Annotated in this window: 41 protein-coding genes and 6 pseudogenes; 23 read left to right on the forward strand and 24 right to left on the reverse strand. The window is 56.5% G+C overall.

Annotation, left to right across the window (positions count from 1 at the left end; all coding sequences use genetic code 11):
- Both ACOZ32_RS00920 and ACOZ32_RS00925 read left to right on the forward strand, forming a co-directional pair.
- Positions 1–242: DUF7718 family protein (locus tag ACOZ32_RS00920; RefSeq protein ID WP_424334837.1), on the forward strand; the 242-nt coding region annotated here is incomplete at its 5' end.
- Complete coding sequence (locus ACOZ32_RS00925; RefSeq protein WP_424334838.1) at positions 239–409, forward strand: hypothetical protein; 171 nt, start codon at positions 239–241, stop codon at positions 407–409. The genes ACOZ32_RS00920 and ACOZ32_RS00925, both read left to right, overlap by 4 nt.
- A gap of 192 nt (positions 410–601) precedes the next feature.
- Here ACOZ32_RS00925 and ACOZ32_RS00930 read toward each other — a convergent pair whose 3' ends face one another.
- Together ACOZ32_RS00930 and ACOZ32_RS00935 are read right to left on the reverse strand one after the other, a co-directional pair.
- Positions 602–1015: a hypothetical protein gene (locus tag ACOZ32_RS00930; protein ID WP_424334839.1), complete on the reverse strand. Its 414-nt coding sequence runs from the start codon at positions 1013–1015 to the stop codon at positions 602–604.
- A complete protein-coding gene (locus tag ACOZ32_RS00935) occupies positions 1012–1809 on the reverse strand; it encodes a ParA family protein (RefSeq protein WP_049892788.1) in 798 nt (265 codons plus the stop codon). Before ACOZ32_RS00935 ends, ACOZ32_RS00930 begins: the two co-directional genes overlap by 4 nt.
- A gap of 264 nt (positions 1810–2073) precedes the next feature.
- Between ACOZ32_RS00935 and ACOZ32_RS00940 the strand changes: the two genes are divergently transcribed.
- Entirely contained in the window at positions 2074–2433 is a 360-nt protein-coding gene (locus tag ACOZ32_RS00940; protein ID WP_424334840.1) for a hypothetical protein, read from the forward strand.
- A gap of 101 nt (positions 2434–2534) precedes the next feature.
- Here ACOZ32_RS00940 and ACOZ32_RS00945 read toward each other — a convergent pair whose 3' ends face one another.
- From ACOZ32_RS00945 to ACOZ32_RS00955, 3 genes are all read right to left on the reverse strand, one after another.
- Entirely contained in the window at positions 2535–2957 is a 423-nt protein-coding gene (locus ACOZ32_RS00945) for a hypothetical protein (protein ID WP_424334841.1), read from the reverse strand.
- Positions 2954–3559, reverse strand: a complete 606-nt coding sequence (locus tag ACOZ32_RS00950) for a site-specific integrase (RefSeq protein ID WP_012289605.1) — start codon at positions 3557–3559, stop codon at positions 2954–2956. The genes ACOZ32_RS00945 and ACOZ32_RS00950 overlap by 4 nt, the downstream gene beginning before the upstream one ends.
- A gap of 231 nt (positions 3560–3790) precedes the next feature.
- Positions 3791–4402 (reverse strand): HD domain-containing protein, encoded by a 612-nt coding sequence (locus ACOZ32_RS00955; protein ID WP_010890466.1) that lies wholly within the window; start codon positions 4400–4402, stop codon positions 3791–3793.
- A 276-nt stretch (positions 4403–4678) separates the two neighbouring features.
- Here ACOZ32_RS00955 and ACOZ32_RS00960 point away from each other — a divergent pair, with 276 nt between their 5' ends.
- Together ACOZ32_RS00960 and ACOZ32_RS00965 are read left to right on the forward strand one after the other, a co-directional pair.
- Entirely contained in the window at positions 4679–5239 is a 561-nt protein-coding gene (locus ACOZ32_RS00960; protein WP_285270911.1) for a TATA-box-binding protein, read from the forward strand.
- A gap of 919 nt (positions 5240–6158) precedes the next feature.
- Positions 6159–6305, forward strand: coding sequence for a DUF7563 family protein (locus ACOZ32_RS00965; RefSeq protein ID WP_285255363.1), 147 nt, complete (start codon positions 6159–6161; stop codon positions 6303–6305).
- A gap of 765 nt (positions 6306–7070) precedes the next feature.
- Here the strand turns inward: ACOZ32_RS00965 and ACOZ32_RS00970 are convergent.
- From ACOZ32_RS00970 to ACOZ32_RS00980, 3 genes and pseudogenes are all read right to left on the reverse strand, one after another.
- A complete protein-coding gene (locus ACOZ32_RS00970; RefSeq protein ID WP_012289547.1) occupies positions 7071–8420 on the reverse strand; it encodes an IS4-like element ISH5 family transposase in 1350 nt (449 codons plus the stop codon).
- Positions 8421–8498: 78 nt separating this feature from the next.
- Positions 8499–8747, reverse strand: a pseudogene (locus tag ACOZ32_RS00975) (hypothetical protein); the annotation flags it as partial.
- Positions 8744–9061, reverse strand: a pseudogene (locus tag ACOZ32_RS00980) (tyrosine-type recombinase/integrase); the annotation flags it as partial. The pseudogenes ACOZ32_RS00975 and ACOZ32_RS00980, both read right to left, overlap by 4 nt.
- 250 nt (positions 9062–9311) lie before the next feature.
- Between ACOZ32_RS00980 and ACOZ32_RS00985 the strand changes: the two are divergent.
- Complete coding sequence (locus ACOZ32_RS00985; protein WP_424334842.1) at positions 9312–9749, forward strand: hypothetical protein; 438 nt, start codon at positions 9312–9314, stop codon at positions 9747–9749.
- Positions 9750–10442: a hypothetical protein gene (locus tag ACOZ32_RS00990; RefSeq protein WP_424334843.1), complete on the forward strand. Its 693-nt coding sequence runs from the start codon at positions 9750–9752 to the stop codon at positions 10440–10442. It begins immediately after the preceding gene.
- A 397-nt stretch (positions 10443–10839) separates the two neighbouring features.
- Here ACOZ32_RS00990 and ACOZ32_RS00995 read toward each other — a convergent pair whose 3' ends face one another.
- The 4 genes from ACOZ32_RS00995 to ACOZ32_RS01010 are packed head-to-tail and all read right to left on the reverse strand — an operon-like array spanning position 10840 to position 17282.
- A complete protein-coding gene (locus tag ACOZ32_RS00995) occupies positions 10840–13386 on the reverse strand; it encodes a DUF1156 domain-containing protein (protein ID WP_424334844.1) in 2547 nt (848 codons plus the stop codon).
- Between the two features lie 2 nt (positions 13387–13388).
- Positions 13389–14321, reverse strand: a complete 933-nt coding sequence (locus ACOZ32_RS01000) for a hypothetical protein (RefSeq protein ID WP_424334845.1) — start codon at positions 14319–14321, stop codon at positions 13389–13391.
- Positions 14314–17118, reverse strand: coding sequence for a DUF499 domain-containing protein (locus ACOZ32_RS01005; RefSeq protein WP_424334846.1), 2805 nt, complete (start codon positions 17116–17118; stop codon positions 14314–14316). The genes ACOZ32_RS01000 and ACOZ32_RS01005 overlap by 8 nt, the downstream gene beginning before the upstream one ends.
- Positions 17115–17282, reverse strand: coding sequence for a hypothetical protein (locus tag ACOZ32_RS01010; protein ID WP_274323787.1), 168 nt, complete (start codon positions 17280–17282; stop codon positions 17115–17117). Before ACOZ32_RS01010 ends, ACOZ32_RS01005 begins: the two co-directional genes overlap by 4 nt.
- Before the next feature lie 79 nt (positions 17283–17361).
- Here ACOZ32_RS01010 and ACOZ32_RS01015 point away from each other — a divergent pair, with 79 nt between their 5' ends.
- From ACOZ32_RS01015 to ACOZ32_RS01025, 3 genes are all read left to right on the forward strand, one after another.
- Positions 17362–18039: a Cdc6/Cdc18 family protein gene (locus ACOZ32_RS01015; protein ID WP_424334847.1), complete on the forward strand. Its 678-nt coding sequence runs from the start codon at positions 17362–17364 to the stop codon at positions 18037–18039.
- A 23-nt stretch (positions 18040–18062) separates the two neighbouring features.
- Positions 18063–19232, forward strand: a complete 1170-nt coding sequence (locus ACOZ32_RS01020) for an ISH3 family transposase (RefSeq protein WP_285255186.1) — start codon at positions 18063–18065, stop codon at positions 19230–19232.
- A 166-nt stretch (positions 19233–19398) separates the two neighbouring features.
- Complete coding sequence (locus ACOZ32_RS01025) at positions 19399–20088, forward strand: hypothetical protein (RefSeq protein WP_424334848.1); 690 nt, start codon at positions 19399–19401, stop codon at positions 20086–20088.
- Between the two features lie 192 nt (positions 20089–20280).
- Here the strand turns inward: ACOZ32_RS01025 and ACOZ32_RS01030 are convergent, their stop codons facing one another.
- Positions 20281–23667 (reverse strand): DUF5817 domain-containing protein, encoded by a 3387-nt coding sequence (locus ACOZ32_RS01030; RefSeq protein WP_424334849.1) that lies wholly within the window; start codon positions 23665–23667, stop codon positions 20281–20283.
- Positions 23668–24132: 465 nt separating this feature from the next.
- Here ACOZ32_RS01030 and tbsP point away from each other — a divergent pair, with 465 nt between their 5' ends.
- The 4 genes from tbsP (at position 24133) to ACOZ32_RS01050 (ending at position 27993) form a co-directional block, all read left to right on the forward strand.
- A complete protein-coding gene (tbsP, locus tag ACOZ32_RS01035; RefSeq protein ID WP_349253427.1) occupies positions 24133–24891 on the forward strand; it encodes a transcriptional regulator TbsP in 759 nt (252 codons plus the stop codon).
- Between the two features lie 342 nt (positions 24892–25233).
- The gene (locus ACOZ32_RS01040) at positions 25234–25770 is read left to right on the forward strand and encodes a hypothetical protein (RefSeq protein WP_285258106.1); all 537 of its coding nucleotides are present in this window, start codon (positions 25234–25236) and stop codon (positions 25768–25770) included.
- Between the two features lie 475 nt (positions 25771–26245).
- Positions 26246–26839: a hypothetical protein gene (locus tag ACOZ32_RS01045; protein ID WP_285258107.1), complete on the forward strand. Its 594-nt coding sequence runs from the start codon at positions 26246–26248 to the stop codon at positions 26837–26839.
- Complete coding sequence (locus ACOZ32_RS01050) at positions 26836–27993, forward strand: hypothetical protein (protein ID WP_424334850.1); 1158 nt, start codon at positions 26836–26838, stop codon at positions 27991–27993. The genes ACOZ32_RS01045 and ACOZ32_RS01050 overlap by 4 nt, the downstream gene beginning before the upstream one ends.
- Here ACOZ32_RS01050 and ACOZ32_RS01055 read toward each other — a convergent pair.
- Positions 27990–29264, reverse strand: coding sequence for an IS4-like element ISH8A family transposase (locus tag ACOZ32_RS01055; RefSeq protein ID WP_424334857.1), 1275 nt, complete (start codon positions 29262–29264; stop codon positions 27990–27992). The two genes, ACOZ32_RS01050 and ACOZ32_RS01055, sit on opposite strands and share 4 nt — an antisense overlap.
- 129 nt (positions 29265–29393) lie before the next feature.
- Entirely contained in the window at positions 29394–29843 is a 450-nt protein-coding gene (locus ACOZ32_RS01060) for a universal stress protein (protein ID WP_049986208.1), read from the reverse strand.
- Between the two features lie 184 nt (positions 29844–30027).
- Here ACOZ32_RS01060 and ACOZ32_RS01065 point away from each other — a divergent pair, with 184 nt between their 5' ends.
- On the forward strand, positions 30028–30528 hold the full coding sequence (locus ACOZ32_RS01065; RefSeq protein ID WP_004594590.1) for a CBS domain-containing protein: 501 nt from the start codon (positions 30028–30030) through the stop codon (positions 30526–30528).
- Positions 30529–30598: 70 nt separating this feature from the next.
- On the opposite strand, the gene acnA is transcribed toward ACOZ32_RS01065, so the two are convergent.
- Together acnA and ACOZ32_RS01075 are read right to left on the reverse strand one after the other, a co-directional pair.
- A complete protein-coding gene (gene acnA, locus ACOZ32_RS01070) occupies positions 30599–33382 on the reverse strand; it encodes an aconitate hydratase AcnA (protein ID WP_424334851.1) in 2784 nt (927 codons plus the stop codon).
- A 71-nt stretch (positions 33383–33453) separates the two neighbouring features.
- Positions 33454–33651, reverse strand: a complete 198-nt coding sequence (locus ACOZ32_RS01075; RefSeq protein WP_424334852.1) for a heavy-metal-associated domain-containing protein — start codon at positions 33649–33651, stop codon at positions 33454–33456.
- A 134-nt stretch (positions 33652–33785) separates the two neighbouring features.
- Here ACOZ32_RS01075 and ACOZ32_RS01080 point away from each other — a divergent pair.
- The 7 genes and pseudogenes from ACOZ32_RS01080 to ACOZ32_RS01110 all read left to right on the forward strand — a co-directional run.
- Positions 33786–33905: pseudogene (locus ACOZ32_RS01080) on the forward strand (Lrp/AsnC family transcriptional regulator); the annotation flags it as partial.
- A 101-nt stretch (positions 33906–34006) separates the two neighbouring features.
- Positions 34007–35599, forward strand: a complete 1593-nt coding sequence (locus ACOZ32_RS01085) for a transposase (RefSeq protein ID WP_285253937.1) — start codon at positions 34007–34009, stop codon at positions 35597–35599.
- A 172-nt stretch (positions 35600–35771) separates the two neighbouring features.
- Complete coding sequence (locus ACOZ32_RS01090) at positions 35772–36284, forward strand: ArsR family transcriptional regulator (protein ID WP_424334853.1); 513 nt, start codon at positions 35772–35774, stop codon at positions 36282–36284.
- A gap of 94 nt (positions 36285–36378) precedes the next feature.
- Positions 36379–38985, forward strand: a complete 2607-nt coding sequence (locus tag ACOZ32_RS01095) for a heavy metal translocating P-type ATPase (protein ID WP_424334854.1) — start codon at positions 36379–36381, stop codon at positions 38983–38985.
- Positions 38986–39002: 17 nt separating this feature from the next.
- On the forward strand, positions 39003–39227 hold the full coding sequence (locus ACOZ32_RS01100) for a DUF7123 family protein (RefSeq protein ID WP_004594599.1): 225 nt from the start codon (positions 39003–39005) through the stop codon (positions 39225–39227).
- Positions 39224–40225 (forward strand): DUF63 family protein, encoded by a 1002-nt coding sequence (locus tag ACOZ32_RS01105; RefSeq protein WP_424334855.1) that lies wholly within the window; start codon positions 39224–39226, stop codon positions 40223–40225. Before ACOZ32_RS01100 ends, ACOZ32_RS01105 begins: the two co-directional genes overlap by 4 nt.
- Before the next feature lie 67 nt (positions 40226–40292).
- Positions 40293–41429 carry an NAD(P)/FAD-dependent oxidoreductase gene (locus ACOZ32_RS01110; protein ID WP_424334856.1) on the forward strand — a complete coding sequence of 379 codons (1137 nt, stop codon included), beginning with the start codon at positions 40293–40295 and terminating at the stop codon, positions 41427–41429.
- 222 nt (positions 41430–41651) lie between these two features.
- Here the strand turns inward: ACOZ32_RS01110 and ACOZ32_RS01115 are convergent, their stop codons facing one another.
- From ACOZ32_RS01115 to ACOZ32_RS01140, 6 genes and pseudogenes are all read right to left on the reverse strand, one after another.
- Entirely contained in the window at positions 41652–42806 is a 1155-nt protein-coding gene (locus ACOZ32_RS01115; RefSeq protein ID WP_010890480.1) for a hypothetical protein, read from the reverse strand.
- Positions 42807–43246: 440 nt separating this feature from the next.
- Positions 43247–43792 carry a TATA-box-binding protein gene (locus ACOZ32_RS01120; protein ID WP_010890481.1) on the reverse strand — a complete coding sequence of 182 codons (546 nt, stop codon included), beginning with the start codon at positions 43790–43792 and terminating at the stop codon, positions 43247–43249.
- Positions 43789–44298: pseudogene (locus tag ACOZ32_RS01125) on the reverse strand (helicase); the annotation flags it as partial. The pseudogene ACOZ32_RS01125 and the gene ACOZ32_RS01120, both read right to left, overlap by 4 nt.
- Before the next feature lie 15 nt (positions 44299–44313).
- The gene (locus tag ACOZ32_RS01130) at positions 44314–45588 is read right to left on the reverse strand and encodes an IS4-like element ISH8A family transposase (RefSeq protein WP_006183907.1); all 1275 of its coding nucleotides are present in this window, start codon (positions 45586–45588) and stop codon (positions 44314–44316) included.
- A gap of 113 nt (positions 45589–45701) precedes the next feature.
- Positions 45702–48140 (reverse strand): annotated as a pseudogene (locus tag ACOZ32_RS01135) (helicase-related protein); the annotation flags it as partial.
- Positions 48137–52321 carry a class I SAM-dependent DNA methyltransferase gene (locus ACOZ32_RS01140; protein ID WP_012289586.1) on the reverse strand — a complete coding sequence of 1395 codons (4185 nt, stop codon included), beginning with the start codon at positions 52319–52321 and terminating at the stop codon, positions 48137–48139. The pseudogene ACOZ32_RS01135 and the gene ACOZ32_RS01140, both read right to left, overlap by 4 nt.
- Positions 52322–52378: 57 nt before the next feature.
- On the opposite strand from ACOZ32_RS01140, the gene ACOZ32_RS01145 reads away from it, so the two are divergent.
- Complete coding sequence (locus ACOZ32_RS01145) at positions 52379–52525, forward strand: hypothetical protein (RefSeq protein ID WP_157849928.1); 147 nt, start codon at positions 52379–52381, stop codon at positions 52523–52525.
- 507 nt (positions 52526–53032) lie between these two features.
- Here ACOZ32_RS01145 and ACOZ32_RS01150 read toward each other — a convergent pair.
- Positions 53033–53577: pseudogene (locus ACOZ32_RS01150) on the reverse strand (replication protein); the annotation flags it as partial.

Genomic DNA, 53577 nt, shown 5'->3' on the forward strand with positions numbered 1-53577 from the left:
GCGACGAGTGGGCAATAGTCGTTCGATCGGACCATGACCCGGAGCGTGAGCATGGCTACGACGTCGCCAAAAAGGGCGTCTACCTAGACGTCTACCGAGACGAAGAGAAGTATCGGTCAGAAGAACTCTTCCCGCCAATGCAGCCGAGTGAGGCGCTCACGTACGCCAAAGACCAGATACCAATGCAGCCCGAAGGCTACAGTACGAGGTTTGAGGAATGGCACGAAATCAGGGCCCAGTGACCGACGAGGAGTTCGATGAACTCCGCAAGGAGATGGACGAGCAGCGCGACCAACTGCACGAAGATCTCGCGGAGGACCTCGGCGGCGACTCCGACGACTACGACGTCCGTCGCGACGTCGACGGCTCATCCTCAAGCGGCGAAGCGGTCACCGACGGCAGCGAGTAGTTCTACAGCCCCGTTTCCGGCCTGCTCCACCCAGGGAGACGTCCCGAGAACCACCATCCAGAGCGGCAACGCTACCGGATTTCTCGTTTCAGCAGCTGTGACCCTAGGAGACTAACCAACATTCTGGACGTTCGCTGCTCCAGCGTCCCGAGTGCTGGTTAGCGCGAGCGACCGTCCATAAACTGCTTCTCGCTATATGGAATCCAAACAGTCTTTGACCTCTGAAGCGTCCAATCCGTCTAAACCCTCCAAACCGTATTGGACGACTAGCGGGAAGAAATGTCGGTTCTTCTCGAACTCAACGTCGTACTCGTACTCGAAATCTGCCTTCAGAACGTTATACAGACGGTCGACGTCTTTCTTCTGAGACTCTGCCAGGTACATGTAGGTCCCGATGCGCTCCTCTTTCACGGACGACGCAGATGGTTTTGATGTCTCGGATATCTTGGACGCCTCTGGCGTCTTGGATGTCTTGGATCCTTCGGACGTCTCTGATGTCTGTGATGGTTTTTCTGTCTCTGCCGTTTGAGAGGCGTCGTCGCGGCTTTGTCGACGCTGCCGCAGACGCTCCGACCGGCTCTGTCCGTTGTCCTCGTCACCGCTCATCGTGCCACCTCGGCGTCCGTGAATCCGAACTGTTCGTCGAGGGAGGCCGCAACGTCGAGGAAAACCTCGGCCATGTCGAGGTCGGGGTCGTGCGCCAGGATAGACTCGCCGGCGGAGAAAGCGCGCTGGAACGCGACGCGCTTGCGGACCTCCCAGACTGGGATGTCAGGGAACGCCTCGTCGAACCACTCCATCATCTCCTTGGCCTCGTTGGTCTCCTCGACGCGGTTCGCGACGAGCCCCCGCTCGACGATAGTCGTCTCGTACTCCGCCTCCAGCATCTCCACGTGGTCGAACAGCAGTTCCAGAGCGCGCTTCGACGTCGACTCCGCGAGCGCAGGAATGAGGATGTTCTGGGTCGCGTACAGGCCGTTGTCCGTAAGATACCCGAGGTACGGCGGACAGTCCACGACCACGTAGTCGTAGTCGTCCTCGAGTTCCTGGAGCGCGAGCGCCAGCTGCTCGCCGCCACGCCGGGAAAGCGTGAGTTCCCGTTCGGCGGCCGCCATGTCGATGTTGCTGGGGAGGACGTCCATCTCTGCGTGCTCCACGACAAGGTCGGTGATCGCTTCGCGATGCTCCGGTTCGGTGAGCACTTCTAGGAGCGACGGCGGCGCCGCGTCATAGGCCTCGAGGAACCCGAGGCCCTCAGTCGCCGCGCCCTGCGGGTCGAGGTCGACGAGGAGAACGTCTCGGCCGCGCTCGTTCAGCGCACCGGCAACGTTGATGGCGGTCATGGTCTTGCCGACCCCACCCTTTTGGTTCGTCACAGCGAGTTTTGCGGTCTCGTCCATACAAACTGTCCAAACCATCCAAGACACTTAGTGCTACGTCAGACACGGAGCAATCACGTCTTTGGGTTGGCATTTAGAATACTCACCTCACGCCTCCAAGGAATGGGTTCCCCGGCGTCGTCTTCCTGCCATCTCGTCAGTCACCAGTAGTTAGCAATACGGTTTCTTTATTTACTGACAAGGGTGAAACATCCGGTCAGTACAAAGAGCAGACATAGCAAACTCTTCGGTCACGTTTTATTCTCCCCTCTCAGTTGCCCTACTATGAATGAGTCCCCAGACACAGATTCTCCCGACGCTGGTGGCTTGAAACTCCGCTCATTTGCCTCACGCGATCTGCTCGGAATCGTTCTGAGTATCGCGGGGGCATACGGTTCACTGGTGTTTCCTGGTCGCCTATCGATGGTATTGGCGGGCGTGAACGGGATTGGTGCGGTTCTGGTTTTCACCTCAGACGCGACGAGCTCGACAAATGCAGCAGGCTATTTCTTCGCACTTGGATCATGGTCGCTGATGGCATTGAGTGGGCTGACAACCCGCGTCGCAATTCCAACATTGCTCACCGCATTCTTGTTTGGATTCAGAGCGGAGCGAAAAATCTGGGCGGAACGAATCAACTCTTGAGAACCCGAGTTTGCCTCTGGCAAATAAGCAGATCTACTTACCAATTCGATCGCGTGAGTTCAAGCTCTATTCTGAATAAACAAACTGCGCTAGAACTGCTGTTACACGTAGTCGCTGAACCAGTCGGGCGCGCCCGTGTACGCGGCCCAGCAGCGTTTATGACAGGGCTTCCCACGTTGGTTGGGAATCGCCTCGTCAAGATCGACTTGCTCGCCGCAGAGATCACACTCCGCGCTGTGACCGTGCATCCGCTGGTCTGTGGAAAGGCCCCTGGTCTCGATGTAGAGTTCGTGCAGCGCCCGTGGGGTGAGCCGTACCAATATCTTCTCGCGGTCGTCCTGGTTCTCTCGCTCGGGCGTGTACGTCAGCACCCAGTCCTGACCTTCTTCACCGTCGCCAGCGGGCCCAAGGGAGATCGTCTGCGCCAGCTCATCGGGAATGTAGTGCCACTCGTTGTCCACGAACCGCGGATAGTGGCCGTTTGGACGTGGGTTCTCAGGATCGACATCCTCGTCGTCGCTCATACGAGCCCAGCCTCCTCGAAGGCCTCATTCACGACCTCAGGCGTCGGAGCGTTCAGGTATGGCTCGATGGCCTGAAACGAGTCCCATCCCCCAACCTGCATCACGACCCGGGGGTTGACCTGTTCGTCGACGAGGAGGCGCTGGGCGTAGCGTCGACGCAGATCGTGGCTGCTGACGTACCGGAAGTCATCGTCACCAGTCTCCTCAGCAGCCCGCTCGGCGGTGCGCTTGACGACGTCCCGGACGCCGCGCTCAGTGAGGTCGACGACCGGCTCGTAGCTGTTGATGTCCTCAGCGTTCGTGTAGCGGTGGATGTCGCCCTCGACGTCAGGTGGCAGGTAGGCATCACGGGGCTTCCCGCCGTTGCCGGTGGTGTCCTTTCCCTCGGGGACGCGCAGTCGGTAGTGATCGCCGTCCTCGGTGCGCTTGACGTGCTTCGGACAGATCTGGGGCACCTCGAAGGCACGGAGGCCGACGTAGCCGCCCAGTTGGATGACGAGGTCGTCGCGATGGCTTGCTGCGGCCCGCCGCAGCTCGTCAAGTTCGGCGTCGGTCATCCAGACCTTGTACTCGTCTTCCTTTGCGGTCGCCTCCAGTCTCATGCAGACTTTTGTAATAACCTTGCACTTAGTGGTGTGGGGAGCGCCCTGATCGAGGTGCTATAGGCCCAAATATCGAGTGTTTGTTTCCGAGTTGTATGACAAGTCGTCACTGAATCCTAGTTGCGTACTCAACGCACATTCCTTGGCCAGTTTCCAATTAGAGTGAACGGGTTGAGATGCTAAGTATAGGGTGTACACTGACCGAGGAACCTGTAAGTGACAAAGACTAATTCATAGTTGGCAAGGTCGTCCGATTTCGCTTTCGTATTCCGATTTGATTTGCTTAAACAGGTCCTGGCCGAATTCTGTCTGGAAGCGTGGCGCGGCGGTAGCAAAGAACTCGTCTAGATTCTCGAACTCGGTGAAGTGGTCAGTTGTTTCGGCTTCATCGTACCTATTTTGGCGCTCATACTTGAGCGCCTGGAGACAATTATCAACAAGATCCATGTCTTTGACGAACTGTGCCGTCGGGGTGTCACGGGCTTCGTACTCTTCCCAGAGCGACAGCAGTTCGGAATCGTTGAAGGGCCCGACGAGATCGGTTACCGCGCTCCGTTCAGCCGTCTCTTTCTCGGACGTGGGAATGGTCTGGCGTCCGTCCTCCGCACGGGTTGCAATATCGCCCGTGCGAGCTTCGCCGAGGTCGTGAATGAGGGCCATCGTCACTGCTTTCTGGCGGTCAACATCTTCTTGGTCGGCATAGAGCAGACAAAGCGCCGCTGTCCCCCACGTGTGGGCTGCGACCGATTCAGGCGAGTCGACATTCCGGAGTTCCCATCCCGTCCGAAGTTCGTCCTTCAGGTCGAACCATTCGAGCAAGGATCCGAGTTCGTCTGTCATCATATCGGGGAAACAGCAAGCGGCCAATTCAAAATATCGAGATGATTCCGCCGAGCACCCACACTCAGTCAATAAGTTCGCACTCCTAATTACCGGTTGTTTCTGGAGCTAGAGTTATCGAATAATCCGTTCTTCACCGGGACGCACTATCGATACGTACTCACGCTCCTCCCAGAATCACCTGCAACAGCCGTCCGCTTATGCCCTCCAGTTGTCCAGCCACCCACGACGTCCGTCGTCACACCAGTTTTTACGCCGGCCCCGCGACAAGGTGACCGAATGAGTACACTCACCGACACCATCCAGATCGAGAATGTCGTCGCCTCGACCGATCTCAGCCAGGAGTTAGCCCTCGAGCAACTCGCAACTGACCTCCCCGGCGCTGAGTACAATCCCGGGGATTTTCCTGGTGTCATCTACCGGCTCGACGATCCGAAATCGGCGACGCTCATCTTCGATTCGGGCAAAGCGGTCTGTACTGGCGCCACAACCGTCGACGACGTCCACGACGCCATCAGTATCGTCGTCGAAGACCTCCGCGACCTCGGTATCGACATCCCGCCCAGTCCGCCGGTTCACGTCCAGAATATCGTCTGCAGCGGCGATCTTGACCAACCCCTGAACCTGAACGCTATCGCTATCGGACTCGGCCTCGAAGATGTCGAATACGAACCCGAACAGTTCCCCGGACTCGTCTATCGTCTCGAAGACCCCGATGTTGTGGTGTTGTTGTTCGGCAGCGGCAAACTCGTCATCACGGGTGGGAGCGACCCAGACGACGCTGAGTACGCACTCGAGATCATCCATGAGCGGCTCACCGACCTCGGCCTCCTCGAGTAACCCACCACAACAGCGCCAGCCACCTGTGAACAACTGAGCAGACACGTCGAGAAGATGGGACGGACCCGGGGAGGTTAGAAGAAATACGTCGCAATGTCGCGGCTGCCGCACTCGGGACACCGCTCGACGGCCTTGGATTCCAGCGTCGTCCCGCAGCGCTTGCATTCGACCAGAGACGCCTCAGACTCGGGCTCTGAAGACCAGAGAACACGAGTGAGTCGCCGAAGCATAGGTGTTAGGCATCCGGGTCGACAACATCGCCACAGTCGGGGCAGTCCGCCCAGTAGCGGTGGCGCCCATTCGTTTCGTACTCAACGAGCACATGCCAGTCGTGGATCGTGGCACCACACCGGGGACAGTCGCCAAGCCGGGAATTCTGCGAAGACATATCAGGGGGTGTGCAACCGGGAGTCGAGAGCCGTCGACGGTGGCGGCTCGCTCAGGGGTGGACGTGCGTGTGACAGTAGGGCTAAGCACCCTACACTCCGATTTACGAACACGCAGCCACATATAGGTCGCGCAAGTCCACGGGACGGCGTACTTCCCGCTATTGAAAGCCGGAGCCCACACCCGAAGCCAGACGGTCCATGACGAAGCAACGGTATCCCGGCCAACTGGGCTCGTTGCAGCGCTGTATACCCGCTCTGGACCCGAGACTACTCGTGGCTGTTGTCACTACTACTCTCGGTGAAGTATCCGTGTTCGCTCTCGAAATGATCACAGACAACTTCGGTATCAGGCGGAAGGTCAGCACCGCACTCGGTACACGTAGCCATAGATAACAGTTGATTTGAGTACACCAAAAGCGTTCGATATCCGGGAAACGGCCTCTGGCTCCCGCCACTCGAGTGAGAACAGTCAAACGAGACCGGTGGGCTGCCACAGAAAGGCTATACCAGCGGCAGCAAGTGGACGATGTATGCCGGAATGCCAGAACTGCGGCAGCCACGTCACCGACGTCTACGTTCGCGTGTTCACCCCCAGCGACGTAACGAGCCCACGCGCCTGCCCCAGCTGTGAAACGGTCACCCGGGATCGCAACGGTATCCGTGAGAAACGAACCTAACCTACCTAAGACCCAAGAACAACAACAACCCACAGAGAGCGTGTCAACGGCCTATTGATCGGGTGTTTAGAGTTCGGCCGGTGGTCGGGATGTATTTCGCGCTCTGAGCAGGTGCAGAATCGTAACCAACAAAATGGCTCTGGTGAATCACTAGAGGACGGCGACTTCGACAGTGAAGACACCTAACTCAGGCCGCCACTGAGAGTGACATTGTGGAGTTATTACCGAAAATCGACGGCATAACCTCGCAGTTACCCCTCTCAGAGCGGCTCGGATTGGGCTCACCACGACGTTGTATGGCGATTCACCAGAGCCATCTGACGGAATATTACAGTAAGAGCGTCTGAGACCGTCGTCACTAGGCGGCAAAACAAGGCATCTAAAGTACAAAATAGCCAAAATATATACGCAATGTCAGATAACGGGGGTTAGTATGGGAATTTTTGGCGACGGTTCTGACAACAACCGTGCTAGTTCTTTGGCAGTACAGGCCCGAGGAGAGTCAGTAACGGCCGACCGTCTCACAAAAACTGGGGGAGGACTCATGCAAAAAGACCTCCTCGCTACGAATCCCGTTATCTCGTATCTGAGGGCGGAGGAACAACCGGAACACTTCTTCTATAATGACACGAAGGGAGTGACTCGAAACGGAGTGACCGCAGGCGACGGAAATGATGCCTCATACCGGAGTCTTTGCATCGTGACTGATGAGCGTCTTCTCTTCTTCACTGCAGGCTCAAAGGGTGAGGCACCATTCGTTCTAGTTTAGTGGCGGCCAAAGCCGAACTCACCTCGTTCAACCTGCTCACGTAACCGATCTCTGTGTGGATTTGGATTTCGTGATGCCCACAGCAACAGTTCGTCCAAATCCGGCAGTTCGTAGCCCAACTCGACCATGAGATACAGCTGGATCAGATGAGCGTGCCGTTCAACGGCTAGCGAACAGCGACGGCGAGGGAGCCGCGACGCCGACTCGTCGGCGTCTGCGGCGGCTTCGACCTCACGCTGTCTTGCCTCAAGCGACCGTAACTCATCCACGATCACACGACTCATCATCAACGAAATTGCCGCCATGATGATCAGCGCCTCAATGATGTAGGCGTCGGTCGTGTTGATCTCGTCCAGGCCGAACCGCGACTTCAACTCCTTGAACAGCAGTTCGACCTCCCAGCGCGCCCGATAGAGCTGCGCGATATCGGGCGCGCTGTAGTCGTCGTTGCCGAGATTCGTCAGATACAGATGGTACTCTTCGGTCTCCTCGTTGCGCAGGCCGACCAGTCGAAACGTCCGGGTCGCGCTGGCGCCCGACCCTCGTTTGCGCTCGAATGAAAGCGTGATGCGGACGTCGATCTCCTGTCGCTGCAGGTCGTCGAGGACGGCCTGCAGCGACTCTCCTTCCAGCGGAATGCTGTTGCCTCGCCAAGTCCGCAGTTCTTCGACAATCTCGAAGTTCGCGTTGTCCTTGACGCGGGAGACGAACCAGCCGCCGTTCTGGTCGATACGATCGAACAACCAGAAATCGTAGAAGCCCAAATCAAGCAGGATGAGGGCGTCAGCTACCCACTCTCCGGTGGGTAGCTGACTCCGTTCGTGAGTCGTGCCGTCGGTTGTGCGGAACCGTGTTGGAAGACCTGTCGAGAGTGACTCGATGAGGTGGAGTTTCAGTTCAGCCTGGTCTTCGCCGGTTGCGGCGTAGACATCAGCGGCGTCTTGATACAGCGAAACAATAGTCGCGTCAGCAATGAGGACGTCTCGAAAGCGTTCGAGACGTCCGCTCAAGTCGGCTCGTCCAGTATCGAGATTCTCGATAGCATCATCGAGAATCTCTCGAAGGAGTGCAACGAACCCCGGTTCGAACCAGTCGTGGAACGCCGCGTAAGAGAGGTCGTCGCAGTCAGCCATCTCGACATAGCGTTCGAGAAATGCTTGCAGAGAGCGGTCTGAGCCAGCAGCGAAGCCAAACGAGAGTGTGTAAAACAGCGCAACGATGTCGAACTTCCGCTCACGCTCAACGAGATTCGTTGCGCGAGCGCGCTCGCGCAACTCATCAGAGGGAAACGCTCTTTGAATTCGGTCAACAACTACCGAGTCCGGTGGAGAGTACACACTTCCCACCGGGTTCCTCAACCGGGTAGTTGCGACGATATCTAATCAGCAGATAGCGACAGGATTCTCCACTAAACTAGAACGGATGGTCTCGACATAGAGTTCTTGGAGCGCGCGTGGCGTCAACCGGACGAGGACTTTCTCGCGGTCGTCCTCATCTCGCTGCTCCGGCGTGTACGTGAGCACCCAATCCTGCCCTTCCTCGCCGTCGCCGCCCGGCCCCAGCGAGATCGTCTGTGCGAGGTCGTCCGGTACGTAGTGCCACTCGTTATCCCTGAACCGTGGGTAGTGGCCCGCCGGTCGCGGGTCCTCGGGATCGACGCCCTCTTCGGTCATGCAAGCCCGGCCTCCTCGAAGGCATCGTTGACGACGTCGGCCGTCGGCGCGTTCAGGTAGGGTTCGATGGCCTGGAAGCTATCCCAGCCGCCGACAGCCATCACGACGCGGGGGTTCATCTGGCGGTCGACGAGGAGACGCTGCGCGAAGCGTCGCCGGAGGTCGTGGGAACTCACGTACTGGTAGTCATCGTCGCCGGTTTCGGCGGCCGCACGCTCGGCAGTGCGCTTCACGACGTCGCGGATGCCTCGCTCGGTGAGATCGATCAATAAATCGTCTGGCGCTATATCTTCGGCATTCTGGTAGCGATGCACAAGTTCGGAAGGTACGCTCATACAAAACGATAACTTGCTAACACTAATTCACGCTTGAGAGGTTCGCTTACGGGGTTCAGTGCCAACCCCTCTTACTGCCTACATTACGCCCCCGAAGCGAACAACCGGGAATTGGCGCGTAGCAGTAGGGTGTATAATTGATCGGCAGTGTTCGCTGAGTCCAAGATGAGCATTCCTAAGCAGGTGAGGGTTTATCCGAAACTGAAGGTTAGGATAGTGTAGACACAACATGGCCTCAATTTTCTACGAAGCACAGCACGGAGAGGTATACCAAATCGACGAAGTTTCACAACATCTCCTAGTCTACGTGTATCTACACGGCGAAGCGAAACTGGAGGATGTTGTTGAATCGATTGGTGCTCAGAACGAACACGCGGTGCACTCCCGAATCGAAAGTCAGCTGGGCGGAAGTGCCGCGCAGCTAATCGACACGGAACGCGGGATGCAGCAAACTTTCGGAGAGCGCCCAGATTACATCATTCACTCCTCCGCACTAACAGAGACTGGGACGAAATTCGTGGAGAAACACCGGAATGAGTTGTCGATGCCTGTAGAAATCGCCGAGTTAGCGAAGCGTGTTGCTGCACTCCAGATTGAAGATCGCTTGGTGGACGATCTTATCGACAGGATCGATACACTTGAGGGACGAATTGAGGAATTAGAGTAGATGTCCGACCAGTCAACAACCTTCGATGACCATGACCCCCTCGCTCACAGCATCCTGAAAGTCCTCGAAGACTTCACCGATGAAATCGGAGCGCGTGAATGCACCGCGCACTTCGACAAAGTTGTCGATGGGAAATACTACCTGAAAGGGAAACACCTGATCCAGAACCCCGAGCGATTCACTGAAGACCAGTTAGTGTTCCCAATGCTTCGCCAGGCATTTGGGTACTCACTCCGCCCACAACCGAAACAGTACGCACCGCGGTGGCCGAGGAGCGGCGGTGTTCCTGACTTCGCAATTACGTCCCTCCCGATCGATGTCGCAATGCAGAACGACGTTCGGTTCTTTGGGGAAGTGAAACCCCCGAAGAAGCTCAAGAACGCACGGAACGACATGGTAGAGTACTTGGACAGCGATCTCGATGTCCATGCGGTCGCCTTGCTAACCGACGGGTTTGACTGGGAGTTGTGGGTCCGACCAAAAGGCGAGTCAGTTGCGGAGCTGGGTGATCCGCACGCTGAGGCCAGTCTCAGAGACTCGCTTCGAACCGTGCAGTCCCGGAACAAGGTCACAGAACCGTACCAGCCCCATCAGGTCCGAACTAACATCAATACAGATGCGTTCTCAGCGTTCACTGCTGACTCTGTTCTAACTGTTATCGAGGAAGAGTTCGGCGTGAAAGCTACTCGGTAGGGTTGTTACTTCCGGGCGACGGAGTGAGTGGCTGAGACTGGTTTCGGCTCTTCTACGAAGAGCTGTCCAACATTCAGGTATACCCCGCCCTGACTACGTTCGATTCGGATCCGGAACGCATTATCGTCAACGATCGTCCCATCTACGTAGAGCTGAACTGCGTCCATCGACTGGATGGACCGTGTTCGTCGAAGCACCTGCTGTAATTCTCGAATGATCCTGCTACGAGAGTCTTCAGTCGCGTTGTAAAGCAAATCATCAAGGCCTGTAACTGTCACAGGACACTCAACGGACTGGTCAGCAGCCAGCTTACGGAAGAACTCTAATGCGGTGAGATCGTTACTGGTGTCCGCGACTGGCTCAGTCACGATGTTGTAGCCTTGATGGAGTGCCATTGTTAGAACTGAGTAATCCCCATGTTCATTACGTTCTCATACCGATCGTCACCTGTGACTTCAGACATGAAGTTAGCGAGTTCCTCTAACTCGTCCGTTTTCCACTCTTTCAGGTATTCAACGGTGTTCTGATCCGTCTTATACAGATGGAATAGGTACTGTACCTTATCGATGTCGAGCAGTTCATCACCGTCTTTACCGTTTTTGTTGAGCTTCCCTTCGATGTAGGTAATTCGCTCATCAGCAGTGACTGGCTCCTTCTTTTCTCGCGGACCCTTCACAAGATTCTCATCCTCAAGATCGCCAACATTCAGATTTTTGGCGAGGAGGTGCTTGTTCAGACTGTCGTATTCTTCAACACCACGCTTACAGAACGCAGCGTAAGCTTCTGTGAAGGGATCAATACTGTCTGGAAGGTTAACCGACCCTTCAACGACTTGTTCAATGACGGAGTCTACGGTGTCAAGGGCTTCGTCGATCGTCACTCTCTCACCGTTTGAGTAAACCTGCGGGTAGTGTTTTGAGTAGTAATACATGCACTTCCCCCGAAGGATGACTCCCAAATCGGCTTGGGACAGGTTTTGATGACGTTCCTGCTCTTCATTTGCAATGTCTTTCAACTCAAAGAACAGATCCTGCCTAAGTTCGTCTAATGTAGTCTCTTCATCTGTTTCTTCTTTATTTGCGAAGATCAGGATGTCGTATTCGGCATTATCTAAGTCAGTGATGTGTGGGTTATTCGAGCGCTCTGACTGGACAGGGTATGCCCCTGTAACAGTAAACCCGCTATCTATGATGGCCTTGAGGATGACAGACCATGCCTCGTTCTTGTTGTGGTGGTAGGTGAACACCATTTCACCATCGTTTTTCAACACCCGATGGCATTCCTCGAATACGTTCGAGAGGCTCTCGATGAAGAACTCTTCGTCTTTCTTGGCCTGTTTGTTGGCTACGATTTCCCGGGCTTTCGGAACTAACTGAGGTTCGAACTCTTCGTATTCGTCTTCCAGTGCATGGTGAAGCCAAGAGTAGAAGTAATCAGAGAGTTCACTGTACTGAACATTATCGTAGTACGGAGGGTCAGTAATGACGTAATCTACTGATTCATCATCTTCCTCCATCAATTCAGATGTCTTTGACTGAAGATTCAGTAGTCGGTCTGGGTCAACATCTTCATTCAGGATCTCGTGCGAAACCGTTTCCCCAGTAGTGGTGTTCTTGACTTTTTCAAAGGGCTCCTGACAGTATTTCTTACCTTTGACGACACTCTCGTAGAAGTTGTTGATGCTTGTTCTACCACCGAGTTCGTTTATCGGGTTGCCCTCTACTGGCTGTGCACGAGGAACATATGCATGTCTCTTGAACACATTAACCCCCAGCTGTCGCCTGTAATCCCAAGTGCAGAGTTTACTATTGAATCTCAGACAATTGGAGATTGCCAGGATGAGGAACTCAGACAGATTATCGTCCTCGATTTCTTTTGCTTCTTTGAACAGCGTTGAGAACGCTAACAATTGCCGAGGGGTGAACAGCTCCTCGAACCGTTCGTAGTTGTAGTTTAGAAGCGCCTTCGTCTTGTCCCCCTCTGGAATTGATTGTGTCGGGGTCAGCCACTCGTCCTTTTCCTTCTCGTAACGCTCATTCAATTCTTCAACGGTTTCTTTGTCGGCCTGATCTAATGCTTTGTACTTTTTATTTTTGTCAGAGCTCACTGCGTATTGGAGCGCAAACGACTCGAATTCCGGCTTTTCGTCTTTTCTCTGTAGGGTCTCTTTGATGTCGTGCTTATGCCCATTCCCGCAGGTGTACTTCCCACGTCCTGCATTGCCATCAGACGGATCAAATGTGTGTCCACAGGCGGGACATGTTTCTGTGTCTTTGATGTCCCTGTTCAGCGTAATTAGCCGATCTCCACTACAATCGGCATTGGGGCAGTAGAGAGCAGCAGGAGCGTTCGATTTGTTTTCTGCAATTTTGTACCTTGGGAAGAGGCGGACCTCTTCATCACAGGTTAGACAAGGCAACTTCTGGCTCAAGAACGTATACAGTATCTCACCTGTTTCTCCTGTATCGGGGTCCTCTGTTTCGTAGTACTCCCCGATTTCACTCCGAACATTAGAGACCAACTCATCGTATGCCTCCTTTAGTGCGTCCAAGTCTACATCATCAATAGACTTCTTTACCACGTACCAGGCAACCGGGTTGAGCTCATATCCGATTGTATCTGCTCCCAGCCGGTTTGCCTCCACAAGAGTGGTCCCTCCACCCGAAAACGGATCAAGGATTACGTTGTCACTGAAGTCTTCTTCTTTAGTATTGAGGTACAACCCATCATAAGTCCCTGAGTCATTCCGGCGGATGATGTCGTCTTTTGTAGTGTCGTCACCAGTCAGAGCAGCTAATGTGAGAATTCGGAAGGTCGAACCCGGACGGCGAGCCCACCACTTGTGCATCGAATAAACTGGCCGGTAGTGGTGCCGGCTGTATGATTCTTTTTCAGCGAAGTCATCCATCAGGTCTAGTGGTAGTTTGTCCCAGGTTTCTGTCATTGTTAGTTACCTCCAGTCGTATCGATCCGCAGTACCGGTGTCATGCATTCGGGAAGACTGAGTCCGCCGTGCATGATTTTCTTCGTCGCCCCACGTTTCGTCCATTTGTGATGTCCTCTTACTACGTAATGGCCACCTGCTCTTTTAATAACATTAGCATTCTCAAGCACCCGGTACGCCTGCCCATTCCCGATTTCACGGAATCTGCTACTGAATTTGCTCGATAGAGAGGATTCCTCTTCATCGGATAAGGAGTATGGGGAGTTCCCAAGGTGATTCACGTAACCGTGATCGCTCGTCACGAGGAATTCAGTGTGGACGCTTTCTTGAATCACGTCTTCAAGGAGCTCTTTCACGCCTTCGTAGATTTGCTCTACTTCTTCCATAGAGTAATTGCCCTTCAGGGCCCCTTCGAGTCGCTGATCTGGGTGACGTGTCCAGACGAACGCTGGATCTGAACTCGGGAGCTGTGGGACATCCCGATCGCCGATGAAACGGAAATCGTCCCGTGAAACTGCTGATGGGCTCTGAGCACCGAACCATTCACCGCAAATAAACTGTGTCTCACTAGGGAGCCCTTCAATAGGAGCCCAAGTGAATGAGACCTCCCAATCATGCTCAGACTGCAGATCCTGCTCTAATCGGAATCCTTCACGGACGCTGAGGGCATCCATAATCACCCCACACCCACTGTCGATGGAGGTTACAGGGTGATCCCCCATCGCATCAATGAGTTCATCGTAGAGTCCAGGGTACAGTTTCAACAGTTCATATTCTAACAATCGAGTCTGGTACTCTGATTCAGCGAGGTGCCGATCGCTGAGTGCGTCTGTATTGCCCCAGATTCGGCGGAGGCACTCGAATACTCCATCCAGAACGTTCTTCTCCTGGAGAAGAGCATTAAACTCTTCTTCGGCGTATAGTTCGTTACTCATTCTTGTCCACCTGCATCTTAACTGAGAGTGATGCCTTCTCTGGGACTTTCAGATCCCACAGGAGCGCTAAGAATGAGTCATGGTCCAACGGTTCATCTGGGGTGATCTCGAACGTTTCGTCAAGGTTCACTCGCTCATCCAGAGCGTCAGCGTTGATTCCGTATTCACCAAGGTCCTCGTTGGTGAGGACACCTTCAATCGTGATCGTTGCTTCGTGGATGTCCCAACCCTGAGTGTCTCGTTCAATCTGGTCGATCAGGTCTGGCTTATTATCTGCATCAACCGTCCCCATAATCGGGTGGGGGCGGATTTTCGGGCCTTCGGGTTCCTCGATTCCGAACTCATCTAAGAGCTCATCAACAGTTGCGCCTTCGACCGAGACATTTCCTTCAACAACGTCTGAAGCGTCGAATTCGAACCCGCATTCACACGATGTGCTTTCGAGTTCGTCGCCGCACTGTGGGCAGCTGAACGCCGTCTCTGCCGTGGTAGTTTCCCCACCGCTGAGGGTGCCAGTCCCGGTCGTAGTTCCACCAGAAGTGGTCGTCTCGGAACCACCAGTAGTGTCGCCGCCAGAGGTATCTACGGTGATCGTGTTGGTCTCTTCTTCCTCTTCTTCGTCGTCATCATCGCTGATGTACTGTTCGTGAACGAGGTTCGTGTCGTTTCCGAGGCTCCGAACCCGTTCTTCGAAATACCCACCAACTTTGAGTACGCCATCTTGGCAGAGCGACTTGATTGCATCCTCCAACTCAGACTCCTCTGTTAGCGTCGCTTGTGCCGTCTCTCGGTAGAAGTCATTACGGAGGTGCTCATACTGTATCCCACTCGCACCCTCGTCTTTCACGGCATTCTTGACCTCTGACCGAAGTTGGCTGGGGTCCGGTTTCACGACGCTAACCGTTGCGTCGTAGAAATTCACGTCTGGACCAGTGGGCAGGGTCTCAGGGAACAGCCCGCGTTCTGTCGATGTATGAACGGTGCCGAATTTGTCCCGAACCCGGTCGCGGAGATTCTGGTAGTTCTGGTCATGGATTTCCTCGAACCCTTCGGGGAGGACCTCTTCTTCCCGCTTGAGTTGCTCTCCTGCCACGACCTTCCGGGCGAGTTGCCGGATACCTGTGTTCGAATCGATGCCGGCCAGTTTTTCAGGAGTAACCAATACGAGCGTGTTGCTGAACTCCCGGTTCTGCCCGGTAGTGAGTTCTTCAAACACGTCGTCGTAATTCTGCTTGGCTGCGAGTGATACGACTATCTTGAACGTCTTGTTATCCGGAATATTCTGTTCAGTGTTCACCGGATCGAGGATGTACACGTTGTTCCGACCGTTGAACAGGTCCTCGCGTATCAGGGACTCTGTCCGGTGAATGGCATCGTGTTTGTGGATGTCTTCGGCTTTCTTTTCGATGCGGGCTGCTGGGTTTTCGTCAACGTCGAATGCGTATTCACCGTTGATCCGGTGGATGTGCCAGGCGTGCCCATAGACATCTTCGGTGAATGTTTGGATGATTCGGTGGGCATTGATTCCTTTCCGCATGACTCCCATCAGCATCTCGCGTTTGTTTGCGCCTTCTTCACCGGCGCGTGCGAGGCTGTGCAGCAGCGTGATGTTGATGAGTTCCTCGATGAATTCGTCGAAGGACCCGTCAGATTTCTGGAGGCGATTGTAGTCGTTGATGTACTTCCCGACCAGTTCGTTGTCGATGTACTGGAACCGGTCAGTGTACTTGTGAACGTCAACGTTCCCCGTGAGTATGAGATCTACTTCGGTGTAGTTGTCGCTGAGGATCTCCGTGAGGAATCGGAGGAGACCGCGAGCGTCCGAGCTGGTTCGTTGCTCGGAGTATTTCTCCATCAGGAGCTCTAAGGTGAGCGGATGGAACGGGTAGTACCGTTCAATCCGGTTTTCCATGTCGTGATAGTCTTCCAGTTCGATTTGGTCGTTCTGCCGGTAGACATCGGTGTATTCTTTCGCAAGTGAGGACACACCTTCTGCGTCCGTCACCTCACCGATGAGACGGTGCAGAATGAACTCGATCTTCTCATCACGCCGGGAGCCGAGGTCGTGTGTGAACGGGTTGGTACGTTGCGTAATGGCTTGAACGTCTTCGTTTTCGTAGAGCAGAGACACGAAGACGCTTAGCCGGGTGTCTTCACGGCCAGCCGCTTCGAGCAGATTCTGTAGGAACGCGAGATTGTCGTCCTGGTATTCGTCTCGCTCCATCATCCCGTACCAGCGCTCGAACTCGTCAAGAAGGACAAGTGCTGGTTCGCCGTCCAGCGTGTCCCGGATTTGGTGGACGGTCGGGAGGTCAGTTCCGCCGACCCATTCGTCGATGCCGAGGTAGTCACCGACGGCTTCGGAGAGGCGGTTGTAGTCCTTTTCCAGATTGAACATCTGGAGTGCAGCGGTCCTCGTTTCAGCGGGGATTTCTGCGTCAATGCCTTGCTGGTCAACCCATGCCTGGCCGAGTTCTGGCGAGTTGAAAAGATGGTAAATGACGAGTTCGATGTGGCTTTTCCCGCTTCCGTATCCACCTCCGACAATCTGCCCGCCTTCGGAGAAGTCAGAGTCTCCGTTTAGGTTCCTTGCGGTGTTCCTGATGATTGTGGAGAGCGTGTTTGTGGGATACGTGATTTCCAGAATACGTTCCGCGTCTTGTTCTGGGGAGTCACGTTCGTCGTAGAGGTTGTAGAGGCTAACTTCGTCCAGCAGCCCGGTGGAGTCAATCGTCCCGTCATCCCGGAGGATTTCGTCGCTGGGGGTAATTCGTTCGGAGATTGGCGTGTCTGTCATTCTTTGATCTTCTCCAGCAGCTCATTTTCGTCTTCGACCCAGTCCGCGTGTTCGAGGAGACGGGCTATCGCCTCATCGTAGGTGAGCCCGTCGTCGGCTTTGTAGCGCCGAAGCTCGTCCCGTATTGGCTTCTTGACGCTGATTGAAGTCTCCTCGTCCGTCATGTTATCAGGTAGTAACCACGACCCCCTTATATAGGTTTGGTGAATGGATGGTTTACATGGTTTCTATAGAACCATAGATATGCATACTCGGGGGCCTTTCGGAAGTTTTGGAAACTACACACTTCCATTTATCATCCCAGAAGACTGTGTCGACGCAACCATGATAACAGATGCCCGGGTTCTTCAACAAGAGTTCATTCCGAGAGAGGTCCGTCATCGGGATTCGGAAGTAAACTACCTCTCCAGTATTCTCGAAGCAGTCACGAACGGCAACTCTACAGAACCAACGTTACTGTACGGTCCATCCGGGGTTGGGAAGACCTGTATTGCTCAGTACATTGTCGAAGAACTCCGTGGGAACGTCGTTGACCTGAATACACAGTACGTGAACTGCTGGGAGGATTATACTCGATTCAAAACCTTGTACCAGTTACTGGATGGCATCGGAGAAGCGTACGACATTCACCGCCAGTCCACTCCACGGGATTTGCTTCTTGACCGTCTCCGAGACTACGACGAAGCACCGTACGTCGTCATCTTAGACGAAGTCGATCAACTCCAGAACAAGGAGTTGTTGTATGATTTATGCCGAATGCGGGAGCTGACGCTGATTCTCATTGCTAACCGGGAGGAAGAGTTGTTTTCGCCGTTAGATGAACGTCTGCACAGCCGTCTCCGGAACGCCAATCGAATCCATTTCAACCAATACGGGCACGATGAATTAGTATCAATTCTCAGTACTTCACAAAGCCGTTAGTTGAGAAGTCCGCTTGCTGAGTTGTGACCAAACAAACAGAGCAAGCGGACAGTGAAATCCACGAAGACCAGCTCCTTAACTTTCTCGTCAACGTTCTCACCAGCGCATTCACGCTAGATCTTGGTGAGAACGCAGAAATCGACCCAGAGGACATCTTCGAGGTCCTCGTCGGCGCGACCGCCGACGGGACCTCGATATCCACCCTCTGCGAGAAGAGCGAAGACGCTCCCTCTGGCAACGGTGTTCTTCATCATCTCCGGACCAAGTTCGACCTCGAAACCGTCGAATCTACCGGGAACACGCTCCTCCAACAGGATGTTCTCGAAACCCTCCCTGAGCAGGTGGAGGTCGCTGCTGACCTCCACCTGCGGCCCTACTACGGTGACGAAGACGAGACAGACGGCCTCTACTACAACGAGGCCAAAGCAGGAACGACTGCGTTCCACGCCTACGCCACGCTCTACGCACGCGTGAACAACAAGCGATACACCTTGGCGGTGCGCCGTCTCACCGACGGCGACACCGCCAGCGATGTCCTCGCCGAGTTTCTTGGACTGATCGATAGCTTCGAGTTCGACGTCAAAGCGGTCTATCTCGATAGCGGCTTCTACGACGGGAAGTGTCTCACGTTACTCCAAGCGCACAATTTCGCGTACATCGTCCCGGTCATTTCGTGGGGCAAGAAGATCAAGACCGAACTCACCCAGGGCTGGAGTCGTGAGATCACTCACGATCTCACGACGTCCTATGGCGAACACGAGTGGACCGTCGAATTTCCGGTGATGATCGACTGTACCTACAAGAATGGTCGATACGATGAGCATGGGGTGGCGCGTCACGGCTACGCCGTCGACGCGCCGTTCATCGACGAGCCACGACAGGCTCGATCCCACTACAGCAAACGCTTCGGGATCGAAGCGAGCTATCGCCTCTCCGAGTCAACGATTATCTCGACGACAACGCAAGATCCCACGAGACGGCTGTTGTTCGTTGTTCTCAGCCTCCTGATTCAGAATGTCTGGCGGTTCTTGCACTGGGAGTACGTGGCGACGCCCCGCCGAGGCGGGCGTCGCCTCTGGTGGTGGCCCTTCGAAGAGTTCATCGATATGGTGACCCGGGCAGCGTGGACGGCCCTCGCAGTGCGTCGGTCCGTCCCCGCGAATCGTCCACCGGACGACCGGTTTCACCGGTAACTAGTAATCGAGTACGCCTTGCCGATCAGTGGCAACGCCGTCGCTGTCGGCGGCGATTGCCGCCGACGCGACGGCTTCCCGTCTCTCGTCGTCGGAATGGATCTTCAGAACACAAATCCAGCTTTGGTTCGTCGGTAACTCACGATCCAGCATCAGTTAGCTCCGGATGCTTTGTGAGGTACTGATTCTACGCGATCGTGCTCACTGGGGACTGGCAGAAGATGCAATAACAGCATCCGGGTTACAGCAAATCGCGGAGCGTGCAGCAGGTGATGCTCGTGTCGCAATCGGGATTCTCAGGAAAGCAGCACGGACAGCGAATCAGAACGGGCAGAGTCGAATCCAGTCATCGGTGATCGCAGATGTTGTTTTGGAAGCGAAATTGGAAATCGAGCGGGAGACCATTAATCGCCTCACTCCTCACCAGAAAACGCTGTACAACATCATCAACGAGGCGGAAGAAATCAATCCACCCACTCTGTACGAACAGTACAGTAACCTGGTGGAGGATCCGAAAACCGAGCGAACGGTACGGAACTACTTGGCCAAGTTAGAGCACTACAACCTCATTATCGCGGAGGGGAGGGCAAAAATCCAGCTTGTACAACTTACATATAAAGAAGGACTTCCGTCTGAAGGTCCCCAATCTCGACCGACGCCTCCCGGTATCCGTCATGCTGTCCGCGGCGACGCTACTCGTACGAAATCGAGAAGCCGCCCTCGGTGGAAGCGAGACACATCTGCACCTGCAAGTTACGCAATAGGAGCGTCGGTTGTTCAGTGCTCACAGCCTGCCAAATATGGTGTACATCGCCGCCCGAAGCTCATCCGAATCCGGCGCATCATCAACCAATAGTGACGGTCAGAGTCCCACGCTCCCACCCGATTACTCGGCGTCCGTGTCATCGACAATCCATTTGTGAAATCCAAAACAGCACTCTGAGACAGACGACGTGAGAACAACCGGATCACCGTCTAGGTGTGGAACGAACAGTGACCAGCAGCGGTCCCGGAGGACGTGAAGTCTTACTCGCGTCCCCCAACCGAGTTAATCACCTGACACCCCCGCTGTCAGCGTCTGCTGCGCTGGGCCCGCACCCGGCGGTGGTGACCCAATTCTCGCGACCGTCGACGACGGTTCATCCTCAGTGACGCCATCAACGTACACTCGGAGGAGGTGTTCGTACTGCTGTAAAATCGGATGAGCCTCCACCACCTCCTCAAACACTACTGGTGCTGAAAACGCCGTAATAGACGCCTCACTCGCCGTGTCCTCGCCAAGTTCACGGGCGGCACCGAGCAACACCTCGTCCCACCGCCCTGTCCCCAGGCCGGTTGCCGCAATCTCTCCATCGTATTCCTCACGATACGGCTCACTCTGGCCGTTCTCCGGCACCCACCACGGCTCCAAATACGCTCGGTACTCCCCTGGGCCTACCCGCTCGACGATGTCCAGCGCCCGCAACCGCTGCAGATACCGGTCAACCGAATTCTTCGAGGATACCGCTACAAGATCTTCGCGACTCACCGCTCCGTGGCTCCCAAGGAGTGCCCGGAGCATCTTCTGGAGCGCCAGCTTCGGCCGCTCACCATCGTCGAACAGCGACGGCAGCAGCCGGTTCGCCGGCAACGTCGCGATGCCTGTCGCGAGCGCGCTGACATCCAGTTCGTCCGATGGGTCATCCTTTGATTCTAACGCCTGCATGACGGCTGCCACGTCGAACGGCGACGGCGCACGGTCCTGTGTCCCCAGCGCGGCGTGAACCACACGCACGAGCCGGTCGAGGTCCTGACGCGCCTCGGCGCCGAACCCTTTCTTCATCGCGAACGCCGCCACAATCCGCCGCGTCGTCGCCGCCCCGTTCGCCAGGGCCACTGGCACGTCCATCACCGCTGCGTCCTCACTGCCCTCCTGGATGCGGTCCCGAACCCGATGGTCTTCAGCACGCAGCGCGGCCTCGATTTCGTCGACAACCTCGTCACCGGCCTCGTCGACGGCCACCACCCACGAACACGTCAACTCCGCCTCCGGCTCTCCTGGGTCAATCTCGTAGCCCAGCCGCCGTTTGAGCTTCTCCGCGCGCTGCTCACGCTGCATCCGATAAATCGAATGCACACCATCCGGCCCCCGGTAAACGCCTTGCTTCGCCACCACCGACCGGAAGAACCCGAGGAAGCGGCCGTATCGGCCGTCATCGCGACGCAACTGCGTCACGTCCGGCACCCGCAGATGCACGGTCAAATCGTAGCCAGCAGCGTGATATAGCGTCGTCGCCGTCGTCACCAACCCAATCAGCTTCGACAATAATGCCGACCGCTGCTCGTGATCAAGCTCGTCGAACCGCCCCACCTCCTCGAGCAGCGAACACCGAACATCTTCAAGCCGCTCCCGGTACGACAGATAGTCGTCTTCCTCACGCGAACTCATCCACCCCAGTTGCGCGCCGAACGTCGCGACGTCCGCCAGCGCAGCATCAAACGCGTCGGCACCCGCCCATAGATTCTCGAGATTGCTTCCGAGGCGACTCCGGCGCAGAATCTTACTCCACGCCCGCCCGCCGAGTAAGGTTCCAACAAGACGTGCCAACGTTCCCAGCGGATTCCCCCACTCCAGGACCACCGACACATCGTCGTCGAACGACGGCCCACCAGACAAGTAGGAAACGCGGCTATCCTCGAAGTCCTGGAGGTTTGCGTCCTCTACGACCGAAACACCCTCCGTACAGCGGCCAGCCCCCAGCTGGTGGTGGAGCGTCGCCGGCTCGATCTCTCGAGGCGCGGCTCCACCGCTGTACCGACCGAGGAACCGAGTGTAGCCGTCTTCCTCAGCGTCACCGGTCGCCGCGAGGAATGACTCAGCACCAGAGACGCGGTCGTCGCCCGGCCGGGGGGCGTCCCGGGGCGGCTCTTGGCTGGGTTGGGGAGTACACTCTCTTGTATCGCGGTTGGGGGACTGAGTAAGACTCGCCTGCGCGGGATTCTGGACGGCCCCCTCAGTGTCGACGTAGTCGGCGATAGACGCCCCAAGCGCGGTTAGTTGGACTATACTGGGGCGTGTGGTGTCGTCGATGGTGACGAACCCAGCCTCGGCGAGGTCCTCAACGTAGGCGTAGATGCTGCCCTCGGAGAGGCCGACGTCGTCGTCGGCAGCGAGGTCGCCGCGAGTCGCGCCAGCGGCCGAGAGATTGCCGAGGATGCGCGTGTAGCCCGTCCCCGACCATTCGCGTTCGCGGAGGATGTCCCATGCCTGGCGCGCGAGTGCGGCGTCCGCATCGCCATCTGTGTCGGATGCAGACGGATGGGAGGTCTCGGTGGTGTCGGTAAGACTGAGATGCCGCCTCGTCCAGTCCGTGTGGTCCTCGAGGAGGAGTGTCTCCATACGCGGTGTCGAGAACACCAACTGGATGTCCAGGGCCTCCGAGAGGGCGTCCAGCGCGTCCAGTGAGCGGGTCCGCGTCTCCTGCCGTGTCCCAACCCATTCGCCCTCGTTGAGCGTCGCAGCGACCTGTGGCGCCACCTCGAGGGACTCAAGGAGTGCGGCCGGGCCAGCCCGGAGCGCTGCCCGGCCAGCGTTGACCAACCCACGACCCGTGCCGATTCGCGTCAGCGAGTTCGGAGCGTCATCAACGGCGACGCCATCGTCGTCGACGGCACGGACAGTGAACGCCACAAGGTCACGGACCCACGCGCGGACCTCGACGGGCGCCTGGCGGTCGCCCTCGATCTCAACGATCCCAGGGTCGATCTCAAGCCTATCGAGCAGCGCCGTCGCGATGGCTTCGGTGTCCCGCTCGTCGAGGGCAACGGTGTCCTGGTCGATGGTCCACTGGGCGACGGCGGCCGTGAGTGTTGGGAGGAGGTCCTCGAGGAGGCTGGGAATCCAGCGCCGCAGCTGAGGCTGCAACCCACGATAGACGACCGTCGTCGAGAGATCCGTCTGGCCGTCCCGTTCAGGCGGAATGCGCGAAATACCAGGATCAGCAGCCACGGGAAGGGCGACTCCAAGCGGGTCAAAGGTGGGGTTTGCGTGCCCGGAAGCAGGGTCCTCGGCGGCAGAATCCGGGGCTGTCGTCGATTCCCGGGTATTGTACAGCAGGTCGGCGGCATCGTCGGCGCCGAGATAACGGAGAACCACCTCCTCGTCGATGAGTGATGAGCGGGCGGCGTCATCGAGGGAGTCGTGGGTGGCGAGGGCGTCGTCGACGGTGGCACGGTACTGCTCGCGAGCGCGTGGGCCGCTCCGGCTCGCGAGAATCTGGGTGCGTTTCTCGATGAGCGCGTCGCGGTCCGTATCCTCGGCGAACTTGCGGAGCGTTTGGGTCCGGTAGGTACTCCTGCAGCGGGGGCAGGTCGTGGTGTCGCGGGTGGCGGCGGTGAGCCAGAGCTCCTCGCAGGTCGAGCAGCCGACGAGCCAACGCGGATGGTCTCCGGACATGACGGGGGGGTGTCCGAGAAGTTGTGTGCTGACGACTCCCAGGGAGGTCGTCGTACCCAAGACCATCTACCTTCGAGGAGAGCCGCTGGTGACTCTCGGCCAAGAAAGTCGCAGAGCCACGGCTGAGGGCGAAAGCTATTAGGTCATGGGCCCGCGAGAACCAAGTGGTTGTGAGGGTTCTCTTGCCGTCGGGGACTAGCCATCCTCGGCGGTGAAACCAATTATTTCACCAGCCAGAGGCATCCCCGACGACTAGGGCACGTCGTGCGGTTAGCCTACCTTAGTTGCGTAGCCTTTCCCACCCCGGGCATAAAAAAGATGCGTCAGACATATTTTTTAAGCGAAAACCCCCGAAAACACCGACACAGAACCACCCTACCGAGTAGTCAACTACCCCGCCCTACTTCGCTCACCCTGACGCGTTCGCTCGTGGAGGCTGGAGCTTGTCCGTGAACTCGGCCTCGAATCCATCTACGTCGAATTGATGAGAGACGTCGCGGCGAGACCGTCGGGGAACTCGTCGACGTCGCCAACGCCTACGAAGGGGAGCTTCCGTCCATTCGACTGCTCGGCGACGAGCGCACGCTGAAGGACGTGACCGACGACTTCCTCGTCGCGAGCACGGCCGCAACCCTCGTCGAGGACGACGCCCTCGAGCTGCGGACCGTCGACTGCAACGCCCGGTCGTCGATGCTTGTCACGGCGGACCGCACGGTCGCACTCGTCAAGGTTGGCAGGCTCGTCGGCGGGCTCACGACCGACCACGCCGAATTCGCCGAGACCGCCGACGACGCCGTCGCCGACGACTGGGAGGATAGCGAACCGTTCACGCTTCGGACGCCCGCTATCGACCGCGTCCGCCAGACGCTCGACGCGAAGCTCGGCACGGACGTCAAGGCGGACTTCCAAGCGATCCTCGCATCTATGGAGACCGCACGCGGTGGCGGCGACGGCCTCGACGGGGTCACCGTCAGCCTGCTGGCCGCCGCGAAGAATCGCGAACTCTTCTACGACATCAGCAAGTGGGGCGAGGACGTCGGCGTCGCGTCGAAGGCGACGTTCTCCCGCACGAAAACCAAACTCGAAGACCTCGGGCTTATCGACACGGAGAAAGTTCCTATCGACATCGGTCGGCCGCGTCTCCGCCTGAAGCTCGCCGACGACCGCCTCGAAGACGCGCCGCCCGCCGAACTCGCAAATGCCGCCCAGTCGGTTCTCTCGTAAGTCCGCCCGTCGAAGCCGTCCAAGAGGTGCTCGCGGACATCGACGCGAGGACCTGACCATCACTGTCGACCGAGCGACCGACGCCGAAGACGCAACCGCCAGCACCGGGTTTTCGAGCGCCGGCGATGGGTGCCGGCGCATTCAGGAGCAGGCATCAACTCCGGGTGCGTCGGCGCTTCGAGGTGTTCGAGATGCACATGGTCAGATACAGTCTGGTAGAGGCATCGATGCACGACGACGTGCTGGCCACCGGCAACACGGTGCGGATTCGTATGCGTGTGCCGTCTTCGATTGTTACGCGACCGAAGTACTTTGACGATAGCAGTGCTGGCATCTTCTACGATGGTTCCCGACCAGGCTACTGGGACGGTTTCTGTGGGTGGGTCAGTGATCGATAGCGAGGATTCCGACCCCAACGAGGCAATCGTAATCTGGCGGCCGGACGACCAGACGATTGCTGACTGGGAGTATGAGACGGATGCTGGGACACGCACGACAGCCGAGGACAATTCCGGCTGTCCGCCCGACGCGCAACTCGTTGTCGTGGCGTTCCGGTCAACATTGGCTGACGCCTGGCCCGACTGGCAGGACGCCGACCCCGATGTACTCTTCGAGGAGGCTGGACAGCGTGACATCAACCGATATGGATTCCCCGAACAGCGACTGGAGCCCATCGAACCAGGGGCATTGGATGCTCAGTGGCTCGACGGGCTTGCAGACCGGTTAGCTGACGCTGGCTGGGACGTAACTCACAAGACGACGACGTTGGACGTCCAACAGTTCGGTGAATCGTACCGCATCACTGCTGACGGAACGGTCGACGGTGACGGTGACCACCGGACACCCCTAGAGAATCTCGTCGAGATGGAACAGTCCTAACCACAGTACTCAGCCTCCCACGTTCCGTGGATAACATGTATCCCGTCGGCAGAGACACTAGAGCAGTCTTTCAGTGCATTTCAACAATCGATGGATCGCGTCGCAAAGCGGTCTAGATGTTGCTTGATCAAATTATAGGTGAGTCTACAAACTGTATCTTAGCGCTTCAAACCACCGTACACTAGGTGGTCCAGTTCTACCCCTGTGGTAGATAGAACAGCGCTCAGCACAGCAGCGAACTCTACAGAACTTGCGATACAATCAATCGATGAAACAAACTCTCCAAATCCGACTCCCACGGAACCTACTGCTTCACGTCGATCATGAAGAGACACTGTTAGAGCGTGTACGTCATTCCACCGATGGAAACGAGTTAGTTCTCGCACCAATTGAATTACACCAAAGAAACATACAGCGTCGACTCCGCGAATCCCAACTCCCCAAAGATAGCCTCAAATTCGCAGATCCACCTGAGGTGGGAAAGCAACTCAGTCCAGACGGCCAGCGTTCGGTGGCTGCTATCGACCGCATCGACCGCCTATCGATGATTCAGTCCCTCCTGACAGAGAATAACGGGTTGGACCTGGATACACCGATGATACCGTCTGCGCCACAGGAGATTGAACAGATTAGAACGGTAGTTGAGAGTGTAACAGGGTTCCACCCAGAGCGCCTTGACACATTTCACGAAACTGCGGAGGGACTCCCCTCGCCAATTGATGCCGATTCCACTGAAATCTTGAAGGCAGCTGTAACAGTTGAACGATACCTCCGCCAGAATACTGAGAAGGCGGTTTCCGATGTCGAATTCGTTCGATGTGCCTCACGAAACCTTCTTCGGACAGATGGGGCCTGCCTGGACGCCACGTTCCCAGACGTCGAACGGATCTCGCTTGTGGGTATCAGTAGTCTCCCTGCAGCACATGCCGATCTACTGCACGCAATTCTGGAAACAACGCAGGTGCCGGTTCACACCCATCTCCGCCGTGGAACCGAATCATATCTTTCGCGTCGCCTTCCGGACCTTCTCAATATCACCAAGCCTGGTACGGTGGTGTTCGACTCGTGACCGCTGAGAATCGCCTCAACCTTTCGGACCCACTCGAAGCCCCGAACGTACCTATTGCTGAGATCGAAGCGAGGACACGGCGAGCGGAGGCCAGAAGTGTAATGGCGACTGTCGCGAGTCTTCGAGACCACGGTGTCCCGGCGCGGGACATTGCCGTAGTCGTCCGCGACCTCGACAACTACGAGGAACCATTGTACCGTGCGTCCGTTCACTATGGGCTCACACCCGTGTTTTGGGTGCAGCTCAGGGTAACACAGACACGCCCATTCGCGCTCATCGAATCGGTATGTGACGTCCTCGGCATGGACACTCCATCTCGGGAGGTACTCTGTCGTCCGCTCGAACATCGGTGGGCCCCGCTGTCGGCGACATCGTCGGAGTGGCCGATCGACCCCAAGACAGTTCAGAAGTCGATGCAGGCGCTCCCAGACGAATCACGAACGCTCAGCGAATGGCACGACGAGCTCGAAGCAAACCCGAGAATAGACGAACGTTTCGTGACGTATGCTGAGTGGCTTCGTGACTGTCCTGAACCAACCCCGGATGCCGTGACAAGTATTCTTGCCGATGTCGTCGATGTGTACGAGGAGCTCGGCCTCCCGGTAACGAAGGAGAATGATTCACCCTCCCTTATCGAGACAGAGCGCGACGCGCGAGCAGTCGTGCGCGTGAAAACGCTCGTCCAACAGCTGCGTCACAAGTATGCAGATCGGCTTGCTGACGGAACACTTGAGCGGTCGTGGCGTAGCGTCGCAGAGTTGAGTCAGCTAATCGCCACTCAGCGTCCCGGCCGACGGGAGCACTCGAACGCACGTGCTATCGATATCTTGGAAGCGAACGATATCTGGCTGTTGAACGTTCCGTACGTCTTCGCTGTCGGATTGGTCGACGGTGAGTGGCCCCAGCAAACAGAGAGTGTCGTCCCCCCGGAACTCCAAGAAACGATCCTTCGGGGCAACGGGCCGGTCGGAACGCTCGCACCACGAACAGCATGGACAACGGGCCGTGACCGCGACCAATTTGACGACACGTTGCGAGCCGCTGAAACTGGACTGATCGTGACTCGCCACACAGAATCTCCCTCGGGAGAAGAACGCCGTCCATCCCCGTTATTAGACCATCTGGATACCGACACTGCATCCGTCTTTAGTTAAGCCTCACACCTCGGTTGTGTAGTGGTAGCGAGCGTCTCTTGTAAGATTGGTCGTTGCTTGTGGATCTTTTGAGCGTCTTCGATCAGCCGGTCGAGCAGCGGCGGTGGTGAATAGCCGAGGAACTCACCGAGTTCGTGGAGAATGAGCTGGGCGTGCGACCGGAAGGTCGCCGCCCAGCGCTCTGTCGGAAACACAAGCTCATCATCCGCCTGCTCAGTGACTAGATCCAACAGATCGCGGCTTACAAGCAGCGACAGCAGCGCTGCGTACAATAAGATCCTCACCACGTGTTCGTCACTCGTGTCGAACTCATCCAATTCGTACTGCGTCTTCAGCTCCCGGAACAGCAACTCAACTTCCCACCGACAGCGGTAGATCTCCGCTAAATCCGCCGGAAAGAACTCCTTCCTCGCTAAATTCGTCATGTACAGGTGGTAGTCGTCGGCGTCCTCGTCGCGGACGCCGACGACGCGAAATCGCTTCGTATCTAGTGACCGCGTCCCATTGTACGGCCCTCGTTTGAATTCGACTTCGACTTCTACATCGATGTACTTCCGATCGAGATCGTCGAGAACAGCTCGGAGCTGCTTGCCCTCTAAGGGAATGGCGCGACCGCGCCATTCCCGTAACTCCCTCGTAATCAGCGGATTCGCGTTATCCTTCAGCCGACTCACGAAGTAGCCGTCGTTTTCGTCGATCAGCGCAAACCGGCGGTACTTGAAGTAGGCGAGATCGAACAACACGAGGCGATTCTCAAGCCACGGCCCTGTTTTGAACAAGGTGCTGTCGTGCGTTTTCTCGTTAGCAGTATCGAGCCGTTCAATCGTCTGCTCTGTGGCATTGTGGAGCAGGTGGAGCTTCGCTCCAGCCTGCTCCTCGTGGCGGGCTTCGAACTGATCTGAGAGAAATTCGTGTAACCGCAACACCGTTCCATCAGCGATCATCACGTCTCTAAATCGGTCGATATCAGCGTCAACAGCGTTAGGAACAGCGACCTCGTCGAGACCATGCTCGACGAGGTCGCGGAGATACTCCGCAAGCGTCGGTGTCAACCGCTGATAGAATCCACCCGGAGAGATCGTCTCATCGGCAGTCGAGTTGTAACAGCGTCTAAACCCGGCGAGTGTTCGGCTTTCGCCTGCGGCGAAGCCGAACACGAATGCCCAAACGAAGGCAGGGATCTGGAGCTTGCGGTCACGTTCGACCACGCCGAGTTCCTCGGCGTGCTCTTCAAGGAACTCAGAGGGAAACAGTGTAGTGAGCCGACGCATAATCCGAGATGAGGAGTCCTTGTCGTGCACAGACTGGACTTCCTCATTCCTTCCGAAAGGTGCCTCGATAAGCCGCCGCTATCACGCGGTTTCTCGCTTAACTAAAGACGGATGCTGACTGTTCTTCCCCTATTCGTCGACTTCCGTCTTCACGACGGTCGCTGGGCGGGTCGTCAATCGAAGGACGCGGTCGGTCACGCTTCCGAGCAAGGCCCGGTATTCTTCCGTCCGGTGTTTCGTTCCAAGTACAAGTAGATCCACATCTTCGACATCAGCATACCGTACAATCGTCTCAGCCGGTCGGCCGTGCTCAATTGCTTTGACAACATTGACACCGACCTCCTTCGCTTTATATTGGATGTCTGCGATTGTTTCCGTTCCAAGTTCTTCGAGGCCATGTTCTGGGCCCTCGGCTTCATCAACGTACTCGTCACCGCTGTATGCTGTTACGACGTCCTCATCGACTACATACAGAACATGAAGCTCGGCAGAATGGGCCTCTGCTAGCGCGATAGCATGGGATTCAGCCTCCTCAGAAGCAACTGTCCCGTCAGTTGAGAGCAAAACCGTATCGTACATTTCTCTTGACTTATTGAGACTAGATTATAAAAACCAGTGCTCTTGGATAGTGGCGTAGCTGGTAACACTTTTTGTAACTTCACAAAGTTTGGAGATTGTCGTCTCTCAGGGTTGAAGAGTGGAGGATTTCTATGACGACCAGCTGATGCTAAGCTATTTCCTGTTATGAGTCGTACTGATTAGCATGGGTACCAGACCAACTGACCTCCGGATGGACATTGGTCGTATTGCTGATGAGTCGGTCGCCCGTGTCACGCCTGACGCCACGGTTGCCGAGATCGCTCACACGATGATCTCCCAATCGCGGTGTGCCAGGTACGTGGTCGTCGAAGAATCCGATCAGATCTCTGGTATCATCACCGATCGAGACCTGATTGCTAACCTGCTCACCGAGGAAAGCGAGTTAAGTGTGCTCACAGCCGAGACGAGTGGAGACGACGTACGAGCTGCTGACGTGATGACGCGTGACCCACTTACTGTGCCAGCAGATGCTGAGATTCCAAAAGTCCTGAGACAAATGAACGAAGCGGGTGCTCGACACGTCCCGGTTGTTGAAGACGGGAGCGTTATCGGGATGATCACTCTGGACGATTTAATTACGCATGTTGCTGGTGAGAGTGCACACGTTTCAGCTCAGATGGATAACGTGGCGGGCATCATCCGAACAGAGTCTACGCACGATTGAAACGCTAATTTGCTGACTCGATGTTATTCGTGTTGCTCATGATTCCAGAAATAGAGTCAGTTGAGAGAGATTATTGCGTGAGGAGCCGTCTAAGGACGTAGTGGAGGATGCCGCCGTGTTCGATATAGGTCACGGCGGCCGGCGTGCCGACCTGTGCTGTGACCGGGAACTCGACAGTCGACCCGTCCGCACGCTCGGCGATAACGGTCAGTTCGTCCATCACGTCGAGCCCGTCATCGAGGCCGTGGATCGTGAAGATTTCCGACCCATCCAGACCGAGAGATTCCCACGAGTCGCCATCATCAAACTGCAGGGGGAGCACACCCATGCCGACGAGGTTGTCGCGGTAGATGCGCTCGTAACTCTCGGCGATGGTTGCGCGAACACCGAGTAGGTCCGTTCCTTTCGCCGCCCAGTCCCGGCTGGAGCCGGTACCGAACTCTTCGCCCGCCATCACGACGAGCGGGACTCCCTCCTCGCGGTAGCGCTGGCTGGCTTCGAACACGGTCGTCTGCTCGTCGGTTGGGTGGTGGATCGTATAGCCACCCTCGACGTCGTCGAGCATCTCGTTCTCGATGCGGACGTTGGCGAACGTCCCCCGCATCATCACCTCGTGATTGCCCCGACGTGCGCCGTAGGTGTTGAACTCGTGTGGCTCGACACCGTGATCGAGCAGCCACTGACCTGCGGGGAGGTCGGGACCGAACGGGCCGGCTGGACTGATGTGGTCGGTCGTAACGGTATCGCCGAGCGTCAGTAGACAGCGTGCGTCCTCGATATCGGCGACGCCGGGTTTCTCTACCGGGAAGTCCTTGAAGAACGGCGGTTCACGGATGTATGTCGAGTCCTCATCCCACTCGTAGACGTCACCCGTGGGCGCGTCGAGAGCAGCCCATCGCTCATCGCCCTCGAACACGGAGGCGTACTTCTCCTCGAACATCTCCGGAGAGACGTTCTCGTGGATTGCGGCCTGCACGTCCGCTGCGTCCGGCCAGATGTCCGCCAGATAGACTGGGTTACCCTCATCGTCAGTGCCCAGCGGCTCGTGTTCGAGATCGATGTCCATCCGCCCTGCGAGCCCGTAGGCGACGACGAGCGGCGGGCTCGCGAGGTAGTTCGCGCGGATCTTCGGGTGAATACGCGCCTCGAAGTTCCGATTCCCGGAGAGGACGCTCGTCGTCCAGAGGTCGTGGTCGTCGATCGCTTGCTCGATGGGATCGGGAAGTGGTCCGGCGTTCCCGATACAAGTAGTACAGCCGTAGCCGACGACCGCGTACCCGAGCTCTTCGAGATACGGAAGCAGCCCCGATTCCTCGAGGTACTGCGTGACGACGCGACTGCCGGGTGCGAGACTCGTCTTGACGTACGGCGGGACATCTAAACCTTTCTCGACGGCGTTCTGGGCAAGCAGACCAGCAGCGATCATCACCGACGGGTTCGAAGTGTTCGTACAGCTCGTGATGGCGCTGACGAGGACGTCTCCGTGTCCAATTTCCACTGTCTCACCGTCGAGGTCGACCTCGACGCGTTTGGTTAACGGGTGCAGTTCCGATTCGGGTTCGACCTGAACACCGCCGTCGGTCTCCGCACCAGCTGTACCACCTTCGCCGAGCCACCGCTGTAGGGCGTCTTCGTCGACATCATCGAGGTCGTCTTCGAACTCCCCGTGGAGAAGTCCCCGGAAGCTCTGTTTCACGTCCCCCATCGGAATCCGGTCCTGTGGCCGCTTGTATCCGGCGAGACTCGGCTCAACAGTCGAAAGATCGAACTCGACGACCTCGGTGTATTCCGGTTCCTGTTCTCCGAATAGCCCTTGCGCTTCGAGGTACTCGCGAACAAGGTCGATGTGGGCGGGGTCACGCCCGGTGAGTTCGAGATACTCGAGCGTCTGCTCGTCGACCGGGAACATACTGATCGTCGAGCCCTGTTCGGGCGCCATATTGGCGATCGTGGCTCGGTCGGGGACTGTGAGATTCTCCACACCAGGACCGAAGAACTCGACGAACCGGTCGACGACGCCGACCTCGCGGAGCCGTTCGGTGATGTGGAGCACGAGATCCGTCGCCGTTGCGCCCTCGGGTAATTCGCCTTCGAGGCGGACGCCGACGACCTCGGGGAGTTTCATCGTGACCGGCTGACCGAGCATTGCCGCTTCCGCTTCAATGCCGCCGACGCCCCAGCCGACCACACCGATGCCACCGATCATCGGGGTGTGGCTGTCCGTACCGACGAGTGTGTCCGGTAGGAGCCAGTTCTCGCCGTCTCGCTCGCGGGCGTGGACGACCCGGCCCAGATGCTCGAGATTCACCTGGTGGACGATGCCGGTCCCCGGTGGGACGACGTTGAAGTTCTCGAAGGCGTTCTGCGCCCACTTGATCGCGCGATACCGTTCGGCGTTGCGCTCGTACTCCAGTTCGACGTTCTTCTCGTAGGCGTCCTCGGAGTCGAAGTAGTCGACCTGGACGCTGTGGTCGATTACAAGATCAATAGGGATTTCTGGTTCGACCAGGGTCGGGTCCCGATCTTTGCGGTCGACTTCGGATCGAAGGGCCGCCAGGTCGACAACTGCGGGCACGCCAGTGAGATCCTGTAGGACGACTCGTGATGGAGAGAACGGAACCTCTGCGTCCGGTACGTCTGGCTCCCAGCCAGCAGCATTCTTGACGTCCGCTGCAGTAACAGTTTCGCCGTCGGCGTTCCGGAGCACCGACTCAAGCAGAATACGGATGCTCACAGGGAGCGTGTCGAGGTCACAGAGCCCCTGTTCTTCGAGTGCTCGAAGATCGGCCATCTTGTACGTCGTCCCGTCGACGTCGAGCTCGCGGACGGCATCGAACGGAAGTGTATCAGTCATAGTATCTACACCTGGGATTGGCAGTCGTATCAATCCCTCTCCGAATCCGATTCGACGAGAATCGGGATTTGTTACGCAGAGGCATCGTATCCAGCGTCTTCGACCACAATCACAAGCTCATCCCGTTCAGCGGACCCCTCGACCGTCGCGGATTCTGAGTCACGATCCGCAGTAGCGGACGTAACCCCCTCAACTTCTTCGAGTGCCTCTTCGACGGTCTGCTCGCAATGTTCGCAGGTCATTCCTTCGACGGTGATTGTCTGAGTCATATCCATTCGTAGATAGGGGCGAGTATTCTATGTGGTTTTCTGCTTAGAATCCAATGTTGTCGCAGCCCTGGATCACCGATTTCGAAGGTGTGTAGTGGGCAACAATAATGTATCCTGCGAGACGAAGCGGTCGTATGCGCAATCTGGATGAAACCGACTTAGAAATCCTCTCGTTACTCGCTGATGACGCCCGCCGCCCGTTCAGCGATATTGGCGAGGAGGTCGACTTGTCGGGGCCAGCCGTTTCTGACCGGTAGCCCGTTGCACGAGTTCGAAATTAGCTCAGGTATGTCCAAGCGATATCACTACGAGCCAGAATAGTCACTTTAACTAGATTAGAAGTCGGATCGATGGTATGCACACACAAAGATCCGACACCAGTAAGAACACCACCGCTTCGCATAAGGCCACCGTTCGTCAGTTCCTTCGAACCCACGATGAAGTCGCCTCCAAAGACGAGCTCCGCGCCGGCACCGACGTGCCGGCGTGGTATATCGACCAAATCGCCTCGACAAACACCTTCTACACCTCCCTGAACCATAACGGTCAGTACGTCGCTAGCAAACACGTTGTTGGCCATCGTGCCACCCATGACGGCTTCTGGCGACCCGAGGTGGATGACGGCGTCGCCGTCTTCCACCGCAAAGAAGACACCAAGTCCACGCTCAAGCATCTCGTGTTCAGACGCCCCTCCGGGCTTACTCCGTCCGAAGCCAACGATCTCCTCGATCGACGCTGCTACCGAGCGCTCCGGAACCTCGCCGACCAACAGGAGATCCACGCTGTCGAACACCGGAACACGACGGTCTACGTCCACAGCTGGCCGTCCCTGCGGGACGCCCAGCTGAGCCAACGCGAAACCGATCAGCCGACCGACGTCAGTCCAGTTGATACCGACGAAGAGGGCTACCTCTACCGCGACGAACTTCTCGCGACGTTTCTCTCGGTTGCTGTCTCAGAGATTCAGTCGATCCCGCCCGAACGAGCCGCCGCTCTGGTCCTCCGGCAGTTCGAGGGCGACTCCTTCGACGCCCTCGAACGCCGTCTCCGACGGAATCACTCCTTCCGGGAGGCTCTCGACTACGAGCCAGAGGACGTCCCAGACGGGACGTCGCTCTGGCGTGCCTTCGACGACCTTCACCCCGATGAACTCCGTGACTGCCTCCAGTCGATGTGTGGCGACTTACTCGCTGATCACGATCACGCCGGTGAGTTCGTCGTGATCGACGGCACGCACATCGCCGCCTGGGCAAACACACGAGAAGAAATCGCCGACGGTGAGGTCGAGGGAGCGAGTTGGGGCAAACACGAGGGGAAGTTCTACGGGTACAAGGTGTACATCGTCGTGGACGTAGCCGCAGAGCTGCCGGTCGCCATCACGATGGAGACCGGCAGCAGGAACGACTGTGCGGCGTTCGAACCGCTCATCGAGGAGTTCGATGAGCGGTACGACACCGACGATCTCCAGGCAGCACTGGCTGATGCGGGCTTCGACAGCCAAGGCAATCGAGAGTTCACCCAGGAGAAACTTAACTGTCCGCTGCTGACGGCGATCAATCCACGACGCTCAGCGCCACTGAAGGCGATCCGCGACGAGATCAAGGAGTTGTTCAAGAACCACGGTGACGAGATCGACAGTCCGTACGACGCACTCGAACGGTTACCACAAGAGCAACTCTCAGAGTACGGCGTCGAGGTCGGCAGCGTCGAAGAGACCTACATCTTCCAGGCGATCAAGGAACGAATGCATCGACACCTGCGGGCAGGTGTCGAGCGAGTATTCTCTCGGCTGAAGTCCTTTACCGGCCTCGATCGCGTCCGCGCACGCAAGGAGAACAACGTGGAAACTCACGTCGTGCTTTCGGCAGTCGCTCTGGTCGCGACGTCACTCACCGCAAAACGACAGGGGAAACCAGGACTGATACGTTCTCCCAGTCGCCTCATCTGACGGCCCTAGCCCGGAGTCGAAGCACGCGCCGCCTGAGAGGCATCGCTCTCAGGCGGCTCTATTCGTGATCGAAAACTGATTCAAACACCCGATTCAGCGAGCGTTTCTGAGACTTCTCTCACCGAATTGATTATCACTCGGCAGATTCGCACTGGATCAGTCTCACGCTGCCATGTCTGACGAATTGATCTTGAACGTGCAACAGGCTAACCGGGTAAAGCGATTACAGGAAGCTGGCATCATTAACAACTTCACGATTGACGTCAACCGGACTCATCTCCGAGCTGGTGTTCCGGTATTTATTCAGGCCGAAATCGGCTCAGCGTCGTGGGAGACCGCCCGCGAGCGGGTTCGAGAGTCAGATGGCGTTGAACACGTCTTCACGACCTCAGAGGGAGATCTTTGGTTCTATGCCCGTGTTGAAGCCCAGAACGTTCGTCAGTGGGTAGATGGGCTCTTCAACGAGATCGATGTAGCGGATTACACCGTCACGCTAATTGACGAGCTTGAATGGACGCCGTCCGTTGATGGCGTCGAATTTGCACTCACCTGTGCTGAATGTAACAATACCGTTGATAATCAAGGTGAAACGACGAGAATCGACGGAGAGATCTATCACTTCTGTTGTCCGTCCTGTCTCACACGGTTCGACGATCGGTATCAGCGACTCGAAGAGGGAGCGTAACACGGTCTTTGGAATCCAAATTTCCCTGCGGTCGAAAACCTGGCTTTCGAAGCAGCAAATTGCCTAAACCTAGACCCCGTATAGTAGACTAAGCATGACAAGCCAAACAATCCATCTCGATATCACGGGGATGTCCTGCGCCAACTGTTCGGCGACGATTCAGGACACTCTCGAATCGCTCGACGGGGTATCGGAGGCGGATGCGAACTTCGCTACCGACGAGGGTTCTGTCACCTACGACCCTGAAGAGGTATCGCTCAAAGAGATCTACGACGCGATCGACGAGGCCGGGTACGGCGCAGTCTCTGAGACGGTAACGATTGCCATCTCTGATATGACCTGTGCCAACTGCGCCGAAACCAACCAAACCGCCCTTGAAAATATTCCGGGCGTCGTTAATGCGGAGGTCAATTACGCGACTGACGAAGCACAGGTCACCTACAATCCTGCGGAGGTATCTATTGGTGCGCTGTACGATGCTATCGAGGACGCTGGCTACTCGCCCGTCCGCGAAGATGGTGCCGACGAAGAGTCGGGCCAGGACGCACGAGATGCCGCCCGTCAAGCTGAAACTCGGAAACAACTCAGGCTGACCCTCTTTGGGGCAGTGTTGTCGGCACCGTTGCTCTTCTTCCTCATCGACAATTATCTCCTCGGTGGCGCGATCGTCCCTGAAGCTGTCTTCGGTGTGGAACTTGGCTGGGTTGAGTTCCTCCTCGCCACGCCGGTACAGGCGATCCTCGGCTGGCCGTTCTATAAGAATTCGTACAAGGCGATCGTGAAGAACGGCCGCGCCAATATGGACGTGCTGATTGCGATCGGTTCAACAACGGCCTATCTATACTCTGTGGCAGTCCTTGCTGAACTCATTGCAGGTGGACTCTATTTCGACACGGCAGCCCTCATCCTCGTATTCATCACGTTGGGTAACTATCTCGAAGCTCGGTCGAAGGGCCAAGCGGGTGAGGCCCTCCGAAAGCTCCTCGAAATGGAAGCCGAAACGGCGACCATTGTCCGCGAGGACGGCAGTGAAGAAGAAGTTCCGCTCGAAGAGGTCACAACTAGTGACCGGATGAAAATCCGTCCAGGTGAGAAGATTCCCACAGACGGTGTCGTTGTCGACGGTCAGTCGGCGGTCGACGAGTCGATGGTCACTGGCGAATCGGTGCCTGTAGAGAAAGAGGAGGGCGATGAGGTCGTCGGCTCGACGATTAACGAGAACGGCGTCCTTGTCGTGGAGGCGACGAAGGTTGGAGAAGACACGGCCCTCCAACAGATCGTTCAGACTGTCAAGGAGGCGCAGTCGCGCCAGCCCGACATCCAGAATCTCGCCGACCGTATCTCCGCGTACTTCGTGCCTGCGGTCATCGCGAACGCGCTTCTCTGGGGTGTTGTCTGGTTCCTGTTCCCCGAGGCTCTCGCTGGCTTCGTCGACTGGCTCCCGTTGTGGGGGCAGGTTGCTGGTGGCCCGGCCCCGGTCGGTGGGGCCGTTTCGGTCTTCGAGTTCGCGATAATTGTCTTTGCGTCCTCGATCCTCATCGCCTGTCCCTGTGCGCTGGGGCTGGCTACGCCCGCGGCCACGATGGTCGGGACGACGATTGGTGCCCAGAACGGCGTCCTGTTCAAGGGCGGTGACATCCTCGAACGCGCAAAAGACGTCGACACGGTCGTCTTCGACAAGACGGGCACGCTCACGGAGGGTGAAATGGAACTCACCGACGTGGTCGTCTTTGATAGCGATGGAAATGTGGTGACTGACGGTGGCGAGCCGACGCCAGATGGTGGACAGCTCAGCACTCGTGACCGCCTCTCAGAGGATGATGTGCTTCGACTGGCGGCGATAGCTGAAAGTGGCAGCGAACACCCGCTCGCCCGGGCAATCGTCGATGGGGCCGAAGAACGCGGCCTGGACGTGACTGAGCCTGACGACTTCGAGAACGTTCCGGGCCACGGGATCAAAGCAGTCATTGGTGACAGCGAGGTGCTGGTCGGTAACCGCAAGCTGCTGCGGGACAACGGGATCGACCCCTCTCCCGCTGAGGAGACGATGGAACGCCTTGAGAACGAGGGGAAGACGGCGATGCTGGTCGCCTACGAGGGGGAGCTCGTGGGTGTGGTCGCCGACGCTGACACAGTGAAGGAAAGCTCCAAGCAGGCTGTCACAGCACTCCAGGAGCGGGGAGTTGACGTGATGATGATTACGGGCGACAACGAGCGAACTGCCCGTGCGGTCGCTAAACAGGTGGGTATCGACCCGAAGAACGTCCGCGCAGGAGTCCTTCCTGAGGACAAGTCCAACGCGGTCGACAGTATTCAAGACGAGGGCCGGCAGGCGATGATGGTCGGTGACGGCGTCAACGACGCGCCGGCGCTCGCGGTCGCACACGTCGGGACAGCAATCGGCTCCGGCACCGACGTCGCCATCGAGGCTGCAGACGTCACGTTGATGCGAGACGACCCGCTCGACGTGGTAAAGGCGATCCGAATCTCAGACGCGACACTCCAGAAGATCAAACAGAACCTCGTGTGGGCGCTCGGTTACAACACGGCGATGATTCCGTTAGCGTCGCTCGGCCTCCTCCAGCCCGTGCTCGCTGCAGCAGCAATGGCGTTCTCGTCGGTGTCGGTGCTGACGAACAGTCTCCTGTTCCGGCGGTACACCCCCGATCACGACTACAAGCTCTTCGGATTTCTTCGCTAACCGTCACCTCTAGATCAATGTCGAATATTTCCCGGCACACGGTTCGAAGGTACCTCGTCGAGACAGCCAGTAGCGAACCGACATACCTCCGGGCTCGCGAGATTGCCAGCGACCTCGACGGATCTCCCAAGGCAGTCGCGCAGTACCTCAGCCAGCTCCAGGACGAACTCACAATCGTTTCACTCGAACAGTGGGGGCGCTCGAAAAGCACGACGTGGCGATTGGAGGTGAACGGGTCGTGAGTACTGTCACCCGCCGCGTCGAGACTGCCCTTCCGGAGACCGGCTCACGCGAGTGGTGGGCGCTGTACCTGCTGGCCCCGCTCGTCCTCCTCGGTGGGGGCATCCTCGTGTTTCCGACGTTGGTCTACGACCGGTTCATCTGGCAGTATCTCTGGGGACCAGTCGTCGCAGATGCGGCCGGTCAGCCAGTCACGCACGAGGGGATTCGTGCTGTCCAGGGCTACAACGCGGTGAACACGGTAATCTACCTCGCGGCAGTCGTATACAGCCTCCCCGGACTACGTGCGTATCTCGACCAACTCGACGTCACGTTCGACGCACGACTGGCCTACGGGTTCGCTCCGATCATCATCGCAGGTGGGGCGATGCGCGCCCTCGAGGATCTCGGGCTGCTCGGGGACTACGCGGTGTGGTTCATCACGCCATCGATTTACATCGTCGTCACCGCTGTCACCATCCTCGCGCTCGGTGTCGGTGCACTCTTGCGTGACCAAAATATCGGATCTATCCCGCTAACAGTCGGGCTCGTCGGGTCGGTGTGGGCTGTCGGGGCCGTCTGGTGGGCTGTTTGGCACGGCCTCTCGACATCGACCCCACTCCGCCTATGGGTTCCTGTCGCGACGACGGGGATAGCGCTCGGCGTAACCGCACTCTACTACTGGGGCGCGAGTTTCGCCAATATCACTCACCTTCGACACCCGCTAATTCTGCTGGCCGTTTTCGGCCAGTTGTGGGACGCTGCGCAGAATCTCATCGGTGTGACGTTCCTCGGCTACTCCCCAAAGCTGATCGTGACGAATCTCGTGTACCAGGCGACTGGATTCTCCGGATCGACGTTCGTGCTGAAACTCGTCGTGACTGTCGGCATCGTGTGGTATCTCGCCGATGCGAAAGAGGAGATGAATCACACGTGGTGGTGGCTTATGACGTTCTTCATCGGAGCGATCGGACTCCCGATGGGCGTTCGTGGGTCACTTCGGATGCTGTTGGGAGCTTAACGATGGCCTCAAAGATTGGCAAAAACCGATGACTCGAACGTCCAAAATTGCGGTAATAGGTGGAGGGATGGCCGGGCTTGCAGCAGCTGCTGGATTCGACGACGCTGGATTCGTCGTCGAACTATATGAGCGGCAGTCCTACGATAGCAAACGCGTTAATTGCGGAGAAGCGATGACAGCGGTATCGAAGATCCCACTCGAGCCGACTGTAGAGAACGGCTTTCTCAATCCGCTGCCAGCGATGGAAGTGGAGGTGTATGACGGAATCGACGCCGATCGCCACCGCACTGGAGCCGGCACCTTTCCTGCTGCGGATACATATATAACTGACCGAAATGTCGTTGAGCAGTCCTGGGCAGAACAACTCTCAGAGAAGGGTGTTGACATCCACGAAAACCAGTCTATCACACGGACAGATTTCCACGAGTTCACCGATGAGTATGATCTCGTCGTTGATGCAACCGGTCAGCCATCACTCTCTAGTAAAGCGCTCGGAACAACCAACGAGTATTCAGGATATATGGTAGCGCTTAACAGTGATGTCGAAGGGGACTTCACCGAGTTGTACCCGAACAGCCGGATAATTCTGGAAAACTATACAGGGTACTCGTGGGCATTCCCGAAGACATCGCAACGAGCCAACGTTGGTATCGGCTGGACGGTCAGTGACCGGCCTAGTGATTATCTGAGGGCATTGAGGGAAGCCTGTAAGCGGAATGGGTGGCCAGTCCCGTCGCAGGAACGGACGAATGTCGCAATCATTCCCGAGGGACCAAGCCTTGATCCCGACAGAACCCATCTACCGGAGCATTCCGTCGTACGAGTGGGTGATGCTGCAGGTATCGCAAACCGACTCACCGGAAAGGGGATCTCACAGGCCGTTGAATCGGGATTCTTGGCCGCAGAGCTGGCTAACAGAGGCCAATTACACAATTATCCTGATAGATTATATCAGAGGATGAAAACGGAGTACATTTTCGCCACAGTTGTGAGATACTTTCTTGAAACTCGTAATCCCAAGGTTCTGGGAGCAGCAATTCGTGCCGCTGCCGGGATCGATATTGAAGACGTTGACCGGTCTCCGAGTACAGTTCTACTGCGTCTCCTCCGCCACCCTGTTTTATTTGCCCGTATTTTCTCGAGACGACGAGTTTTAAACCGTGTCTATGGAGGAATGACTAACCAGTGGGAGTTAATTGATTGACATCCACTTGAGTTAAATTCTCAGAATCTGTTAACTACTGAGAGGATCGGTAAGTACAGGGAACAGCCATACCACGACGAGAAACCACGTATCTGAGGTCCATCATAGATCTGCTGCAAGATTCAGCGACCGGGTTCAGCACAACGGACGAGTTTGTTTCTCTTTCCTCCAGTGATTCAGTTGTCGGGGGAAGCCCATTCGTAGAGTAGGGTGAGACAAGCCTCAAAGCGGAATTACTGCCACCAGAATCTTCGCGTAGATTACCATTGCGAGGAGTGCGAACGGGTAGGTGTTCCCGTATCCCGCAGCGACCTCATCGGCACCCGTCGCGTCGATGGCCGCCGCGAGCCCCTTCGTGTCTGTGTGCCCACCGGTGATGCCTCCGGCGGCGTGAATCCAGTCCATCTTCCAGATGACCCGGGTGAGAACCAAGCCGCCGATAATCGCAACGATGCTATTGAGGCCGGCGGTCACAACAATTTCGACGCCGTACTCCGCGATTGTCTCAACCAATCCTGACCCGGCGTCAATCCCGACCACAGCGAGGAACATCGCAAGCGTAAACGCCCGTATCTCCGAGAGAATCGTCGTCTCCATCCGCATGGTGACTGGCCCAATCTTCCCGAGATATCCAAGAACGAGCGCGGTGATGAGGACGCCACCGGTCGTCCCGAGCGTAATTACGCCGATTGGCCCTAACGGAATGGGAATGCTCCCGAGTACCGTCCCTGTGGCCAGCACGAGTGCGAACCCGAGCACGCTGAAGGTGACCACCTCGATGTTGGCGTTCTCGGCGATGTCGCTGACTTTCTCGGAGAACTGCTGTTTCTCGGCGTCGAGATTCATCCCGCTCAGTTTCGGGTAGAGCTGCTGGAACATCACGATGATGAGCACCCCGATCACGTAGCCGACGGAGTGGCCGATCTGGTACTGCTGGGCGGCCGCCTCGGGGAGGGCCTCAATCGCTGACCCGAGACCAGGGCTGCTCGTCAGCGCTCCCGAGAATGAGCCCATAATCAGGCCCGTTGACGCGTTCGGGAACACGACGACTACCCACACGTAGGTGAGGATTGCAGCAATCGTCGGCATCAGCACCGAGATAGCGATGAAGTTGAGCCCGTACGTCTTGACGGTCCCCTCGATTTCGTGCGCCGCAATCAAGCCGACTGCCGCGACGAACAGCGCGAGTGTTAGCCCCGAGTAGGCGTCCGGGACAGTGAAGCCGAAGTGTCCAAGCACCAGGCCTGCGAACAGCGGGCCTGCGACACCGAACTTGATGCCGCGGCCGAAGTTGATTCGGCCGAAGGCCATTCCCACGACGACGGCGAGGAACATCACGAACACGCCACTGCCCACGAGCGTATCAATAAACGCCATCAGGTGTTCACGCTCCCTGTGCTGCAGTGTGATTCATTTGTGTCCTGCTCAACCACGCTGGCGATAGTCTTTCGATGATGTCGGTCATGTTGGTGGATAGCGTCTTCGGATGGCCCATCTCTGAAATCACCTCAAACTGCACTGTCCGATGAACCGGTTGCCACAATTATCGGTTTAGCCCCCCGAGGGATATTCCCTGCTCGTATTCCCACAATCCCGTAATCGGGCTGGGAATTACGCGACCGCTTGATATCGCTGCCCCTACCGAATCAGACAACTGAATCTGCGGAAATTTGTGTGACCGATGTATGCTGTGTATCCATTAGGGATCTGTGAAGGGTTTGTAGAATGATAGGTTCTTTGACGGTCAATACGCACACCTACTTACCGGCTGATTCACCGAGAATAGTATCTGACTAATAAGGTTTAAACAAATCCGATTAAACTAATTCTTGGACTTTCGACTGAAAGTACTCATACGCTGATTCAGCCGTTTCGGTGTCTTTGGCTCCCGTGATAACCATCTTCCCGTTAGCGAATACTAGCAACACGGCACCGATCTCCTCGGGTCGGTAGACAAGTCCTGGGAACTGCTCAGGCTCGTACTCCGTCACTTCCAATCCTAGTCCGATTGCGAGGGCATTCAGAGAAACTAGCTCGTCAAGCATCGCCGTACAAACGACGTTCTCGACGGTGAACCCGGTCTGCGTGTCTTCCTCGGTCACACCTAGATCCGCAAGCATCCCCAAGAACTCCTCATTCGTCTCGTGCAGCGACTCCATACTGGCGCACCCGGTGATGATGTACTTCCCGCTCCGATATACCGTGATGAGTGGTCCGTTTTCTTCGAGACGAACGTAGAGGCCGTGGTAGTTCGATGGATCGTACTCTGAATACGGCGTGGACAAGTCAGCTTCCAAGGGCTCAACATCCAGCTCCACTCCAAGATCGCCGGAGCCAACGATGTTCGCAATCTCGACCGTCATCTCTCTCCCGGTTGATTGTCGAGAACCAGTGATGTGGTCATCAACTCTGGCTCCTCAGGGGTGACGTGTTTTTCCTCTTCCAAGCGGGCTAATTCCTCGTCACGCTCACGCCGAAGCGACTCCAGCTCACGTTTCGCGTTCCCGATTGGCGCGGACATGTCTTTCCCCTGCTCGTCCTGCTGTTCGTAGCTCTCTAAACGCTCCTCCCACTCACTAATCTCTTCCTCGAAGTGCTGTTCAGCGTGTTGCCGCTTAATCTCCACTTCTCGTTCCCGTTCTTCACGCGCTTCGTCAGCAAACGATTCAACCTGCTCCCACGCCTCCATCTCCGCAATACTGTGGAGGTCCTCTGCCATCGACGTCAGTTGGTCAAGGGTTGGCGTCGAGCCGACTTCACCGGGTGGCAGCGTATCCACAAACTCTGGCTTCCTCGTACTTACTTCGCTCTCAGACGTCACGTAGAGCGGAACCAGTTTCTCAGTCACCGCTTCACCGGCTCCAGACACGTCATCCGTCTTTAGTTAAGCCTCACACCTCGGTTGTGTAGTGGTAGCGAGCGTCTCTTGTAAGATTGGTCGTTGCTTGTGGATCTTCTGAGCGTCTTCGATCAGCCGGTCGAGCAGCGGCGGTGGTGAATAGCCGAGGAACTCACCGAGTTCGTGGAGAATGAGCTGGGCGTGCGACCGGAAGGTCGCCGCCCAGCGCTCTGTCGGAAACACAAGCTCATCATCCGCCTGCTCAGTGACTAGATCCAACAGATCGCGGCTTACAAGCAGCGACAGCAGCGCTGCGTACAATAAGATCCTCACCACGTGTTCGTCACTCGTGTCGAACTCGTCCAATTCGTACTGCGTCTTCAGCTCCCGGAACAGCAACTCAACTTCCCACCGACAGCGGTAGATCTCCGCTAAATCCGCCGGAAAGAACTCCTTCCTCGCTAAATTCGTCATGTACAGGTGGTAGTCGTCGGCGTCCTCGTCGCGGACGCCGACGACGCGAAATCGCTTCGTATCTAGTGACCGCGTCCCATTGTACGGCCCTCGTTTGAATTCGACTTCGACTTCTACATCGATGTACTTCCGATCGAGATCGTCGAGAACAGCTCGGAGCTGCTTGCCCTCTAAGGGAATGGCGCGACCGCGCCATTCCCGTAACTCTCTCGTAATCAGCGGATTCGCGTTCTGCTTCAGCCGACTCACGAAGTAGCCGTCGTTTTCGTCGATCAGCGCAAACCGGCGGTACTTGAAGTAGGCGAGATCGAACAACACGAGGCGATTCTCAAGCCACGGCCCTGTTTTGAACAAGGTGCTGTCGTGCGTTTTCTCGTTAGCAGTATCGAGCCGTTCAATCGTCTGCTCTGTGGCATTGTGGAGCAGGTGGAGCTTCGCTCCAGCCTGCTCCTCGTGGCGGGCTTCGAACTGATCTGAGAGAAATTCGTGTAACCGCAACACCGTTCCATCAGCGATCATCACGTCTCTAAATCGGTCGATATCAGCGTCAACAGCGTTAGGAACAGCGACCTCGTCGAGACCATGCTCAACGAGGTCGCGGAGATACTCCGCAAGCGTCGGTGTCAACCGCTGATAGAATCCACCCGGAGAGATCGTCTCATCGGCAGTCGAGTTGTAACAGCGTCTAAACCCGGCGAGTGTTCGGCTTTCGCCTGCGGCGAAGCCGAACACGAATGCCCAAACGAAGGCAGGGATCTGGAGCTTGCGGTCACGTTCGACCACGCCGAGTTCCTCGGCGTGCTCTTCAAGGAACTCAGAGGGAAACAGTGTAGTGAGCCGACGCATAATCCGAGATGAGGAGTCCTTGTCGTGCACAGACTGGACTTCCTCATTCCTTCCGAAAGGTGCCTCGATAAGCCGCCGCTATCACGCGGTTTCTCGCTTAACTAAAGACGGATGCCAGACACGTATCCCAACCGGTACGTGAAAAGGATGCCCGGAGCGGGTTCTCCATCACTGGCGACCTTGACGGCGACTTGCCCGTCGATACGGTTCGAGTCTAAACAGAACTCGATCAGCGACTGCACGAGAGGATGGTCCAACGCGATGAAATCAACGTCGTCCTCCTCCATCGCCACTTGACGCGTGAATGTCGCCTGCTCGTACCTCCCTGCGACTTGGTCCCCGGAGAGGACATCGGGAACGTCGAGTTGGAAGACGTCTCCGCCAGCACGAGCGGGCCCGGGGCGCACTCCTCGGATATCGCCGCCGAATTCGTCGAAGAACTCACGGACCAGAACCTCGATGTCGTCTTCGCTGACGTCGCCGTGCTGACTCCGCTCGATTACGTCGAGGATTTCGTCGTCTTCGTCGGAGAGGTCGAAGCGGTCTCGGATGAGAAATTCGTTCTCGACCGTCTCTAGCGCGTTCTTCCGCTCTTCGATGGTCTCATCGATATCGGCGACAACCTCGTCTGTCGGGCGATCCTCAGCGATGGCAGCCATGATCGTGTCGTCGAGATCGACGTCTTCCAGGACACGACCAAGCACGTCGGAGCGCATGCCGAGGTCTGACTCGATCTGGTCCGTCTTCTCGACTAGCAGGTTCAGTATCTCGCTCTCCCGCGTATCCTTGAAGAAGAGATTCCGAATCTCGACGGTCCGTTCCTGTCCGTATCGGTGGAGCCGCCCCATCCGCTGATCAATTCTAGTTGGCGACCACGGCAGGTCGAAGTTCGCCATAATGTGGGCGAACTGGAGGTTCAGACCCTCCTGAGCCGCATCTGTTGCAATCATTATATTTTTCTCGTTCTCGAAGTCCGCCATCTCTTGTCGACGGCGGTCCTGATCCAGGTCACCGTAGACTTGCGCGATGTCGTATTCGGCGAACACCCGGTCGCGGAGATACTCAAGGGTGTCAGTGTACTCAGTGAAGATGAGGATTTTCTCGTCGGGGTCTTCAGTGAGTATTCTGTCGACGAACTGCTTGAGCATCTGCGCCTTCGAATCAGTCTCGATGCTCTTGGCTTGCCGCCAGAGCTGCTTGACGCGGTCGAGCTCTTCCTGTATCTGTGACTGATTCAGCGTGACTGTGACCGTTTCCAGCGCCGCCTCGACGCGTTCACGCTCGGCATCCGTCAGCGTCTCCGGTTCGGTGCTGTATCGAGGGATGAGTTCCTGGACGTCGTCGGGCAGGTCCTCGGCAACGGCGTCGTTTTGGATGGCGCGCATCCGGTTTTCCAGCGACTTCTGGATGGCGTAGATGCTCGACACGAGGCGCTTCTGGTAGATGACCATCGTGAACCCCGCCGCCTTGTTCTCTTCCTGCTGAGCGAGGTTGTAGTACTCGCGGATGTATTCGGTGACGTCGTCGTACAGCTTCCGCTCGGCTGGCGACATCTCGACGCCGAGCGCCTCGATGTTCTTCTCGGGGAACATACGCGTCCCGTCGGTCTCGTACATGTCTTCCTTCAGCCGGCGGATCATCAGGTCGTCGAGCTCGTCCGGGTGAATCTGCGACTCGTGCCCGAAGCGATACGGGTCCAGCAGATTCACCATGAAGTAGAACTGGTCGGACTTTCCCTTGTGCGGCGTCCCGGTGAGAAGCAGGAGGGCGTCGGAATTCTCGGCCACCGCTTCCCCGACCGTATACCGTTGTGTGCGTTCGATAGATTCGTCGCTCCCTCGGCGGGCGGTCAGGTGATGCGCCTCGTCGAACACTGCGAGGTCCCACGGGACGTCGAGGTTGCGGAGGGCTTCGAGGACGTCGTCCTGTTTCGCAAAGTCGATGGACGTGATGATGAGGTCTTCCTGCAGCCAGACGTTCTGGTTCGGGTGGGAGTTCCGGTGTGTGCGAACCGTCTCGCGGTCGTAGATAACGAAGTTCCGGTCGAACTTCTCGCGCATCTCTTGTTGCCACTGCACGGTGAGTGGTGCTGGCGCGACGATGAGCACCCGCTGGGCACGACCTCGGGCGATGAGTTCCTCTGTAACGATACCGGCCTCGATAGTCTTCCCAAGGCCGACCTCGTCCCCGATGAGGTAGCGGTGGTCGTACGAGTTCAGAATTTCGTAGGCGGCCTGAACCTGGTATGGTTCGATCTCGATGCGGTTGTTCGTCAGCGAGAGGAACCGGTCGTATCGGTAAGCAAGATCGAGGCGGGTCGCACGCTCCCGGAGGTCGTGGTGGATAGGAGAATCGATTTGCCGGGCTGCGAGCCGGTCAATGATGGAGTCGATCCGCTCGATGTGGGGCAGGCCACTCGGGAGCTTTCGGAGTTTTCCCTCTGTGGTGTAGATATGGAGGAGTTGGCCTCCGTTTGGGCGGTCCTCGATCTTCGTGATTTCGCCCCGCCCACCGGCGAACTTGACGTGATCGCCGACCTCAAAGTCAGTCATTCCTCTAGTGAGGTTTCAATAATATCAATCTCTTCAGTGGAGAGATCGTACAGGCTATAGACAATCTCGTTGATTAGTGTATCTGTCTTGTTGATTTTCTCATCGAGTTCGTTAGCATCTTGTCTGACGTCTTCGTATTTCTCTAAGCCGTTTTTGATAGCATCAAGATCCGGGAGTACTAGATTTTCAAGTCTCTCCAACGGGGAAATCGTCTTTGTCGCACTTTGGCGGAAATCTGCAAATCCACCTGCTCGACTAACTGCCTCTGGGACGAAAATCTCGATCAGGGTCCTCTTTTTATCTGAAAGGCCCGTGAATACCATCGCATCATATGTTTCAAATTCATTCTCGGCTAATCGACCGTACCGGTCTGTTTCTCGGGCGTCCTCATCATCAGGCTTATAGCTAACATCTACAGACATCACGAGCTTCGAGTTGTCACCACTGAACGAAACACCCTCAATGCGAAGCCCATCGAGGTCTTCACCTGTCTCCGAGAGCAGCGTATCAGCGACCCCAGGTGCAGGCATGTGTAATTCCTGAAGAGATTTTCCTTCGAGATCCTCAGGGATACCAGCAGTCGGGATGCCCAAGTAATCCAGCAAGGCGAGATTCAGACTCTCCCGTTCTTGTTTAAGCTCGCTTATCCGATCTGTGAGTTCAGCGAGGAAATCATGCGCTACATCGTCCTTCTCGGGCTTAGGTCTCGATGCGCTCCCCTCTAGATAAGCTTTGTAGCTATCCAACGCTGTTGAAACCCGACTACCACGTTCTGGGTCAGGTGTATCAATTGAGATGGAAGGTACAGGGACTTGCTTCAACTGTGGGGCTTGGAACTGGAAATCTCCTCCTCTCATCCTCAGAGCACCAAACATTCCTGAATATAGGAATAGAACTACGTTACTATTGAGAATGGCTCCGTAGTATCTGATGTCAAGATTTGAGTCGTAGAACAGATTTGTATCTACAGATGCATATTCCCCATCTGTATCAACGAACGCCTCCAAGATCGACGCAACTTTCGCAAATACCAATTTTTCACTATTGTATTGTGACCTTCGGAGGTCGGTGATAATGGGATGGTCAATATCTAGTACAGGCTTTGTGTAGTAGTCTCCCTGGTGCCTGACTTCTTCTGAATTCCAGAATGATTGGAAGGGGTCGATTCCTCCTGTTTTGATGAACTTCTTATTCGTCTTACTAGGAGGTTCTTCACTTAGGGCAACCGTGAATTCCTCTGCTTCACTTGCCGTACTAGACGCTTGCACAGTTCCTTCGCTGTCTAACTGGACAGTGTCCTCAACTGTGCTCCAGAAAGCATCCTGTTCTTCTAGATCAAGCAATAGAGGCCCCCAGAGGTTGTTACCGATTTTGGTCAGTTTACTAGGAGCGCAGACATCCATCTGTTCACTACCGGTTGAGATTGAAACCGTCGAAACAGGCTTATCAATCTCAATATTGTCAACACCTTCGAAGTCTCTTTCTGTTCTGAAAAAGGGAATGACGGGGTATACACTGGGGTCTTCGAATACACCAAGCTGGGATACGTCACATATTTTCCACATCTGGTGGTTGTCGATGATGTACTCTCGGTACGTCTTCGCGTAAGGAGCAGACAAATGTTTGTTTGGAACAATCAGTCCAACAACGCCGTCCGTTCGGGATAATTCAAGACTTTGTTCTAAGAACAGGACATAGATGTCATAAGCGTCCTTAGCCGAATTGAATCGTTTTTTCCACAAGTCCTTCTCATGCGTAGTAATATCGTTCAGCTCGATGGCGTTGATATAAGGCGGATTTCCGAGAACAACGTCAAATCCAGGGTTCTCTTTCTCTTCCCCAGCTTCGTCGTAGAAAATGTCTGGGTACTCTAAGCGCCAGTTGAAGAAGGATTTCTCTTCGGCAAGTTCTTGCGCCTCAATGAACCAATCTTTCGACTGTATATCCTCCCACTGACTGTCGCTCGTCAGTGACTTAGCCATCTGCTCGTAGGCACCGTTCGGAACATTAACCTCAAACTCCTCGGCGGTGTAAACATCAACAATTGCTTCGAGACGCTGACGAAGAACATTCGCCTCGAACTCACCATACTTTTTCTCCATTGCTTTCACATCTTCAAGTTCCTCGTTTTCGATGGCGATGAGATCGGCGTGTATTGCCATCAAGTTCTCCATCGTCCCTTCAAACGTCATCCCGAAGTCAATTAGCGTGGAATTGGGGCCCTCAGCCTCTGCAGCTCCATTGCGTTCGAGGGCATCAATTTCCTCAACGTTTGAGCCAACGAGTGAGTTACCGGTCTTCAAGTGGTGGTCAAGGAAAGCTAGCGGCTGTTCAGCAGCGAGCGTCCGCAGCCACAACGAAACCTTAGCCAACTCTACAGCCAGCGGATTCAGGTCAACTCCGTAGATACAGCGCTGGGCCACCTGCCGACGTGCCCAATTGATGTCATGATCTTGATTGACTGTCTCGATGCCCTGTTGTGCAGCTTGCCTCTCTTGGGCGTCAATGATTTCACGGGCCAGGTAGTCGATGGCGCTCGTGAGGAAGTGTCCACTCCCCATTGCCGGGTCAAGAATCTTCAGGTCGAAGATGCGCTCGGCGAACTCCTCCGCGAAGCCACGATCTTCACCCCGAGCACTTCGGCCGGCGAGGTCTGCGCGGATGTCGTCAACGAGTGGTTCGAGCGTGTTCTCGACGATGTACTCGACGACATACTCGGGCGTGTAGTATGAGCCAGTGGCCTTCCGTTCCCCACTGTCTGTCGTCAGGTACACTTCGCCCTCCTGCACGACGACGTCGTCACCTTCGTCGGCGCTGACGTACTCACCGTCGTCGAGAGCTAGCGGCTCGTCAGCGACGTTGAGCTGGTACTCCAGCAGTCCCTCGTAGATACTCCCGAGGTGACGGACGTCGAGTGAGGAGTAATCGACGAAGATCTTCCCGCCACCGTCGTTGTTCTTACTCCGCGTGAGGAGTTCGACGACTTTCGCCAGGTAGGCGTCGCCGACATCGTGATTGGCGAGGAATTTCGCCTCCGCGCTGTCGTCCTCGTCCGGATCCGTCCGGAACAGACCGCCGTTGTAAGCGGGAATGTAGAGGTCTTCCTCAGGGATGCCGCGGGACTTGCTGCCCTTATTAATAAGGGTGAACAGCTCGTCGAGTCGGGACTGGAGGTTATCCTGCCAGTCGCGGTACTTTGGATCGCCACTATCGAGTTCCTCGGCGATCTCCTGCTTGAGGGAGTTTAGACTGTAGGACTGCTCGTAGATCTCGTTGCTCGTGTCCAGCAGTTCCCGACCCTCAGCTTCGGCATACAGGACGAAGATGAGCCGATACAGATAGATAAGGGAGCTGTCGTGAATGAGGTCGAGATCGCCCTCATCGAGATCGTTCTCGGGGTACTGGAGGTATCCTTCCGAGAGAATCTTGATGGCCTCGTAGATGTTGTCCTGGAGGTCCTCCCCTAACTCCTGAGCAAAGACGTTGGACTCGTCATAGACGTCGTCGAGGAAGCAGTCACCGCTCCCGTCATCGAGGAATGCCTCGTGGCGGAAGAAGAGGTAGAAATACTTGAAGTCCTCAAGGTCGCCACTCTCCAGAATCGTCGGCAGATCCACCTCGTAGTAGGAGTCGAGGCGGTGGCTGGTCGGGCCGTAATAGAGCCGCCACTTCTTCCCGTCAGTCAGGACAGCCCAGCGGGCCGGCGTCTCTTGCAGGTAGACGTGAATCTGGTAGCTTGGGTTCTCGAAGTCGCGCTCGTGTTCGCCGCTGCCACGCGTGTCCAGCGGACGCCCCCAGCGCTTGGCGTCGGCGACTGCGACGGCGTTCTCGTAGAAGTCGCCGCCCTCCTCGCGACGTTCAAACGCATCACGCGCAGCATCCTCCGTGTCGAAGAAGCCGTAGTCGGGCCGGCGCTGCGTGCGGCTCGTACTCTCTTCGACTTCGAAGGGGATGCCCAGCTTCCGGAACATCGGCCGGATAAACTTCTCTTCGAGCTGGGACTCATTCCGCTTCGGTGCGGTATCCTTCTCGCGCTCCCAGAGGGCCATAATGTCATCGTAGGCCTCTTGGAGTTCCTCGTCGCTGACCTCGTCCCATTCTTCGGTTTCGGGGAGGTGCTCGTCGAGGTAGTGGTTCGAGAACAGGTCGCGGTTCGTACGGTAGGTAAGTGCCGTTTGCATGGATTATTGTGGTGTAGTAATGAGAAACCGATCCACATTCTTGCTGTCGATAAACGTATGAGCGACATCTTCCGTATCAGCAACGTCGATATCGATATCCTCACTGGTCTCGATTTCGAGCTTTTCGAGATCGGAGGTAGAGACGTTAACACGCCCGAAGTTGCCGGGATTTCGAGAGATTATCTTGTGAACCATTCGAGATAATCTGATTCCTTCTCGGTCCTCCGTTAGTCTTTCCCTACCGATACTGAAATCGGAATACCTCTGTTTCGGGTGTATCAACTGCAGATACACTGAGGCAGTACGGTGTGGTTTGACATTGTGCCCTTAGGCACTCTCCAGCCGTGATTAGCGATTAGGTATAGATGTGATTCAAACTGCTACCGGTGACTGACACGCTCGGGTCCCTATTGGAGTGGTTCTTGTAACGAATAGCTACTTAGATCGTAGCTGAAGAAGTGCCGTAACACGTACCTGCTCCGTGTGCTCGGAGTGGATGTCGATACGCTGGTTGATCCACACGAGTCTTATCGTCTCCGCAATCTTCCGTTCTCGCTCCCCCACACATCTCATCGTAGTATTTGTGGATAATTCAACTCCATTCAGTCGCATGCCAGGATATCGTCGATGACTCGGTCCCGATACTAACGTAACTGGACAGTGCCATTCAAGAGAGGACGTACGGAGTCTTACTTGCATCCCCCAACCGAGCTAATCGCTTGATACCGCCGCGGTCAGCGTCTGTTGGTCTGGTGCCGTACCCGGTGGTGGCGACCCAATTCTTGCGACCGTCGACGGCGGCCCATCCTCCTCAACTCCGTCAACGTACACCCGCAGAATGTGCTCGTACTGCTCCAAGACAGGATGCGCCTCAAGCACCTCCTCGAATACCACTGGCTGTGAAAACGCCTCGACAGACGCCGCACTCGCTGTGTCCGCTCCAAGTTCGTGGGCAGCACCAAGCAACACCGCATCCCACCGCCCGTCCCCCAGCCCGGTTGCCGCGATCTCTCCATCATACGCCTCACTGTACGGCTCGCTCTGCCCGTTCCCCGACACCCACCACGGCTCCAAGTACGCCCTGTACTCCCCAGGCCCAACCCGTTCGACGATATCCAGCGCCCGCAACCGTTGGAGATACCGGTCAACCGAATTCTGCGACGACACCTCCACGAGATCCCCACGAGAAACCGCCCCATCACTCCCTAGCAGTGCCCTCACCATTTTCTGGATCGCCAGCTTCGGCCGCTCACCCT

This window comes from Halobacterium sp. MBLA0001 (assembly GCF_049705385.1).
GTDB classification, from domain to species: domain Archaea; phylum Halobacteriota; class Halobacteria; order Halobacteriales; family Halobacteriaceae; genus Halobacterium; species Halobacterium salinarum.

Excerpts from the sequence above, each read along its gene's own strand:
- ACOZ32_RS00930 (WP_424334839.1), bottom strand. The coding sequence starts at position 1,015 with ATGAGCGGTGACGAGGACAACGGACAGAGCCGGTCGGAGCGTCTGCGG.
- ACOZ32_RS00935 (WP_049892788.1), bottom strand. The coding sequence starts at position 1,809 with ATGGACGAGACCGCAAAACTCGCTGTGACGAACCAAAAGGGTGGGGTC.
- ACOZ32_RS00940 (WP_424334840.1), top strand. The coding sequence starts at position 2,074 with ATGAATGAGTCCCCAGACACAGATTCTCCCGACGCTGGTGGCTTGAAA.
- ACOZ32_RS00945 (WP_424334841.1), bottom strand. The coding sequence starts at position 2,957 with ATGAGCGACGACGAGGATGTCGATCCTGAGAACCCACGTCCAAACGGC.
- ACOZ32_RS00950 (WP_012289605.1), bottom strand. The coding sequence starts at position 3,559 with ATGAGACTGGAGGCGACCGCAAAGGAAGACGAGTACAAGGTCTGGATG.
- ACOZ32_RS00955 (WP_010890466.1), bottom strand. The coding sequence starts at position 4,402 with ATGATGACAGACGAACTCGGATCCTTGCTCGAATGGTTCGACCTGAAG.
- ACOZ32_RS00960 (WP_285270911.1), top strand. The coding sequence starts at position 4,679 with ATGAGTACACTCACCGACACCATCCAGATCGAGAATGTCGTCGCCTCG.
- ACOZ32_RS00965 (WP_285255363.1), top strand. The coding sequence starts at position 6,159 with ATGCCGGAATGCCAGAACTGCGGCAGCCACGTCACCGACGTCTACGTT.
- ACOZ32_RS00985 (WP_424334842.1), top strand. The coding sequence starts at position 9,312 with ATGGCCTCAATTTTCTACGAAGCACAGCACGGAGAGGTATACCAAATC.
- ACOZ32_RS00990 (WP_424334843.1), top strand. The coding sequence starts at position 9,750 with ATGTCCGACCAGTCAACAACCTTCGATGACCATGACCCCCTCGCTCAC.
- ACOZ32_RS00995 (WP_424334844.1), bottom strand. The coding sequence starts at position 13,386 with ATGACAGAAACCTGGGACAAACTACCACTAGACCTGATGGATGACTTC.
- ACOZ32_RS01000 (WP_424334845.1), bottom strand. The coding sequence starts at position 14,321 with ATGAGTAACGAACTATACGCCGAAGAAGAGTTTAATGCTCTTCTCCAG.
- ACOZ32_RS01005 (WP_424334846.1), bottom strand. The coding sequence starts at position 17,118 with ATGACAGACACGCCAATCTCCGAACGAATTACCCCCAGCGACGAAATC.
- ACOZ32_RS01010 (WP_274323787.1), bottom strand. The coding sequence starts at position 17,282 with ATGACGGACGAGGAGACTTCAATCAGCGTCAAGAAGCCAATACGGGAC.
- ACOZ32_RS01015 (WP_424334847.1), top strand. The coding sequence starts at position 17,362 with ATGCATACTCGGGGGCCTTTCGGAAGTTTTGGAAACTACACACTTCCA.
- ACOZ32_RS01025 (WP_424334848.1), top strand. The coding sequence starts at position 19,399 with ATGCTTTGTGAGGTACTGATTCTACGCGATCGTGCTCACTGGGGACTG.
- ACOZ32_RS01030 (WP_424334849.1), bottom strand. The coding sequence starts at position 23,667 with ATGTCCGGAGACCATCCGCGTTGGCTCGTCGGCTGCTCGACCTGCGAG.
- ACOZ32_RS01040 (WP_285258106.1), top strand. The coding sequence starts at position 25,234 with ATGGTTCCCGACCAGGCTACTGGGACGGTTTCTGTGGGTGGGTCAGTG.
- ACOZ32_RS01055 (WP_424334857.1), bottom strand. The coding sequence starts at position 29,264 with ATGCGTCGGCTCACTACACTGTTTCCCTCTGAGTTCCTTGAAGAGCAC.
- ACOZ32_RS01060 (WP_049986208.1), bottom strand. The coding sequence starts at position 29,843 with ATGTACGATACGGTTTTGCTCTCAACTGACGGGACAGTTGCTTCTGAG.
- ACOZ32_RS01065 (WP_004594590.1), top strand. The coding sequence starts at position 30,028 with ATGGGTACCAGACCAACTGACCTCCGGATGGACATTGGTCGTATTGCT.
- acnA (WP_424334851.1), bottom strand. The coding sequence starts at position 33,382 with ATGACTGATACACTTCCGTTCGATGCCGTCCGCGAGCTCGACGTCGAC.
- ACOZ32_RS01075 (WP_424334852.1), bottom strand. The coding sequence starts at position 33,651 with ATGACTCAGACAATCACCGTCGAAGGAATGACCTGCGAACATTGCGAG.
- ACOZ32_RS01085 (WP_285253937.1), top strand. The coding sequence starts at position 34,007 with ATGCACACACAAAGATCCGACACCAGTAAGAACACCACCGCTTCGCAT.
- ACOZ32_RS01090 (WP_424334853.1), top strand. The coding sequence starts at position 35,772 with ATGTCTGACGAATTGATCTTGAACGTGCAACAGGCTAACCGGGTAAAG.
- ACOZ32_RS01095 (WP_424334854.1), top strand. The coding sequence starts at position 36,379 with ATGACAAGCCAAACAATCCATCTCGATATCACGGGGATGTCCTGCGCC.
- ACOZ32_RS01100 (WP_004594599.1), top strand. The coding sequence starts at position 39,003 with ATGTCGAATATTTCCCGGCACACGGTTCGAAGGTACCTCGTCGAGACA.
- ACOZ32_RS01110 (WP_424334856.1), top strand. The coding sequence starts at position 40,293 with ATGGCCGGGCTTGCAGCAGCTGCTGGATTCGACGACGCTGGATTCGTC.
- ACOZ32_RS01115 (WP_010890480.1), bottom strand. The coding sequence starts at position 42,806 with ATGGCGTTTATTGATACGCTCGTGGGCAGTGGCGTGTTCGTGATGTTC.
- ACOZ32_RS01120 (WP_010890481.1), bottom strand. The coding sequence starts at position 43,792 with ATGACGGTCGAGATTGCGAACATCGTTGGCTCCGGCGATCTTGGAGTG.
- ACOZ32_RS01130 (WP_006183907.1), bottom strand. The coding sequence starts at position 45,588 with ATGCGTCGGCTCACTACACTGTTTCCCTCTGAGTTCCTTGAAGAGCAC.
- ACOZ32_RS01140 (WP_012289586.1), bottom strand. The coding sequence starts at position 52,321 with ATGCAAACGGCACTTACCTACCGTACGAACCGCGACCTGTTCTCGAAC.
- ACOZ32_RS01145 (WP_157849928.1), top strand. The coding sequence starts at position 52,379 with ATGAGCGACATCTTCCGTATCAGCAACGTCGATATCGATATCCTCACT.